Origin of the sequence: Citrobacter sp. Cb004 (assembly GCF_030337065.1) — a bacterium.
Taxonomy (GTDB): domain Bacteria; phylum Pseudomonadota; class Gammaproteobacteria; order Enterobacterales; family Enterobacteriaceae; genus Citrobacter; species Citrobacter braakii.
The window spans coordinates 1-57,671 of record NZ_JAOWCH010000034.1 but is presented as its reverse complement, the minus strand read 5'-3'; the positions used below and the strand labels follow the sequence as shown (position 1 = coordinate 57,671).

General features: G+C 51.5%; 55 protein-coding genes and 1 tRNA gene (1 of these 56 running past the window's edge). 31 read left to right on the top strand and 25 right to left on the bottom strand.

The window, feature by feature from the left end; genetic code table 11:
• The 3 genes from srsR to argO form a co-directional block, all read right to left on the bottom strand.
• On the bottom strand, window positions 1-433 hold the 5' end (the start) of the coding sequence (gene srsR, locus OGV65_RS02470) for a LysR family transcriptional regulator SrsR (protein WP_016154369.1). 464 nt of this gene lie to the left of the window's left edge; 433 of the gene's 897 nt are visible here — the first part of the coding sequence; the start codon lies at window positions 431-433; its stop codon lies off the left edge, out of view.
• A 186-nt stretch (window positions 434-619) separates the two neighbouring features.
• Window positions 620-1,342: an oxidative stress defense protein gene (locus OGV65_RS02465; protein ID WP_029139653.1), complete on the bottom strand. Its 723-nt coding sequence runs from the start codon at window positions 1,340-1,342 to the stop codon at window positions 620-622.
• 93 nt (window positions 1,343-1,435) lie between these two features.
• Window positions 1,436-2,071 (bottom strand): arginine exporter ArgO, encoded by a 636-nt coding sequence (argO, locus tag OGV65_RS02460; protein ID WP_003027005.1) that lies wholly within the window; start codon window positions 2,069-2,071, stop codon window positions 1,436-1,438.
• A gap of 200 nt (window positions 2,072-2,271) precedes the next feature.
• Here argO and dctP point away from each other — a divergent pair, with 200 nt between their 5' ends.
• Window positions 2,272-3,318, top strand: a complete 1,047-nt coding sequence (dctP, locus tag OGV65_RS02455) for a TRAP transporter substrate-binding protein DctP (protein WP_049282163.1) — start codon at window positions 2,272-2,274, stop codon at window positions 3,316-3,318.
• 41 nt (window positions 3,319-3,359) lie between these two features.
• On the opposite strand, the gene OGV65_RS02450 is transcribed toward dctP, so the two are convergent.
• The 11 genes from OGV65_RS02450 to tkt all read right to left on the bottom strand — a co-directional run bounded on the left by OGV65_RS02450 (window position 3,360) and on the right by tkt (window position 15,759).
• Window positions 3,360-4,220: a small-conductance mechanosensitive channel MscS gene (locus OGV65_RS02450; protein ID WP_019077645.1), complete on the bottom strand. Its 861-nt coding sequence runs from the start codon at window positions 4,218-4,220 to the stop codon at window positions 3,360-3,362.
• A gap of 191 nt (window positions 4,221-4,411) precedes the next feature.
• Window positions 4,412-5,491: a class II fructose-bisphosphate aldolase gene (fbaA, locus tag OGV65_RS02445; protein ID WP_003027029.1), complete on the bottom strand. Its 1,080-nt coding sequence runs from the start codon at window positions 5,489-5,491 to the stop codon at window positions 4,412-4,414.
• 88 nt (window positions 5,492-5,579) lie between these two features.
• The gene (pgk, locus tag OGV65_RS02440; protein WP_003027032.1) at window positions 5,580-6,743 is read right to left on the bottom strand and encodes a phosphoglycerate kinase; all 1,164 of its coding nucleotides are present in this window, start codon (window positions 6,741-6,743) and stop codon (window positions 5,580-5,582) included.
• 39 nt (window positions 6,744-6,782) lie between these two features.
• The gene (gene epd, locus OGV65_RS02435; RefSeq protein WP_016154379.1) at window positions 6,783-7,811 is read right to left on the bottom strand and encodes an erythrose-4-phosphate dehydrogenase; all 1,029 of its coding nucleotides are present in this window, start codon (window positions 7,809-7,811) and stop codon (window positions 6,783-6,785) included.
• Between the two features lie 287 nt (window positions 7,812-8,098).
• On the bottom strand, window positions 8,099-8,809 hold the full coding sequence (locus OGV65_RS02430) for a nucleoside/nucleotide kinase family protein (protein WP_235117295.1): 711 nt from the start codon (window positions 8,807-8,809) through the stop codon (window positions 8,099-8,101).
• The gene (locus OGV65_RS02425) at window positions 8,806-9,315 is read right to left on the bottom strand and encodes an MltR family transcriptional regulator (protein WP_016154381.1); all 510 of its coding nucleotides are present in this window, start codon (window positions 9,313-9,315) and stop codon (window positions 8,806-8,808) included. The genes OGV65_RS02430 and OGV65_RS02425 overlap by 4 nt, the downstream gene beginning before the upstream one ends.
• A gap of 15 nt (window positions 9,316-9,330) precedes the next feature.
• Window positions 9,331-10,302 carry a class II fructose-bisphosphatase gene (gene glpX / locus OGV65_RS02420; RefSeq protein ID WP_200047157.1) on the bottom strand — a complete coding sequence of 324 codons (972 nt, stop codon included), beginning with the start codon at window positions 10,300-10,302 and terminating at the stop codon, window positions 9,331-9,333.
• Window positions 10,299-11,576, bottom strand: a complete 1,278-nt coding sequence (locus OGV65_RS02415) for a zinc-binding dehydrogenase (protein ID WP_181220825.1) — start codon at window positions 11,574-11,576, stop codon at window positions 10,299-10,301. The genes glpX and OGV65_RS02415 overlap by 4 nt, the downstream gene beginning before the upstream one ends.
• A 24-nt stretch (window positions 11,577-11,600) precedes the next feature.
• Window positions 11,601-12,980, bottom strand: coding sequence for a PTS mannitol transporter subunit IIBC (locus OGV65_RS02410; protein WP_153690034.1), 1,380 nt, complete (start codon window positions 12,978-12,980; stop codon window positions 11,601-11,603).
• Between the two features lie 27 nt (window positions 12,981-13,007).
• Entirely contained in the window at window positions 13,008-13,451 is a 444-nt protein-coding gene (gene cmtB, locus OGV65_RS02405; protein WP_049282161.1) for a PTS mannitol transporter subunit IIA, read from the bottom strand.
• Window positions 13,452-13,767: 316 nt separating this feature from the next.
• Complete coding sequence (tkt, locus tag OGV65_RS02400) at window positions 13,768-15,759, bottom strand: transketolase (protein ID WP_016154386.1); 1,992 nt, start codon at window positions 15,757-15,759, stop codon at window positions 13,768-13,770.
• 279 nt (window positions 15,760-16,038) lie between these two features.
• On the opposite strand from tkt, the gene loiP reads away from it, so the two are divergent.
• Window positions 16,039-16,797, top strand: coding sequence for a metalloprotease LoiP (loiP, locus tag OGV65_RS02395; RefSeq protein ID WP_016154387.1), 759 nt, complete (start codon window positions 16,039-16,041; stop codon window positions 16,795-16,797).
• A 111-nt stretch (window positions 16,798-16,908) separates the two neighbouring features.
• Here the strand turns inward: loiP and speB are convergent, their stop codons facing one another.
• The 4 genes from speB to yqgG form a co-directional block, all read right to left on the bottom strand.
• Window positions 16,909-17,829: an agmatinase gene (gene speB, locus OGV65_RS02390; RefSeq protein WP_286454558.1), complete on the bottom strand. Its 921-nt coding sequence runs from the start codon at window positions 17,827-17,829 to the stop codon at window positions 16,909-16,911.
• A gap of 142 nt (window positions 17,830-17,971) precedes the next feature.
• A complete protein-coding gene (speA, locus tag OGV65_RS02385) occupies window positions 17,972-19,948 on the bottom strand; it encodes a biosynthetic arginine decarboxylase (RefSeq protein ID WP_016154389.1) in 1,977 nt (658 codons plus the stop codon).
• Window positions 19,949-19,956: 8 nt separating this feature from the next.
• Window positions 19,957-20,088 (bottom strand): acid stress response protein YqgB, encoded by a 132-nt coding sequence (gene yqgB / locus OGV65_RS02380; RefSeq protein WP_049041971.1) that lies wholly within the window; start codon window positions 20,086-20,088, stop codon window positions 19,957-19,959.
• 91 nt (window positions 20,089-20,179) lie between these two features.
• Window positions 20,180-20,317: a small protein YqgG gene (yqgG, locus tag OGV65_RS02375; protein WP_269149342.1), complete on the bottom strand. Its 138-nt coding sequence runs from the start codon at window positions 20,315-20,317 to the stop codon at window positions 20,180-20,182.
• Between the two features lie 539 nt (window positions 20,318-20,856).
• Here yqgG and metK point away from each other — a divergent pair.
• From metK to ruvX, 8 genes are all read left to right on the top strand, one after another.
• The gene (gene metK, locus OGV65_RS02370; protein WP_003027071.1) at window positions 20,857-22,011 is read left to right on the top strand and encodes a methionine adenosyltransferase; all 1,155 of its coding nucleotides are present in this window, start codon (window positions 20,857-20,859) and stop codon (window positions 22,009-22,011) included.
• A gap of 398 nt (window positions 22,012-22,409) precedes the next feature.
• Entirely contained in the window at window positions 22,410-23,804 is a 1,395-nt protein-coding gene (galP, locus tag OGV65_RS02365) for a galactose/proton symporter (RefSeq protein ID WP_016154390.1), read from the top strand.
• A 77-nt stretch (window positions 23,805-23,881) separates the two neighbouring features.
• Window positions 23,882-24,379 carry a SprT family zinc-dependent metalloprotease gene (locus OGV65_RS02360; RefSeq protein WP_016154391.1) on the top strand — a complete coding sequence of 166 codons (498 nt, stop codon included), beginning with the start codon at window positions 23,882-23,884 and terminating at the stop codon, window positions 24,377-24,379.
• Between the two features lie 94 nt (window positions 24,380-24,473).
• Complete coding sequence (gene endA, locus OGV65_RS02355; RefSeq protein ID WP_016154392.1) at window positions 24,474-25,181, top strand: deoxyribonuclease I; 708 nt, start codon at window positions 24,474-24,476, stop codon at window positions 25,179-25,181.
• A 75-nt stretch (window positions 25,182-25,256) separates the two neighbouring features.
• Window positions 25,257-25,988, top strand: coding sequence for a 16S rRNA (uracil(1498)-N(3))-methyltransferase (gene rsmE, locus OGV65_RS02350; RefSeq protein ID WP_141875632.1), 732 nt, complete (start codon window positions 25,257-25,259; stop codon window positions 25,986-25,988).
• A 12-nt stretch (window positions 25,989-26,000) separates the two neighbouring features.
• On the top strand, window positions 26,001-26,948 hold the full coding sequence (gene gshB / locus OGV65_RS02345) for a glutathione synthase (protein ID WP_016154394.1): 948 nt from the start codon (window positions 26,001-26,003) through the stop codon (window positions 26,946-26,948).
• 176 nt (window positions 26,949-27,124) lie between these two features.
• Window positions 27,125-27,688, top strand: coding sequence for a YqgE/AlgH family protein (locus tag OGV65_RS02340; RefSeq protein WP_016154395.1), 564 nt, complete (start codon window positions 27,125-27,127; stop codon window positions 27,686-27,688).
• Entirely contained in the window at window positions 27,688-28,104 is a 417-nt protein-coding gene (gene ruvX / locus OGV65_RS02335; RefSeq protein ID WP_003825428.1) for a Holliday junction resolvase RuvX, read from the top strand. Before OGV65_RS02340 ends, ruvX begins: the two co-directional genes overlap by 1 nt.
• Here the strand turns inward: ruvX and OGV65_RS02330 are convergent.
• Window positions 28,101-29,081, bottom strand: a complete 981-nt coding sequence (locus OGV65_RS02330; RefSeq protein ID WP_286454557.1) for a type IV pilus twitching motility protein PilT — start codon at window positions 29,079-29,081, stop codon at window positions 28,101-28,103. The two genes, ruvX and OGV65_RS02330, sit on opposite strands and share 4 nt — an antisense overlap.
• A gap of 17 nt (window positions 29,082-29,098) precedes the next feature.
• On the opposite strand from OGV65_RS02330, the gene OGV65_RS02325 reads away from it, so the two are divergent.
• The 8 genes from OGV65_RS02325 (at window position 29,099) to OGV65_RS02290 (ending at window position 35,554) form a co-directional block, all read left to right on the top strand.
• Window positions 29,099-29,803 carry a YggS family pyridoxal phosphate-dependent enzyme gene (locus OGV65_RS02325; protein ID WP_016154400.1) on the top strand — a complete coding sequence of 235 codons (705 nt, stop codon included), beginning with the start codon at window positions 29,099-29,101 and terminating at the stop codon, window positions 29,801-29,803.
• A gap of 18 nt (window positions 29,804-29,821) precedes the next feature.
• Window positions 29,822-30,388, top strand: a complete 567-nt coding sequence (locus OGV65_RS02320) for a YggT family protein (RefSeq protein ID WP_016154401.1) — start codon at window positions 29,822-29,824, stop codon at window positions 30,386-30,388.
• Window positions 30,385-30,675: a DUF167 family protein YggU gene (gene yggU, locus OGV65_RS02315; RefSeq protein WP_005123286.1), complete on the top strand. Its 291-nt coding sequence runs from the start codon at window positions 30,385-30,387 to the stop codon at window positions 30,673-30,675. Before OGV65_RS02320 ends, yggU begins: the two co-directional genes overlap by 4 nt.
• Window positions 30,676-30,682: 7 nt before the next feature.
• Complete coding sequence (locus tag OGV65_RS02310; protein ID WP_016154402.1) at window positions 30,683-31,276, top strand: XTP/dITP diphosphatase; 594 nt, start codon at window positions 30,683-30,685, stop codon at window positions 31,274-31,276.
• Window positions 31,269-32,405, top strand: a complete 1,137-nt coding sequence (gene hemW / locus OGV65_RS02305) for a radical SAM family heme chaperone HemW (protein ID WP_019077663.1) — start codon at window positions 31,269-31,271, stop codon at window positions 32,403-32,405. The genes OGV65_RS02310 and hemW overlap by 8 nt, the downstream gene beginning before the upstream one ends.
• Window positions 32,406-32,718: 313 nt before the next feature.
• The gene (locus tag OGV65_RS02300) at window positions 32,719-33,705 is read left to right on the top strand and encodes a TRAP transporter substrate-binding protein (protein ID WP_047499280.1); all 987 of its coding nucleotides are present in this window, start codon (window positions 32,719-32,721) and stop codon (window positions 33,703-33,705) included.
• Window positions 33,706-33,749: 44 nt separating this feature from the next.
• A complete protein-coding gene (locus tag OGV65_RS02295; RefSeq protein ID WP_047499278.1) occupies window positions 33,750-34,253 on the top strand; it encodes a TRAP transporter small permease in 504 nt (167 codons plus the stop codon).
• Window positions 34,253-35,554 (top strand): TRAP transporter large permease, encoded by a 1,302-nt coding sequence (locus OGV65_RS02290; RefSeq protein WP_016157446.1) that lies wholly within the window; start codon window positions 34,253-34,255, stop codon window positions 35,552-35,554. Before OGV65_RS02295 ends, OGV65_RS02290 begins: the two co-directional genes overlap by 1 nt.
• 63 nt (window positions 35,555-35,617) lie before the next feature.
• Here OGV65_RS02290 and ansB read toward each other — a convergent pair whose 3' ends face one another.
• From ansB to trmB, 4 genes are all read right to left on the bottom strand, one after another.
• Complete coding sequence (gene ansB / locus OGV65_RS02285) at window positions 35,618-36,664, bottom strand: L-asparaginase 2 (protein ID WP_286454556.1); 1,047 nt, start codon at window positions 36,662-36,664, stop codon at window positions 35,618-35,620.
• A 188-nt stretch (window positions 36,665-36,852) separates the two neighbouring features.
• On the bottom strand, window positions 36,853-37,572 hold the full coding sequence (locus tag OGV65_RS02280; protein WP_016157447.1) for a YggN family protein: 720 nt from the start codon (window positions 37,570-37,572) through the stop codon (window positions 36,853-36,855).
• A gap of 49 nt (window positions 37,573-37,621) precedes the next feature.
• Complete coding sequence (locus OGV65_RS02275) at window positions 37,622-37,948, bottom strand: YggL family protein (protein WP_019077661.1); 327 nt, start codon at window positions 37,946-37,948, stop codon at window positions 37,622-37,624.
• On the bottom strand, window positions 37,948-38,667 hold the full coding sequence (gene trmB / locus OGV65_RS02270) for a tRNA (guanosine(46)-N7)-methyltransferase TrmB (protein WP_049283251.1): 720 nt from the start codon (window positions 38,665-38,667) through the stop codon (window positions 37,948-37,950). The genes OGV65_RS02275 and trmB overlap by 1 nt, the downstream gene beginning before the upstream one ends.
• A gap of 160 nt (window positions 38,668-38,827) precedes the next feature.
• Here trmB and mutY point away from each other — a divergent pair, with 160 nt between their 5' ends.
• The 4 genes from mutY to OGV65_RS02250 all read left to right on the top strand — a co-directional run bounded on the left by mutY (window position 38,828) and on the right by OGV65_RS02250 (window position 42,831).
• Window positions 38,828-39,880, top strand: a complete 1,053-nt coding sequence (gene mutY, locus OGV65_RS02265) for an A/G-specific adenine glycosylase (RefSeq protein ID WP_049268553.1) — start codon at window positions 38,828-38,830, stop codon at window positions 39,878-39,880.
• A 27-nt stretch (window positions 39,881-39,907) separates the two neighbouring features.
• Entirely contained in the window at window positions 39,908-40,183 is a 276-nt protein-coding gene (locus OGV65_RS02260; RefSeq protein ID WP_012135077.1) for an oxidative damage protection protein, read from the top strand.
• A gap of 94 nt (window positions 40,184-40,277) precedes the next feature.
• Complete coding sequence (mltC, locus tag OGV65_RS02255) at window positions 40,278-41,363, top strand: membrane-bound lytic murein transglycosylase MltC (RefSeq protein ID WP_049040265.1); 1,086 nt, start codon at window positions 40,278-40,280, stop codon at window positions 41,361-41,363.
• Window positions 41,364-41,574: 211 nt separating this feature from the next.
• On the top strand, window positions 41,575-42,831 hold the full coding sequence (locus tag OGV65_RS02250) for a nucleoside permease (protein WP_286454555.1): 1,257 nt from the start codon (window positions 41,575-41,577) through the stop codon (window positions 42,829-42,831).
• A gap of 55 nt (window positions 42,832-42,886) precedes the next feature.
• Here the strand turns inward: OGV65_RS02250 and OGV65_RS02245 are convergent, their stop codons facing one another.
• Window positions 42,887-45,022, bottom strand: a complete 2,136-nt coding sequence (locus OGV65_RS02245) for an ornithine decarboxylase (RefSeq protein ID WP_286454554.1) — start codon at window positions 45,020-45,022, stop codon at window positions 42,887-42,889.
• Between the two features lie 468 nt (window positions 45,023-45,490).
• On the opposite strand from OGV65_RS02245, the gene OGV65_RS02240 reads away from it, so the two are divergent.
• The 3 genes from OGV65_RS02240 to OGV65_RS02230 all read left to right on the top strand — a co-directional run bounded on the left by OGV65_RS02240 (window position 45,491) and on the right by OGV65_RS02230 (window position 47,851).
• Window positions 45,491-46,198, top strand: coding sequence for a DUF554 domain-containing protein (locus OGV65_RS02240; protein ID WP_046274954.1), 708 nt, complete (start codon window positions 45,491-45,493; stop codon window positions 46,196-46,198).
• Window positions 46,199-46,303: 105 nt separating this feature from the next.
• A tRNA-Phe gene (locus OGV65_RS02235) sits at window positions 46,304-46,379 on the top strand.
• A gap of 179 nt (window positions 46,380-46,558) precedes the next feature.
• On the top strand, window positions 46,559-47,851 hold the full coding sequence (locus OGV65_RS02230) for a tyrosine-type recombinase/integrase (protein WP_286454553.1): 1,293 nt from the start codon (window positions 46,559-46,561) through the stop codon (window positions 47,849-47,851).
• Window positions 47,852-48,552: 701 nt separating this feature from the next.
• Here OGV65_RS02230 and OGV65_RS02225 read toward each other — a convergent pair.
• Window positions 48,553-49,623, bottom strand: coding sequence for a LacI family DNA-binding transcriptional regulator (locus OGV65_RS02225; protein ID WP_286454552.1), 1,071 nt, complete (start codon window positions 49,621-49,623; stop codon window positions 48,553-48,555).
• 206 nt (window positions 49,624-49,829) lie between these two features.
• Here OGV65_RS02225 and OGV65_RS02220 point away from each other — a divergent pair, with 206 nt between their 5' ends.
• The 6 genes from OGV65_RS02220 (at window position 49,830) to OGV65_RS02200 (ending at window position 57,656) form a co-directional block, all read left to right on the top strand.
• Entirely contained in the window at window positions 49,830-52,937 is a 3,108-nt protein-coding gene (locus OGV65_RS02220) for a beta-galactosidase (protein ID WP_286454551.1), read from the top strand.
• Window positions 52,938-52,991: 54 nt separating this feature from the next.
• Entirely contained in the window at window positions 52,992-54,257 is a 1,266-nt protein-coding gene (locus OGV65_RS02215) for an MFS transporter (RefSeq protein WP_286454550.1), read from the top strand.
• A gap of 314 nt (window positions 54,258-54,571) precedes the next feature.
• Window positions 54,572-55,171 (top strand): IS66 family transposase, encoded by a 600-nt coding sequence (locus OGV65_RS25380; RefSeq protein WP_353655061.1) that lies wholly within the window; start codon window positions 54,572-54,574, stop codon window positions 55,169-55,171.
• Window positions 55,108-55,386, top strand: coding sequence for a transposase domain-containing protein (locus OGV65_RS02210; protein WP_286454549.1), 279 nt, complete (start codon window positions 55,108-55,110; stop codon window positions 55,384-55,386). Before OGV65_RS25380 ends, OGV65_RS02210 begins: the two co-directional genes overlap by 64 nt.
• A gap of 1,377 nt (window positions 55,387-56,763) precedes the next feature.
• Entirely contained in the window at window positions 56,764-56,925 is a 162-nt protein-coding gene (locus OGV65_RS02205; RefSeq protein ID WP_286454548.1) for a hypothetical protein, read from the top strand.
• A gap of 33 nt (window positions 56,926-56,958) precedes the next feature.
• Window positions 56,959-57,656, top strand: a protein-coding gene (locus OGV65_RS02200) for an IS1-like element IS1B family transposase (RefSeq protein WP_095033700.1) whose coding sequence is annotated in 2 segments (ribosomal slippage) — window positions 56,959-57,208 and window positions 57,208-57,656 — 699 coding nt in all. Because the reading frame shifts where the segments join, the coding sequence is not laid out codon by codon here.
• Window positions 57,657-57,671 lie beyond the last annotated feature (15 nt).

Sequence of the window (57,671 nt, the reverse complement as noted above, 5' to 3'; positions counted from 1 at the left end):
TGAAATCCAGTTTGCGGTCGAACAGATTATCAATCACCCCATTCTCACTGAATTCAACGGCCTGGGCCGTCACGCCGTCATATTTATCGCCAAGGCTAATCAACTGGTCAAAAATAATCGTTGGATAAGTATTATCGATACCGATGACGATTTCCCGCGAGCGACAAGAGGCGTTATGAATTTCGTTATCAATGGCAGAGAGGCGCTGATAGACGGGAAACAGCTTCTGATACAGCTCCTGTCCGGCTTTATTCAGGCTGATGTTGTTATCTTTACGGGTAAACAGCGTATAGCCGATTTGATCTTCCAGTGCAGCAATGCTTTTACCGAAAGGCGATGCGGTCATATGTATTTTTTCTGCCGCTCTGGCGATGTTATTGGTTTGCGCCAGCAGAATGAAATTACGCATCTTTTTCGAGATAAAAATATCCATAGCGTCCCCTTAAAAATCGCTATGGCCTATCCTCATTACCACGAAAAAAAAGACTGAATGTGAGGTCTCATTTTTACAGTTGCTCACAGAAAAACCGGCTGGAATGTTTTGTCGGCCTGATGAGACGCGTAAGCATCGCCATCAGGCTAAAAACTTGCCGGATGGCGACTTACGCCTATATCAAGACTACTTATTGGTTACTGTAGGCTCAATCTGGAAGACGACATCAACCTGATCGTCAAACTGAATAACCGGCTGTTCGTAGGTTTCCTGAGCAGAGGTTGCAGGCGCTGCATCTGCTTTCATCATCCGTACCATCGGGCTCGGTTGATAATTGGAAACGTGGTAACGCACACTGTAAACGGGACCCAGTTTGCTATTAAAGCCCGCGGCCAGCTGTTCAGCCTGATGAACAGCATCATCAATCGCCGCTTTACGCGCTTTGTCTTTGTAAGCATCCGGCTGGGCAACGCCCAGCGATACCGAACGAATCTCATTCAGACCGGCCTTCAGCGCGCCATCAAGCAGAGCGTTGAGTTTGTCCAACTGACGCAGCGTGACTTCAACGGTGCGCACTGCACGATAACCTTTGAGGATGCTTTTGCCGTTCTGGTAGTCGTAGTCCGGCTGCGTACGCAAGTTTGCAGCGCTAATGTCTTTCTTCGCTATCTGGTTCTGTTCAAGGAAAGACAGATATTGCGCCACGCGCTCATCGGCCTGCTTCTTCGCGGAAGCCGCATCCTTTGCAGCAACGTTCACTTCAATCGCCAGGGTGGCGATGTCTGGTGTTGCATCTACGCTTGCCGTTCCGGAAGTCACGATGTGCGGTCCATTTGGCAACTCATTTGCCTGTACCGATAGTGCGCTGAATCCGACTAATGCCGCCAGGGCCATTATTTTGAACTTCACGGTCGCTCCTCCATGTTTCATTAATTACCCCAAAACTCAGGGCACATGCAGGCAAGCTTAGCCGATCTCGCTGCGTTGTCCATCAGACAACACTTAGTTGAACAGCGCATGAACGTGCGCAACACCTTCTTTTGCCAGTTGAAAAGCGATAAACCACATCACTAATCCTACCAGCGTATTGATGATGCGCTGTGCTTTCGCAGTTCGCAGACGCGGTGCCAGCCAGGCCGCCAGCAATGCCAGACCGAAGAACCACAGGAACGAAGCGCTGACGGTTCCCAGTGCAAACCAGCGTTTAGGCTCAACGTCCAGTTGCCCCCCCAGACTCCCGAGCACCACAAAGGTATCCAGGTAAACATGTGGGTTGAGCCATGTCACCGCCAGCATAGTAGCGATGATTTTCCAGCGCCCCTGCTTCATCACTTCGGCGCTGGCCAGTTCCAGATTACTGCTCATCGCCGTTTTTAGCGCACCGAATCCGTACCAGAGTAAAAATGCGACCCCGCCCCAGGTGACCAGCGCCATCAGCCATGGCGACTGCATCAGCAAGGCGCTACCGCCGAAGATCCCCGCGCAAATCAGCACTAAATCACTGATAGCGCAGAGTAAAGCAATCATGATGTGATACTGACGACGGATCCCCTGATTCATCACGAAGGCATTTTGTGGACCAAGCGGAAGTATCATGGCTGCACCAAGCGCAAGCCCTTGAAAATAGTAGGATAACATGTAAAGCATCTCACATAATTGTCTTGTGGGCAGACTATACTGCGCGGGATTCATTAGAGGAAATGGATAATATTAATCAGTAATTAGCATTATTAATAATACCGCGCACACTCCCCTCCATATTCAGTCTCTGACAATAGCGATTGTGCGTTACCCGAGGTATGCTGAAAGATAAGTCTGTCTATACCAAAGGAATGGGTATGAAGCATAACGCGAACATTTTTCTCTTCTGTGCCTCGCTGGTAGTTACCAGTTTGTGGCCCACTGTCGCCAGCGCAGACAGAACGCTGCGCTATACCGATCACGAGCCGTATGGCAACATGCGTACCCGGCTCATAAAAGAGACTTTTTTTCGCGCAATCGAACAAGAGTCGCTTGGACGTTTGAAAATCGACGCTCACTGGAACGGCGAGCTGTCCACCAGCTATGACGCCTTAAAAACGATCGGCCAGGGCAGCGTGGCGGATATGGGGATCGTGGTCCCTGAGTACACGCCCGAACAACTGCCGCGACACCAGATTTTTAAGAGCTTCCCCCTCGGACCGGGTCGTGGTGAAGCGCAGGTTAACGCCTTTCAGCGGATTTTCCGCGAGTATCGCCAGTTTGGTCGCGAGCTGGAAAACAACAATCTGGTGAATCTTCAGTTTTTCCTCGGCTATCCGGTTGGATTTTTTACTACCAGGCCGAACGTCGATTTGGCACAGCTGAATGCAAGCCAATGGCGGACCGCCAGCTTTTGGCATCAATCATTTTTACGCAACGCGGGCGGCGTGCCGGTCAGCATGCCATGGAATGAAAAAATTACCGATGCGCTTCAGACCGGACAGCTTGACGGCCTGATGGTTAACCTCGACAGCGGAGATGATATCCATGCCCAGCGGGCGGCCCCCTATATTCAGCTCTCCCCTTCGCTCTGGCTCGGACACGTTTATCTTCTGGTGATGAATAAAGACGTCTGGGATAGCCTGGACGTGAAAGATCGCGCAGCCATCAATCGGGCCGCCGCCATGACGCAAAAGCGTATTGGCGCAGTGCAGGACGCAAGCCTGACCGCAATGGCGAAAAAGATGGCAAAAGAGGGCGCACGCGTTCACTACCTGACCAACAGCGAGCTGAATGCGTGGCAAGCCGCTACCGGTTATCAGCACGTTCAGGCCGAATGGATTGCCCAACAGGAAAGTAAAGGAATAAACGATGTTGGCGAGCTGATGCAGGGTGTCAGCGCAATTCTTAACAAGACGAGATAAATTAACGCCCGCCTCTCTCTGGCGGGCGTTTTTAGCTGAAGTTACTCGGTCGCGTTCTCTTTCACGCGTTTAAAGTTCACATCCATCTGCGGGTACGGGAAGCTGATACCGTTGGCGTCAAACTCGCGCTTAATGCGCTCCAGTACATCCCAGTAGACGCTTTGCAGATCGCTGCTGTTGCTCCAGACGCGTACGACGAAATTAATCGAGGAAGCGCCCAGCTCATTCAGGCGTACCGTCATTTCACGGTCTTTTAGGATGCGATCTTCAGACTGGATGATATCAGTGAGGATTTTTTTCACCTGATCGATATCGGAGTCGTAGGCCACGCCGATAATAAATTCGTTACGACGGACCGGCTCGCGAGAGAAGTTAATGATGTTCCCGGCAATGATTTTACCGTTTGGGATCACCACAATCTTACCGTCTACGGTACGCATAGTTGTGGAGAAAATCTGCACGTTAAGCACGGTTCCCGCAACGCCGCCAAGGTCTACATATTCACCCGCGCGGAACGGACGGAACATCACCAGCAGCACGCCTGCGGCGAGGTTGGACAGCGACCCTTGCAGCGCCAGACCGACAGCTAAACCTGCGGCACCGAGAACGGCGATCACGGAGGCAGTTTGCACCCCAACGCGACCCAGCGCGGCAATCAGCGTGAAAGCGATAATACCGTAGCGCACCAGTGCAGAAAGAAAGTCGGCAACGGTGGCATCAATTTTACGCGCCAGCATCAGGCGGTTAACGGTGTTTGATACGATACGCGCCACGATCATACCGATAATGACAATCGCGAGAGCCGCAACGATGTTGACGGCATAGCTCAACAGTAGCTCCTGATTGCGGACCAGCCAGGTGCCCGCACCGTTTATGCTGTCGACAACATTCAAATCTTCCATTCAATATTCCTTTTTTGCTTACCCAAACGGGAGAAATAAAGCCGCCCTAACGGGACTGGCAACCTGACAAGGGTAAACAATAAACTCAGATTTTGCCAAACAGATCACAGAATTCTCTGTCAGCAGCACATTGAAATGGCAATAAAAAAGGCCCGCATTTGCGGGCCTCATGTCACGTTGGACGGCGTAAATTACAGAACGTCAACCGCGTTCAGTTCTTTGAAAGCCTGTTCCAGACGGGTGATCATGGTTGCCTGACCAGCACGCAGCCATACGCGCGGATCGTAGTATTTCTTGTTCGGCTGATCTTCGCCTTTCGGGTTGCCCAACTGACCCTGCAGGTAAGCTTCGTTTGCTTTGTAGTAGTTCAGAACGCCTTCCCAGGTAGCCCATTGGGTATCGGTGTCGATGTTCATTTTCACTACGCCGTAGCTTACGGAGTCTTTGATTTCCTGAGCAGTAGAACCTGAACCACCGTGGAAGACGAAGTTCAGGCTGTTATGCGGCAGGTTATGTTTCTTAGAAACATAGTCCTGAGAGTCGCGCAGGATGGTCGGGGTCAGAACTACGTTACCCGGCTTGTAAACGCCGTGTACGTTACCGAAGGACGCTGCGATGGTGAAACGCGGGCTGATTTTGCTCAGCTCGGTGTATGCGTAGTCAACGTCTTCCGGTTGGGTGTACAGTGCAGAAGCGTCCATGTGGCTGTTGTCCACGCCGTCTTCTTCACCACCGGTGCAACCCAGTTCGATTTCCAGAGTCATGCCCATTTTGGACATGCGCGCCAGGTATTTGGAGCAGATTTCGATGTTCTCTTCCAGAGACTCTTCAGACAGGTCGATCATGTGAGAAGAGAACAGCGGTTTGCCAGTTGCTGCGAAGTGTTTTTCACCCGCGTCCAGCAGACCGTCGATCCACGGCAGCAGTTTCTTCGCGCAGTGGTCAGTGTGCAGGATAACCGGAACACCATAGTGTTCAGCCATCTGGTGAACGTGATGCGCGCCAGAGATAGCACCCAGGATTGCAGCGCCCTGAGGAACGTCAGACTTCACGCCTTTACCCGCGATGAAAGAAGCACCACCGTTGGAGAACTGGACGATTACCGGCGCTTTAACTTTTGCAGCGGTTTCCAGAACGGCGTTGATGGAGTCGGTACCAACGCAGTTAACAGCTGGCAGAGCAAAGTTGTTTTCTTTAGCTACCTGGAAAACTTTCTGTACGTCATCACCAGTGATTACGCCTGGTTTTACGAAATCAAAAATTTTAGACATGTTGCGAGTCCTGTATCTTCGGCCTTGGAAAGGGGGCGCGCTCGACAGCGCGCTAATAATTGGGCAGGTTTCCCTGCCCATCAATGTCTTACTTTTTAGCACGCTCTTCGAGCATGGCTACTGCTGGCAGTACTTTGCCTTCCACGAATTCGAGGAATGCGCCGCCGCCAGTAGAGATGTAGGAGATTTTGTCAGCAATGCCGAACAGGTCGATTGCTGCCAGGGTGTCACCGCCGCCTGCGATAGAGAATGCTTCGCTGTCTGCGATAGCATTAGCAACGATTTCAGTACCTTTGCGGAAGTTCGGGAATTCGAACACGCCAACCGGGCCGTTCCACAGAATGGTTTTCGCATTCTTCAGGATGTCAGCCAGCTGCTGTGCAGAAGCGTCGCCGATATCCAGGATCTGCTCGTCTTCTTTTACATCGCTAACGGATTTAAGCGTAGCCGGTGCAGTTTCAGAGAATTCAGTCGCTACGCGAACGTCAGTCGGGACCGGGATATCGCAAGTCGTCAGCAGACGCTTAGCTTCATCAACCAGGTCAGCTTCGTACAGGGATTTGCCGACGTTGTGGCCTTGAGCAGCAACGAAGGTGTTCGCGATACCACCACCAACGATCAGCTGGTCAGCGATTTTTGACAGAGAGTCCAGAACGGTCAGTTTGGTAGAAACTTTAGAACCACCAACGATAGCCACCATCGGACGAGCAGGTTCTTTCAGCGCTTTACCCAGCGCATCCAGCTCAGCAGCCAGCAGCGGACCAGCGCAAGCTACGTCGGCGAATTTACCGATACCGTGGGTAGAAGCCTGCGCACGGTGAGCGGTACCGAAAGCGTCCATTACGAATACGTCACACAGCGCAGCGTATTTTTTGGACAGTGCTTCGTCGTCTTTCTTCTCGCCTTTGTTGAAGCGAACGTTTTCCAGAACAACCAGTTCACCGGCAGCGACTTCAACGCCGTCCAGGTAATCTTTTACCAGGCGAACCGGAGCAGACAGTTTGTCTTTCAGGTAGTTAACAACCGGCAGCAGAGAGAATTCTTCGTTGTACTCGCCTTCGGTAGGACGACCCAGGTGGGAAGTTACCATCACTTTAGCACCCTGTTTCAGGGCCAGTTCGATGGTCGGCAGGGAAGCACGGATACGCGCATCGCTGGTTACTTTCCCTTCTTTAACTGGTACGTTCAGGTCCGCACGGATAAAAACGCGTTTACCAGCCAGATCCAGATCGGTCATCTTAATTACAGACATGGTGAATCCTCTCGTTGATTCATAAAGTTTTGTCGACGCTCAAGCGTCGAGCCTGAAACCAATAGCAGCCATCGCTAACGTTGTGTCGAGCATACGGTTAGCAAAGCCCCATTCATTATCACACCAGACCAGCGTTTTGATCAGGTGAGCGCCACTCACGCGCGTTTGCGTACCATCAACGATGGCGCTGTGCGGGTCGTGGTTAAAATCTACAGAGACCAACGGTAATTCCGTATAGTCAACTATACCATGAAATGCACCTTGTGCTGCTTTTTGCAGCAACTGGTTGACTTCACTGGCTTTTACTGGTTTTTTCACCGTCACGCTTAAGTCGATCGCCGTCACATTTATGGTCGGTACACGCACCGCAATCGCTTCAAAACGATCGTTAAACTGCGGGAAAATTCGCGTGATGCCCGCCGCCAGTTTGGTATCAACCGGAATAATAGACTGGCTGGCCGCTCGCGTGCGACGCAGGTCAGGATGATAGGCATCAATAACCTGCTGATCGTGCATCGCGGAGTGGATCGTGGTGACGGTACCAGACTCAATGCCGTAAGCATCATCCAGCAATTTAATGACGGGTATTATGCAATTCGTGGTGCAGGAGGCGTTGGAAACGATCCGGTGTTCAGCGCGCAGCTGATCCTGATTAACGCCATACACAACGGTTGCGTCGATGTCGTGACTACCAGGATGTGAAAAGAGCACTTTTTTTGCACCAGCGGCAATATGCGCCTCGCCGTGTTCGCGGTTGCCGAAAACCCCCGTACAGTCCAGCACAACATCGACACTCAGTTCGCGCCAGGGAAGCGCATCGAGCGTTCGCTCATGCAGAATGCGGATCGCGTCATCGCCAACGATGAGCTGGTCACGTTCCTGACGAACATCCCAGGCAAAACGTCCATGGCTGGTGTCATATTTCAACAAATGCGCCATGCCTGCAGCATCCGCCAGTTCGTTGATTGCCACCACGGTGATTTCCGCCCGACGCCCGGATTCATACAAAGCACGAACCACGTTGCGTCCGATGCGACCGAAACCATTAATCGCTACGCGTACGGTCATAGGTCTCCTGCAAGGATTTCTCAGAAACGATGTGGCAGACAGAGTAATGCAGCAAATCGCTCAGGGAAACCTTACCTGTCGCAAACTGCGACTAATTGGTTAATTGTCGAACATTTAATCGACTGAAACGCTTCAGCTAGAATAAGCGAAACGCGGAATAAAAGGAATGATTGTCCAGCCAAAGAAAACAGTTATCTGACGTACATCACATTTTTCCCGCTGAGACCGGGGGAAATTATTCCAGTAAGCCGTAATAATCATTACGGCTTAACAGGAATAATTGGCCTTCACGCAATCCGATATTCACCAGATTCCAGCATCTCCAGCGTCAGGTCACCAGGCAGACTCGCTTCCAGTACCCGACGAACATTTGGTCCGTCGGTACGCTCATAAAACGCCTCAGCGTCAGCTTGTGATAGTCCGCCCGCCAGTTTACGGCCTACCAGTCGTGTACGGAGCGCGTTGGCAGGAGCACGAATAAACAGCGAGTAATCACAAAACTCAGCTAACGCCCGCCACCTTTCATCATCGCGTAATAACCAGTTTCCTTCCACAATCACAATCGGCGCGGTCACTGTTATGGCCGCTTCTACCGGATCGTGTTTTTGCCGGTCATACTGTGGCCAGGTGCCCTCCCCTTCCCTTATCAGACGTAGATTCTGTGCAAGTTTATCCACATCAAAGGTTTCCGGCGCACCTTTGTATGCTCGCAGGTTATGAGCATCCAGCCAGGTGTTGTAGTGATGGAAGCCATCCATCGGCAGCGTCTGGATCTCCGGCAGGCCAGGATCCTGACGGGAGAGATATTCCCAGAAGGTGGTCAGCGTCGATTTACCCGTACCAGGCGGTGCGCTGAGAAAAACGATCGTTCGTCGCTGCGGGTGAGTGGCATGTATTTTTGCCAGATGTTGTAATAACGGTTTGTGGACGTTCTCTATCTCATCATCACGGTAATGTGCTTCAACCTGTAGCCCATTCACCGTTAGTTTGATTTTCACGGCGTTAATTCCTTTAAAATCGCCGTCACTGCCAGCGTCATTGCCGTCTTGACCATTGCGCTAAAGCGCACTTCGGACCACGCAGCAAAGTCGGCAAATTTCATCGACTCCAGCGCACCGTAGAGCGTTGCGTTGCGGGTGATACTGTTCACGTTGCTGACAAAATCCCAGGTAATGTCATCGGCAAAACCGGGGATATTATCCTGCTCGTTCAGGTACTGATAAAATTGAGAGAAATGGGTGATGTCGGCATAAAGCCATTTATCCATTTTTCCCAACGCATAAATCAGACGTAACGCAACGTCGATATCGTCAAGCGGTCCACTCTGGGCGAGTAACGGCTTCACTGCATATTCCACGATCTCTTCATCGTTATTAACGAACAGCGACGGTAGAAAGCGCTTAATGCCCTGGAGCAAAATGTTATGTGCCGTCGTCATAAACGAGAGTAAATTATTTTGAGCATCCAGTTGCTCAAGCACATCGTCTTCTGTCAGCGTCGTCATTCGTTTCTCGATAAATCACCATGAATGCAGAGAGTCTATTATATTACACGTTCGATCCGCGCCGCCGATCAGTAAAGTTTGCGTGCGCACACCATTCGCAACCTGTTGGATCCCTTTCACAAGATCGCCGCCCGTGACCCCTGTTGCGCTGAAGAGGATCTTATCTCCCCCTACCAGTTCGTCCAGCGCGTAGATCCGGTTGATCTCAACGCCCATTTCCGCGCAGCGCTGATGTTCCTGTGCCGCAATCAGACGATTATCTGCGTTATTTCCTTTCGCTTCGCAAAAATCAATCAGTTCAGCCTGCATATCGCCCCCCAGCGCTTTAACCGCACAGGCTGAAATAACCCCTTCAGGCGCGCCGCCAATGGTATACATCAGATCATAAGGATTCTCCTGCATACAGGCCAGCACACTGGCGGCCACGTCGCCGTCGGGCAGAGCAAAGACCTTGACGCCAAGCCGTGTCGCCTCGGCAATCGCTGGTTGAAGGCGCGGTTTATCCAGCGTCACCATCCGCAGTCGCTCCAGCGGTTTACCTAACACCTCTGCCACATTACGCAGATTATCTGCCAACGGCAGCGCCAGATTAATCGCCCCTTTCGCAAACCGATTAACAACCAGTTTTTTCATGTACATATCAGGAGCGTGTAACAAACTACCGCGAGGGGCAAACGCCATGACGGCCAGCGCATTGCTTTGCCCCATAGCCACCATTCGGGTTCCTTCGATAGGATCAACGGCGATATCTACCTCAGGTCCGCTGCCGGTTCCCACTTCCTCACCAATCCACAGCATCGGGGCTTGATCAATCTCCCCTTCGCCAATAACGATGCGTCCGCGAATGGCAATACTGTTCAATGCTTCCCGCATTGCCGTCACAGCCAGACCATCAATCTTGTTTTTATCGCCGCACCCGGTTTGCGGCCAGGCTGCCAGTGCAGCCTGCTCCGTGATACGAAATAGCGGCCATGCCAGCGACATCATATCGCCGCCTCCCCGATATCAACGCCAAAGTGTGCCAAAAGGTATTTTTCTGCCTTTTCATTCCAGATACCGTGCGTCTCCTCCACCAGCAGCGCCAGTTCTTTGAATAATGGGTCAGTTTTCCCTTTCTCGGCAAAATCAGCAATGGCGGTTAGTGGCATGGTAACACCGTTATATATCAGCTTCTTACCGCCGGGGATCGCCGGTAAATTCAATACAGTTTCCGGAACTGCATCAAGGCCGCCAATGTGCGTCACCATAAACGACGGTTGCAGTTGGCCGGTTGCACTGAGCGCAATGGCCTCTTTCATATCATCCGTTGAACCACCAGATGTCCCGACAACGTGAGTGCTGTTGTAGTGCACGTTATAAAAATTAAACGGCACTTTGAAGTTACTGTCCGTAGGACCGGCAAAAAAATTCAGGCAACCATCTTCCGCGAGTAAATCATCAGCCATCTCAACAACTGCAGGCACTGCCGCATACACAAAGACATCATCAAAACCTGCGTCATGAGTTAACGCTCGCAGCATCGCTGTCGGAGAATCCATGCCAGTAGTATTCACATAGATGAGCTCAATCCCCTTTTCTGCCGCCCGCTCAACGGGCAACAGTTTTTTAGCCTGCGCCAGTCGTGCTTCGTCAATGTCGACCACCACCACGCGCGACGGCTGAATATTCCCGTTAATGGCATAATCTATTGCACCAATACCCATCGGCCCGGCGCAGGCCAGAAGCGCAATGTTCCCCCCTGGCTTAATCCCCATGCGATGCTCATAAACGTAAGGCGTGGTGTGAAAATTCGCGTTATACGCGCCAATAATGCAGCACATCGGTTCTGCCAATGAGGCGGCAGCAAAATAAGAGCCGTGGTAAGGCAAAACGCATCCCAGGTTAATCGCCACTTCCGGGATAATCATATATGTCGCATTGCCGCCAAAATATTCATAGCTGTATCCTGCTGAATATCCACTTGGCAATCCCATCGCGGGTTGCAACACAAAACGCTGACCTTTCTTATATTTATCCGTCAGGTTTTTTCCCACCTCAACAATAATACCTGCACATTCATGTCCGGTAATCACCGGATGGTTTTCCAGATCGTCCGGTACGCGTTTATGATCGCTCCCCAATGCTGCTGCTTTCCAGGTGGACAAACAAACGCTATCGGATATTACGCTTACTAACAATTCATTATCTGTAATTGCAGGCAGTTCAAACTCGCGGATACGAATATCCTGCTTGCCATATATGGCAGCAACTTTCGTTTTCATATTCACTCCAAAAATAGAAGAAGGCTAGTTCGCAGTAATGCGTTTAAATAAATCATCCAACAATGGGTCACCAATATAGTTCTTAATCAGCACTAATGGCTTTTCACTTACACGTTTAACACGACCTTCAAGACTGGCATGGGTGACAATAATATCGGCATCTTGCGGAACGTTTTCGATAGCATAATGCGTCACAGTAATATTCAATCCCGCTTTCTCCAGACGCTTACGAAACGTGGTTGCCCCCATAGCACTGGAACCCATTCCTGCATCACAGACAAAAGCGACACGTTTAATGTTTTTATAAGAGAATTTCCCTTCCTGCTTCATCGCTTTGACGGTTCTGGCTGATTCAGCAAAGTCATCTTCACTTTCTGTTTCAACGTTCTTTTCTATTTTCAGGATGACAGAGGTAATAACAAAAGTAACAACGGTTCCCGCGGTGACTCCTGCAATGGTCGCGAGGAAAGAACCTTTCGGCGTTAATGCCAGATAGGCGAATATAGATCCTGGGCTTGGCCCCGCAACTAACCCACCGTCCAGCAGGTGGAATACCCACGTCCCGGTCATTCCCCCGGCAATCATCGCGATCAGGGTCAGAGGCTTCATCAGCACATACGGGAAATACAGTTCATGAATACCACCGAGGAAGTGGATAATCATGGCGCCTGGCGCAGACTTTTTACTCATCCCTTTGCCAAAGATAGCAAAGCCGAGTAACAAACCTAATCCCGGCCCTGGGTTAGATGCCACCATGAAGAAAATCGATTTTCCCGTTTCAGAAGCTTGCTGCATCCCCAGCGGATAATACACCCCCTGATCGATGGCATTGTTCAGAAAGAGGATTTTTGCCGGCTCATTGATTACGGATAGCAACGGCAGATAGCCCGCATGAACCAACGCTTCAATACACTCCTTCACGAAATTATTGGCAATGAGAACCGCTGGGCCGATAACTTCAAACCCCAGCAAGCATAAAAGCATTCCCGCAATACCAAGAGAGAAATTATTGATAACCATCTCGAAGCCTGCAGGAATGCGTTTTTCCAGCAGACGGTCGATATGCTTAATCACCCAACCGCCAAGCGGCCCCATTACCATCGCGCCAAGGAACATCGGGATATCCGCGCCCACAATAACGCCAATAGAACCAATGCCCCCCATTACCGCACCGCGTTTCCCGCCAACCAGATGCCCCCCAGTGGAGCCAATCATGACGGGCAGTAAATAGGTAATCATCGGACCGACAATTTTGGCGAAATGCTCATTCGGCATCCAACCGGTAGGAATAAATAATGCGGTAATAAAACCCCAGGCAATAAATGCGCCGATGTTGGGAATGACCATTGCAGTCAAAAACCCACCAAAAGCCTGGACTTTGGCACGAGCAGACTTGTTTTCCATAATAATGTCCTGAAAGGAAACCGTTAATTATGCTTGAGCGATAATATCCGCCAATTGTTTTTCTGATTTAGCCGCTAACAAAGCGGTTAGTGCTTCCTCTTCACATAATAATTCGCTTAAGGCCTGAATAGCGCCAATGTGTGAATCAGCATTAGCCGCCGACAATCCGATTAATAATCTGATACCTTCATCATCTTCGGCAAATTTCACTTCCTGTTTGAGAAGCGTTAATGACATACCGGTTTTTAACGCGCCACACTCCGGTCGAGCGTGCGGCATGGCGACGCCTGGCGCTAAAATATAATAAGGACCATTGTTAGTCGTTGAGTCTTTAATGGCCTGAATATAATCTGAATTGACATAATGATTGGCGAGTAAGGATGACATAGAAAAGTCAATTGCCTCCTGCCAGTTCTTTGCTGAATTTTTTATTGAGATAGATGATTCGGGAAAGTAATCAATCAGCCGCATACATTTTCCTTATTTTATTTTTAGGGTACGAGTTAGCGTTAAAAATAAAATACGCGCACGGCAAAATGAAATCAATCGAGGAGAAAACTACATACAGCGCAGAATGTTTTTTGGTGATGCCTTTAAAAACAATGAATTGAGAAAAGAAATATAAAAATCAACAGCAATAATGTGATTCAAGCTGCAAATATAAAACATCGCTAAATATCATATTTGTGATGCAAATCTACATTTTTGGGTTGCGAACGATCAAATAAATTTACTTACTTTAAAAAAACGGGCCGCATAAGCGACCCGTTTTCACCTGTAATCAAAATTACAGCAGTTCTTTTGCTTTCGCGACAACGTTGTCGACAGTGAAGCCAAACTCTTCAAACAGCAGCTCAGCCGGTGCAGACTCACCAAAGGTAGTCATACCAACGATAGCGCCGTTCAGGCCCACGTATTTGAACCAGTAGTCTGCGATACCCGCTTCCACTGCAACACGTGCGGAAACAGCTTTCGGCAGTACGGACTCGCGATAAGCGGCATCCTGTTTGTCGAACGCGTCGGTAGACGGCATGGAAACCACGCGCGCTTTAACGCCTTCAGCGGTCAGTTTGTCCCAGGCAGCCACAGCCAGCTCAACTTCAGAACCGGTAGCGATGAAGATCAGTTCCGGCTGACCGGCGCAATCTTTCAGCACGTAACCACCGCGCGCGATGTTCGCCAGCTGCTCTTCGGTACGTTCCTGCTGTGCCAGGTTCTGGCGGGAGAGGATCAGCGCGGTCGGACCGTCCTGACGCTCTACTCCGTATTTCCATGCAACGGCAGATTCAACCTGGTCACACGGACGCCAGGTGCTCATGTTCGGGGTCACACGCAGCGAAGCTACCTGCTCTACCGGCTGGTGAGTCGGGCCATCTTCGCCCAGACCGATGGAGTCGTGGGTATAGACCATCACCTGACGCTGTTTCATCAGCGCAGCCATACGCACCGCGTTACGGGCATATTCCACAAACATCAGGAAGGTGGAGGTGTACGGCAGGAAGCCACCGTGCAGGGAGATACCGTTAGCGATAGCGGTCATACCGAATTCACGTACACCGTAATGGATGTAGTTACCGGCAGTATCTTCGTTGATAGCTTTAGAACCAGACCACAGAGTCAGGTTACTTGGTGCCAGGTCAGCGGAGCCGCCGAGGAATTCAGGCAGCAGAGGACCAAACGCTTCAATCGCGTTCTGAGACGCTTTACGGCTGGCGATTTTCGCCGGGTTAGCCTGCAGCTTAGCGATGAACTCGTTCGCTTTTGCGTCGAAGTCAGACGGCATTTCACCTTTCATACGACGGGTGAATTCAGCGGCTTCCTGCGGGAAGGCTTTCGCATAAGCAGCGAACTTCTCGTTCCATGCAGCTTCTTTTGCCTGGCCTGCTTCTTTCGCATCCCACTGCGCGTAGATTTCAGACGGAATTTCAAACGGCGCGTATTTCCAGCCCAACTGTTCGCGGGTCAGTGCGATTTCTGCATCACCCAGCGGTGCACCGTGAGAGTCGTGGGTACCGGCTTTATTCGGGGAACCGAAACCGATGATGGTTTTGCACATCAGCAGGGACGGTTTGTCGGTCACAGCGCGAGCTTCTTCAACTGCGCGCTTAATCGCGTCAGCATCGTGACCATCAACGCCACGAACCACGTGCCAGCCGTAAGCTTCGAAACGCTTAGCGGTGTCATCGGTGAACCAGCCTTCAACGTGGCCATCGATAGAGATGCCGTTGTCATCGTAGAACGCTACCAGTTTACCCAGCTTCAGCGTACCGGCCAGGGAACATACCTCGTGAGAGATACCTTCCATCATGCAGCCGTCGCCCATGAAAGCATAGGTGAAGTGGTCAACGATGTCGTGACCAGGACGGTTAAACTGCGCCGCCAGCGTTTTTTCGGCGATAGCCATACCCACAGCATTCGCAATGCCCTGACCCAGAGGACCGGTAGTGGTTTCAACACCCGCGGTGTAACCCACTTCCGGGTGACCCGGCGTTTTGGAATGCAGCTGACGGAAGTTCTGCAGCTCGGACATCGGCAGATCGTAGCCGGTGAGGTGCAGCAGGCTGTAAATCAGCATGGAGCCGTGGCCGTTGGACAGCACGAAGCGGTCACGGTCAGCCCAGGACGGGTTAGTCGGGTTGTGGTTCAGGAAATCACGCCACAGGACTTCGGCAATGTCAGCCATACCCATCGGGGCACCCGGGTGACCGGATTTGGCTTTCTGTACTGCGTCCATGCTCAGCGCACGAATAGCATTGGCAAGCTCTTTACGTGAGGACATTTTGACTCCAGATCGGATAATGAAGGCTGAGCCCTTAACGACTTGACGACAGCGCGTTTTGGGCTACGCCGGAAAAAAGTGCCAACAATGTAACCCAAGCCGCGTGTCATGTACATGGAGCATCCTTTTACCGCTTCAGAAATCTCTGGATCATGCGCGCAAGTTGCGCAATCTTCTCGCCCGCTGAATGTTCTTTTCTTTATACTAAGGCCGAGCGTCGGTTTACCTGCAAACGACGCATTTTTTAGAAAAATCCTGACTTTGTGCGGAAGAGAAAAAATGAAAATTCGCGCTTTACTGCTTGCTACGAGCATGGCGGCGGCATTGACCGGCTGCCAGAACATGGACTCAAACGGACTACTTTCTTCTGGCGCAGAGGCTTTTCAGGCCTATAGTCTGAGCGATACTCAGGTAAAAGCGCTGAGCGATCAGGCCTGTAAAGATATGGACAGCAAGGCTACTATCGCCCCTGCCAGCAGCGAGTACGCAACGCGTCTTGGCAAAATCGCCGCCGCGCTTGGCGACAACATTAACGGCCAGCCGGTGAACTACAAAGTCTATATGGCGAAAGATGTGAATGCCTTTGCCATGGCGAACGGTTGTATCCGCGTGTACAGCGGCCTGATGGATATGATGACCGATAACGAAGTCGAAGCGGTGATCGGCCACGAAATGGGCCACGTCGCACTGGGTCATGTGAAAAAAGGCATGCAGGTCGCGCTGGGCACTAACGCCGTACGTGCAGCAGCGGCTTCCGCTGGCGGCATTGTCGGCAGCCTGTCGCAGTCGCAATTGGGCGATCTTGGCGAGAAACTGGTGAACTCGCAGTTCTCCCAGCGTCAGGAATCCGAAGCGGATGATTACTCGTATGATTTGTTGCGCAAACGTGGGATCAATCCGGCAGGACTGGCCACCAGCTTTGAGAAACTGGCTAAACTGGAAGCAGGACGCCAAAGCTCAATGTTTGACGATCACCCGGCATCTGCAGAACGTGCGCAACACATTCGCGATCGCATGAGCGCTGACGGGATAAAATAATCCTCGAACAGTGCCGGATGGCGGCGTGAACGCCTTATCCGGCCTACAAATTCAGCAATAATGTAGGCCGGACTAGCGTCAGCGACATCCGGCAAAATAGTCCGAAACCCGTTATTCGCCTTTCTTCGCCGCCTGGATATACAGCATTTCCAGTGCCAGCGTAGCCGCCGCCAGCGCGGTGATCTCTGACTGATCGTAGGCCGGAGCCACTTCCACCACATCCATCCCGACGATATGCAGATCTTTCAGACCACGTACCAGCTTGATCGCGCGATCGGAAGTCAGACCGCCGATCACGGGCGTACCGGTTCCTGGAGCAAACGCCGGATCGAGGCAGTCGATATCAAAGGTCAGATACACCGGCATATCACCAACAATCTGCTTAACCTGGGCGATGATGTCATCTATGCCGCGATCGTTCACCTGGCAAGCATCCAGCACGGTAAAGCCGTTATCTTTGTCGAACTCGGTACGAATACCGATCTGCACAGAGTGATTCGGATCGATCAGACCTTCGTTCGGCGCAGTGTAGAACATGGTACCGTGGTCGAATTCACAGCCGTTAGCGTAGGTGTCGGTGTGGGCATCAAAGTGCACCAGCGCCATTTTACCAAAGTGTTTAGCGTGCGCGCGCAGGAGCGGCAGCGTGACGAAGTGGTCACCGCCGAAAGAGAGCATGCGCTTACCGGCAGAAAGCAACTTCTCAGCATGCGCCTGCAGTTTTTCACTCATTTCACGGGCATCACCGAACGCATAAACCAGATCGCCGCAGTCCACCACGTTCAGGCGCTCGCGCATATCGAAGTCCCACGGGAAGCGATTGTGTTCCCACGCCAGGTTAGTGGAAACCTGACGGATCGCAGCCGGACCATGACGACCGCCCGCGCGGCCAGACGTTGCCATATCAAACGGTACGCCGGTGATCACCCAGTCGGCGTCGCTGTCGTACGGCATGAAGTTCATCGGCAGACGCAAAAAACCAAAGGCGTTAGAAACCAGGGAGTTGTCGTATTGATGACCTAAGGTGCTCATGTACTGACCTCTTTTAAAATCGGTGAAAAAAAATCCCCTCCGCGTCGTTAAGCCCGACGAGGAAGGGATTGATTTACGTGACTACTTGTATAGGCGAATTATCGCCGTTAATTTGCTCAGGTTCAAGCGAACCCCAACAGCATTACTCGTCTTCGAGATAGGTATATCCGTACAGACCTGCCTCAAACTCTTCGAGGAACTGCTGCTGCAACTCGGTATCCAGATCGGTGTTTTTCACCTGGTCACGGAACTGCGTTAGCAGGGTGTTCGGATCCAACTGCACGTATTGCAGCATATCCGCCACGGTATCCCCTTCGTCAGACAGCTCCACTTCCACGCTGCCGTCAGGGAAGACGAACACGTCAACCGCTTCAGTATCACCGAACAGGTTGTGCATGTTGCCAAGGATCTCCTGGTACGCACCCACCATAAAGAAGCCCAGCATCGGCGGGTTCTCCGGATCGTATTCCGGCATCGGCATGGTGGTCGCAATGCCGTCACCATCAACATAGTGGTCGATAGCGCCATCAGAGTCACAGGTGATATCCAGCAGCACCGCACGGCGCTCAGGAGCCTTGTTCAGCCCTTCCAACGGCATCACCGGGAACAGCTGATCGATCCCCCACGCATCCGGCATCGACTGGAACAGCGAGAAGTTGACGTAAATCTTATCCGCCATACGCTCCTGCAACTCGTCGATAATCGGACGGTGCGCGCGGTTGCTCGGGTCGAGTTGTTTTTGCACATCGTGACACATGTTCAGATAGAGCTGTTCTGCCCACGCGCGTTCCTGCAGGCTAAAGGTGCCTGAAGAGTACCCAACGTGAATATCGTGCAGATCCATCTGGCTGTCGTGCAGCCATTCACGCAGCGAACGACGGGTTCCCGGCTCATGCATCTCTTGCCAGGTTTCCCACATGCTTTGCAGGGCACGCGGCGCATCGTCAGCCGGAGGCGTTGCTTCGGTATGCTCGCTACGCTCAACGCCGATAATATTAGACACCAGCACGGTATGATGCGCGGTAACAGCGCGACCGGATTCGGTAATTACCGTCGGGTGCGGCAGACCGTGCTCTTCACAGGCGTCGCCAATCGCCCAGATGATGTTGTTCGCGTATTCGTTCAGGCCGTAGTTTACGGAGCAGTCAGACTGCGAACGGGTACCTTCGTAGTCCACGCCCAGGCCACCGCCCACGTCGAAGCACTGGATATTTACGCCAAGCTTGTGCAGCTCAACGTAGAAACGCGCCGACTCACGTACGCCGGTGGCAATATCACGAATGTTCGCCATCTGTGAGCCGAGGTGGAAGTGCAGCAACTGAATACTGTCCAGACGACCGCGCTCGCGCAGCATTTCTACCAGTTGCAGCACCTGGTTTGCCGCCAGGCCGAATTTCGATTTCTCTCCGCCGGAGGACTGCCATTTGCCGGAGCCCTGCGACGCCAGACGCGCACGCACGCCCAGACGCGGAACAACATTCAGTCGTTCAGCTTCATCCAGCACGATAGCGATTTCAGACATCTTCTCGATGACCAGATAGATCTTATGGCCCATCTTTTCGCCAATTAGCGCCAGGCGGATGTATTCGCGGTCTTTATAGCCGTTACACACGATCACGCTGCGGGTCATTCCGGCATGAGCCAGAACGGCCATCAGTTCAGCTTTAGAACCGGCTTCCAGCCCCAGCGGTTCGCCGGAGTGGATCAGCGATTCAATCACGCGACGGTGCTGGTTAACCTTGATCGGGTAAACGAGGAAATAGTCACCGTTGTAGCCGTAAGACTCACGGGCGCGCTTAAACGCGGCGTTAATCGAACGCAGACGGTGTTGCAGGATCTGCGGGAAGCAGAACAATGCAGGCAAACGCTGGCCCTGCGCTTCACGGGCTTTCACCAACTCAGCAAGGTCAACGCGCGCTTCTGGTACGTCGGGATCCGGGCACACGCTGATGTGGCCCAGTTCATTGACGTCATAGTAGTTATTACCCCACCAGGCAATATTGTAAGTACGCAGCATCTTGCTGGCTTCCTGGGAACTCATTGCAACCTCCTGCATGGAGCGTAGTACACCGTGTTCGCCTGCTGACGAAGGCGAACCCAAAGAAATGTCGTCAGACATAGCGAACCTCAAATTTTATTAACAAGTGTAAAACAGTTGACTACTATCGCAATCCGAAGACGCGATAACAACCCAAATACAGGCAGAATTTCCAGCAGATAGTGCTGACGCTCCGACTGTGCGACCGGTTTCTTTTTCATATCAATGTAAACACGTAACCGAACTTAATGCTGACGGTTCGGCGAAACCACGAGAAAACTCTTGTTTACCAAGAGCGCCCTTGTTCAGTTCTTAGTGACCGTTGCCGGCCCTGGAGTCCTGAGAAGCGCCGAGATGGGTATAACATCGGCAGGTATGCAAGATGCAGATTGCGGGGGACATATGTACACCAGAACGGTGCGACAGATTCAGCAGAATACAACGGTTCATTATCTCGTATCACCTCCACGGTTGCTCCTGACGGAACGAACCCACAAGCCAAAGCTAAAGTTTTAACCCGGCTGGAAGTGGCAACACGATGAAAACGTCGTGTGCTTTTTTGTCTATCCTCAATAAATCGAGTTGCGGGAAGGCGGCAACGCAGTGATTCCCCGGGCGCTTACAGGAGTAAGTGACTGGGGCGAGTATTGCCAACGCACATGCAACTTGAAGTATGACGGATATGAGCCGCGCGCCGCGTTTTATACCGACAACAGTACGAAAAAGCAAAAGATAAATACGCGCATTGCCAGCACCGTCAGGAAAAATTTCCAGTTACATTTTCAGTACAATGCGAGCTCAATCAAAAAAAGCTGGAAATCAGGCGCAGAACCGCCTTAAAATAGCCGTCCAGATGTTAATCCATCTATACCGATTAACACTCAGACTGCCAGTGTCCGTCATCTGCAGACTCATGGTAGAATCTTCTACACATGGCTATTCCACTCGACAGTTTGAGCTAACTACATTCTCCTTAGGTGAAATTAAATATGGCAAAACACCTTTTTACGTCCGAGTCCGTATCAGAAGGGCATCCTGACAAAATCGCTGACCAAATCTCTGATGCCGTGCTGGATGCAATCCTGGAGCAGGATCCGAAAGCACGCGTTGCCTGCGAAACCTACGTCAAAACCGGCATGGTTTTAGTTGGCGGTGAGATCACCACCAGCGCATGGGTTGATATCGAAGAGATCACCCGTAACACGGTTCGCGAAATTGGCTATGTGCATTCCGACATGGGCTTTGATGCCAACTCTTGTGCGGTACTGAGCGCGATTGGTAAACAGTCTCCGGACATCAACCAGGGTGTTGACCGTGCGGATCCGCTGGAACAGGGTGCAGGCGACCAGGGTCTGATGTTTGGTTATGCAACCAACGAAACCGACGTGCTAATGCCAGCCCCGATTACCTATGCTCACCGTCTGGTGCAGCGTCAGGCTGAAGTGCGTAAAAACGGCACCTTATCCTGGCTGCGCCCGGATGCAAAAAGCCAGGTAACCTTCCAGTATGACGACGGTAAAATCGTCGGGATCGATGCGGTTGTTCTGTCGACTCAGCACTCTGAAGATATCGATCAGAAATCGCTGCAAGAAGCCGTTATGGAAGAGATCATCAAACCGGTACTGCCGACTGAATGGCTGACAGCTTCAACCAAGTTCTTCATCAACCCAACTGGTCGTTTCGTTATCGGCGGTCCAATGGGTGACTGCGGTCTGACGGGTCGTAAAATCATCGTTGATACCTACGGCGGCATGGCCCGTCACGGCGGCGGCGCATTCTCTGGTAAGGATCCGTCTAAAGTTGACCGTTCCGCAGCTTATGCAGCCCGCTACGTAGCGAAAAACATCGTTGCCGCTGGCCTGGCTGACCGTTGTGAGATTCAGGTTTCCTACGCAATCGGCGTGGCTGAACCGACCTCTATCATGGTGGAAACGTTCGGTACTGAAAAAGTGCCTTCAGAGCAGCTGACCCTGCTGGTGCGTGAGTTCTTCGACCTGCGCCCGTATGGCCTGATTCAGATGCTGGATCTGCTGCACCCGATTTACAAAGAAACCGCTGCTTACGGTCACTTTGGTCGCGAACATTTCCCATGGGAAAAAACCGACAAAGCCGCCCTGCTGCGTGAAGCTGCCGGTCTGAAGTAATACCCCTACGGCTCAACGCTTATGAAGACCAGCCTCGTGCTGGTCTTTTTTTATGTCATTTGCTCTCCCATCCCCCATCGCTATAACCACGCTAATTTCATTTGCCTCAATAACAAATGAAAGCGATTACATAGCACGGTATTTCTATCTACCTTGAATTCACATCTCTTAGTTACCAGCATTGCATCACTGTTACATCATATTTCAGCATTGTCTTAAAATCAGCCAATCACCTTTATTCTATAATAATAAATAATGTTAACTTTCAACCCATTAAACAATAATCCACATGAATGCCAGTGTAACCGATTACAATAATGTGATGTGATTCGCATTTTTTTACCCCGTACTCACCTACCCTTAACATCAACAAAACTAGCTACCCAACGGAGGGCATCATGCCTGACAATAAAAAAACGGGGCATTCCAACAAAGCCATGACATTTTTTGTCTGCTTCCTGGCAGCCCTGGCTGGATTACTTTTTGGCCTGGATATCGGTGTTATTGCCGGTGCTTTACCATTCATCACCGACGAGTTCCAAATTACCCCACACACTCAGGAATGGGTGGTGAGTTCCATGATGTTTGGTGCGGCAGTGGGCGCCGTCGGCAGCGGTTGGCTCTCCTTCAAGCTGGGGCGTAAAAAAAGCCTGATGATCGGCGCAATCCTGTTTGTTGCCGGTTCGCTGTTCTCCGCCGCAGCGCCAAACGTTGAAGTGCTGCTGGTTTCCCGCGTGCTGCTCGGCCTGGCAGTCGGCGTTGCGTCTTATACCGCACCGTTGTACTTGTCCGAAATCGCCCCGGAAAAAATTCGCGGCAGCATGATTTCTATGTATCAGTTAATGATCACCATCGGTATTTTAGGTGCGTATCTTTCCGATACGGCGTTTAGCTACAGCGGCGCATGGCGCTGGATGCTGGGCGTGATCATCATCCCTGCCCTGTTACTGCTGGTTGGCGTCATCTTCCTGCCGGACAGCCCGCGTTGGTTTGCGGCTAAACGTCGTTTTGTCGATGCCGAACGCGTTCTGTTGCGTCTGCGTGACACCAGCGCTGAAGCCAAACGCGAGCTGGATGAAATTCGTGAAAGCCTGCAAGTGAAGCAGAGCGGCTGGGCGCTGTTTAAAGAAAACAGCAACTTCCGCCGCGCAGTTTTCCTTGGCGTCCTGTTACAGGTGATGCAGCAGTTCACCGGGATGAACGTCATTATGTATTACGCACCAAAAATCTTTGAGCTGGCGGGTTACACCAACACCACCGAACAGATGTGGGGGACCGTTATTGTCGGTCTGACCAACGTGCTGGCAACCTTTATCGCCATTGGCCTAGTTGACCGCTGGGGCCGTAAACCTACGCTGATCCTCGGCTTTATCGTCATGGCCGTCGGTATGGGCGTGCTGGGTACCATGATGCACGTGGGTATTCACTCGCCAGCCGCACAATACTTCGCAGTGCTGATGCTGCTAATGTTTATCGTTGGCTTTGCGATGAGCGCCGGTCCGCTGATTTGGGTACTGTGCTCTGAAATCCAGCCGCTGAAAGGCCGCGATTTCGGCATCACCTGCTCTACCGCAACTAACTGGATTGCCAACATGATTGTCGGCGCAACCTTCCTGACGATGCTGAACTCGCTGGGCAGCGCCAACACCTTCTGGGTCTACGGTGGCCTGAACGTACTGTTCATCTTCCTGACCCTGTGGCTGATCCCTGAAACTAAAAACGTCTCTCTGGAACACATTGAACGTAACCTGATGAAAGGTCGTAAACTGCGCGAAATTGGCGCACACGACTAATCTCGTTAGGCTTCCTCCCCCGTGGGAGGGAGCCTTCCTCTTGCAGTCCCTTCCCTGTCGCACTATCCTCTGGCGTTATGAAAACCTCCCGTCTCCCGATCGCCATCCAGCAAGCCGTTATGCGCAGCCTGCGGGAAAAACTCGCTCAGGCCAATCTCAAGCTCGAACGCCAATACCCGGAACCAAAGCTGGTTTACCAACAGCGCGGAACCGCCGCGGGTACCGCGTGGCTACAAACCTACGAAATTCGTCTTAATCCAGTTTTGCTGATGGAGAATGTTGACGCGTTCGTTAACGAAGTGGTGCCCCATGAACTGGCGCATCTACTGGTGTGGAAACACTTTGGCCGCGTACCGCCGCACGGGAAAGAGTGGAAATGGATGATGGAGAGCGTGCTGGGCGTACCGGCCCGGCGCACGCATCAGTTTGAGCTGCAATCCGTGCAGCGTAAGACCTTTACATACCGCTGTAAGTGTCAGGAGCACCAACTGACCGTCCGCCGCCATAACCGCGTTGTACGCGGCGAAGCCACCTACCGCTGCGTTCACTGCGGTCAACCGCTGGTTGCAGAATAATCTTCAGAATTATCAGGAACTTTTCTGATCTAACTGATTGCATACAGGAATGACTTTCGCTACGTTGCGGGCTCGTTTTGACACGGAGTTCGTGATGTACCGTAATCTTTCTTTTGCTGCGGCCTTGTTAGCCGCTGCGTTTTCAGGCTCGGTTTTAGCCGAAGGCATCAACAGTTTTTCTCAGGCAAAAGCAGCAGGCGTTAAAGTTAACGCCGATGCGCCAGGCGATTTCTATTGCGGATGTAAAATTAACTGGCAAGGAAAAAAAGGGGTCGTTGACCTCGAATCCTGCGGCTATAAAGTGCGAAAAAATGAAAACCGCGCCAGTCGAATTGAATGGGAACACGTGGTCCCCGCCTGGCAATTTGGTCATCAGCGCCAGTGCTGGCAGGACGGAGGGCGTAAAAACTGCGCTAAAGATCCGGTCTATCGCAAAATGGAAAGCGATATGCATAACCTGCAGCCCGCGGTGGGTGAGGTCAATGGCGATCGCGCAAACTTTATGTACAGCCAGTGGAACGGTGGCGAAGGCCAATATGGACAATGCACCATGAAGGTTGACTTCAAAGAGAAAGTTGCCGAGCCGCCAGCCCGCGCCCGTGGCGCCATCGCGCGTACCTATTTTTACATGCGCGACCAATACAACCTGACGCTCTCCCGCCAGCAAACTCAGCTTTTTAATGCCTGGAATAAGCAGTATCCGGTCACCGATTGGGAGTGTGAGCGCGACGAACGCATTGCGAAGGTACAGGGGAACCATAACCCCTATGTGCAACGCGCTTGCCAGGCGCAAAAGAGCTAACCTACACTAGCAGCAATATTTTTTAACCATGCCCTGGCCTTTTGCAGTCCAGGGCCATGACGCGGATGTTTAACTATGCGCATTCCTCGCATTTATCACCCTGAGCCACTCACTTCCGGCAGCCAAATTTCACTGTGTGAAGACGCTGCCAACCATATCGGCCGCGTGCTGCGTATGGGGCCAGGCCAGGCGCTACAGCTGTTTGATGGCAGCAATCAGGTATTCAACGCCGAAATCACCCACGCCAGTAAGAAAAGCGTAGACGTGAAGGTGCTTAACGCTGAACTCGACGATCGAGAATCGCCGCTGCACATCCACCTGGGCCAGGTGATGTCGCGGGGTGAAAAAATGGAATTTACTATCCAAAAATCGATTGAACTGGGTGTAAGCCTCATTACGCCACTTTTTTCTGAGCGCTGCGGCGTTAAACTGGACAGCGAACGCCTGAACAAGAAGCTCCAGCAGTGGCAGAAAATCGCCATTGCCGCCTGCGAACAGTGCGGTCGTAATCGGGTGCCTGAAATTCGCCCGGCGATGGATCTGGAAGCGTGGTGCGCCGAACAGGATGAAGGTCTGAAACTGAACCTGCATCCCCGCGCCAGCGCCAGCATCAATACGCTGCCGCTCCCGGTGGAACGCATCCGCTTGCTGATTGGCCCCGAAGGTGGGCTGTCGGCAGATGAAATTGCCATGACCGCACGGTATCAGTTTACTGATATTCTGTTAGGACCTCGCGTTCTGCGTACTGAGACAACTGCGCTCACCGCCATCACCGCGCTACAGGTGCGTTTTGGCGATCTGGGCTAACGGAGAAGAACAATGATCAAGCTCGGCATCGTGATGGATCCCATCGCAAGCATCAACATCAAGAAAGATTCCAGCTTCGCTATGCTGCTGGAAGCGCAACGTCGCGGTTACGAAATTCATTATATGGAAATGGCCGATCTCTATCTGATCAACGGTGAAGCCCGCGCCCGTACACGTACCCTGAGCGTAGAGCAGAACTACGACAAATGGTATGAGTTCAATAGCGAGCAGGATCTCCCGCTGGCAGATCTGGACGTCATTCTGATGCGTAAGGATCCGCCGTTTGATACCGAGTTCATCTACGCAACCTATATTCTGGAACGTGCAGAGGAGAAAGGGACGCTAATCGTCAACAAACCGCAGAGCCTGCGCGATTGTAACGAGAAGCTGTTCACCGCATGGTTTGCCGACCTGACGCCGGAAACACTGGTCACGCGTAACAAAGCGCAGCTGAAAGCCTTCTGGCAAAAACACAGCGACATCATTCTCAAACCGCTGGACGGCATGGGCGGCGCATCTATTTTCCGCGTGAAGGAAGGCGATCCGAACCTTGGCGTTATTGCCGAAACGCTGACCGAGCACGGTACCCGTTATTGCATGGCGCAGAACTATCTGCCGGCAATTAAAGACGGCGATAAACGCGTGCTGGTGGTCGATGGCGAACCCGTTCCGTACTGCCTGGCGCGTATTCCACAAGGCGGCGAAACCCGTGGCAACCTGGCAGCCGGCGGTCGTGGCGAGCCGCGTCCATTAACCGACAGCGACTGGGAAATTGCACGTCGCATTGGGCCAACGCTGAAAGCAAAAGGTTTGATTTTTGTCGGTCTGGATATCATTGGCGACCGTCTGACGGAAATTAACGTCACCAGCCCAACCTGTATTCGTGAAATTGAAGCGGAGTTCCCGGTTTCGATTACCGGTATGCTGATGGACGCCATCGAGGCACGTTTGCAGAAATAAATAAGTTGCCGGATGGCGATGCCTTCGCGTCTTATCCGGCCTACATTTGCACCCCGTAGGCCGGATAAGGCGAAGCCGCCATCCGGCAAAGCTATCTTCAGAGGGTGACATCTTCGCGCTTTGCCCACATACTGGGCTCTGTTGCTTTTTTGAACCAGGAAACAGAACCTCTGACAATGAATTTACAGCATCACTTTCTAATTGCCATGCCTGCTCTCCAGGATCCGATTTTCCGCCGTTCCGTGGTGTATATCTGTGAACACAATGAGAACGGAGCAATGGGGATTATCGTCAATAAGCCTCTGGAAAACTTACAAATTGAAGGGATTCTGGAAAAGCTGAAGATTACTCCAGAAGCACGCGATCCTGCCATTCGTCTGGACAAACCGGTGATGCTCGGCGGCCCACTGGCGGAAGACCGTGGATTTATTCTACACACCCCGCCGTCACGCTTTGCCTCCAGTATTCGCATTTCAGATAACACTATCATCACCACCTCCCGCGATGTACTTGAAACCCTGGGTACGCAGGAGCAGCCATCTGAAGTGCTGGTTGCGCTGGGCTATTCATCATGGGAAAAAGGTCAACTGGAACAAGAGCTACTGGATAACGCCTGGCTCACTGCTCCCGCAGACCTCAACATCTTATTTAAAACGCCGATTGCCGACCGCTGGCGCGATGCGGCGAAGCTTATCGGGATTGATATTCAGACCATGCCAGGCGTGGCGGGACACGCCTGATGAGCGGAACATTACTCTCTTTTGATTTTGGTACGAAAAGTATCGGCGTCGCGGTTGGTCAACGCATTACCGGTACGGCGAGACCCTTGCCCGCCATCAAAGCACAGGACGGTACGCCAGACTGGAGTTTGATTGAACGCCTGCTAAAAGAGTGGCAGCCGGACGAAATCATTGTCGGCCTGCCGCTCAACATGGATGGCACCGAACAACCCCTTACTGCGCGCGCGCGCAAATTCGCTAACCGCATTCACGGTCGCTTTGGCGTAACCGTAACGCTGCACGATGAACGTTTGAGCACCGTCGAAGCCCGCTCAGGCCTGTTTGAGCAAGGCGGATACCGGGCGTTGAATAAAGGCAAAGTAGATTCCGCTTCTGCCGTTATTATCCTTGAAAGCTATTTCGAGCAGGGCTACTAAAGTCGCCCCTGCGCCTGGCGCTGCTGCTGACTTTGTGCAAACATCTGCATACCTGTCTGCTGCCCGGTTTGAATCACACCGGGTAGCTGATGCGTTTTCCCTTCGCGGATCAAATTACCCACGGCGGGCGTGTTGACGAGCAGTTCGAATAGCGCCACGCGTCCTCCCTGCTTATCTTCCTCCAACTTTTGCGAAAGTACCGCCCGCAGGCTGTCTGCCAGTTGGTTACGCACCGGATCTTTCTCCTGAGCGGGAAAGGTGTCCACCAGCCGCGCGATGGCCTGCGCCGCCCCTCGCGTATGTAAGGTTGCCAACACCAGATGCCCGGTCTCCGCTGCCGTTAAGGCCAAACGAATAGTTTCCACGTCGCGCAGCTCGCCCAGCAAAATAACGTCGGGATCTTCGCGTAACGCGCCGCGCAAACCGGCAGCAAAAGAAGCGCAGTGTACGCCCACCTCCCGCTGTTGAATAAGACAACGTTGGCTGGTGTAGCGATACTCAATCGGATCTTCCAGCGTCAGAATGTGCCCCGCAATATGTTGATTAAGGTACTCCACCATCGCCGCCAGGGTAGTTGATTTACCGCTGCCGGTGGCTCCAGTGACCAGAACTAATCCATTTTCACCGTGCAGCAGTTTAGGTATGGCCTCGGGGGTCTGAAGATCGTCTAAACGAGGACATTCAAGCGGTAGCAATCTTAGCGCCAGCGAGGTTCCCTGCTGATGAGCAAATGCGCTGGCGCGTAGACGCCGGGAGTCCGCCAGCGTAAGGGCAAAATCAATCTGCCCCTGTTCCCGCCACTGTACCTGTTGTTGCTCACTGAGCCAGCACATCAGCAGATTCTCCACGTCAGGGGGAGTAAATGGTGCTATTTCGACTTTTCCACCTATGCGCCAGCGCGCAGGCCATGCATTGCACAGGTGTAGATCCGACACGTTATGCTTTACACTAAGGGCCACTATTTCTTCCATATTCATATGAACATCCTCGGAAAATGAACGATATCGCGCATAACCTGGCACATGTCCGGGACAAAATCTCAGCCGCCGCGACGCGTTGCGGGCGGTCTTCAGAAGAAGTTATGTTGCTTGCAGTCAGCAAAACCAAACCTGCGAGCGCCATCGAAGAAGCCATGACCGCAGGGCAGCGTGCCTTCGGTGAAAACTATGTCCAGGAAGGGGTGGATAAGATCCGCTACTTTCAGGAAAAAGGCGTTAACGATCTGCAGTGGCACTTTATCGGCCCGCTGCAGTCGAACAAAAGTCGTCTGGTCGCTGAACATTTTGACTGGTGCCATACAATTGATCGTCTGCGTATCGCTGCCCGTCTGAGCGAACAGCGCCCTGCGGAACTGCCGCCGCTCAATGTGTTGATTCAGATTAATATCAGCGATGAGAACAGTAAGTCAGGTATTCCGCTTGCAGAGCTTGATGCACTGGCCGCTGAAGTCGCCGCGTTGCCACGGATTACCCTGCGTGGTCTGATGGCGATTCCGGCGCCAGAGTCAGATTATGTAAGGCAGTTTGAAGTTGCACAGCAAATGGCGGTAGCATTTGCCGGGTTGAAAACACGTTACCCAAGTATCGACACGCTCTCACTGGGGATGTCTGATGATATGGATGCCGCCATTGCGGCGGGTAGCACGATGGTGCGCATCGGCACTGCCATTTTTGGTGCTCGTGATTACACTAAAAAATAAGGAAAACTAAGGAACACCATGAATACGTTGACCTTCCTGCTCTCAACGGTAATTGAGCTGTATACCATGGCGCTGCTGCTGCGCGTGTGGATGCAATGGTCTCGCTGCGATTTCTACAACCCGTTCTCGCAGTTTATTGTGAAAATCACTCAGCCCATTATTGGGCCGTTACGCCGTATCATTCCCCCGATGGGGCCAATTGACAGCGCATCGGCATTAGTTGCGCTCGTTCTGAGCTTTATCAAGGCCATCGTGCTGTTTAAGGTGGTTACGTTCCAGCCGATCATCTGGATCGCCGCCGTGCTGATTGTCCTGAAGACCATCGGACTGCTGATTTTCTGGGTTCTGCTGGTGATGGCGATTATGAGCTGGGTCAGCCAGGGCCGCAGCCCTGTGGAGTACGTGCTGATTCAACTGGCGGATCCGCTGTTGCGTCCTATTCGTCGCTTACTTCCAGGCATGGGCGGGATCGATTTCTCGCCAATGATCCTGGTTCTGCTGCTGTATGTCATTAACATGGGCATCGCAGAAGTATTACAGGCGACAGGTAACATGCTGCTACCGGGGCTGTGGATGGCGCTATGAGTGCCGTTACCCCCTGCGATGACGGTCTGGTTTTACGGCTCTACATTCAGCCTAAAGCCAGCCGTGACAGTATTGTAGGTTTACATGGCGACGAACTAAAAGTCGCCATTACCGCCCCACCGGTTGATGGGCAAGCCAATAGTCATCTGGTGAAGTTTCTCGGCAAACAGTTCCGTGTGGCAAAAAGCCAGGTCGTCATTGAGAAGGGCGAGCTTGGTCGTCACAAACAGGTTAAAATCATTCATCCGCAACAGATCCCGCCCGAAATTGCGGCGCTAACTGATTAGGTATCCCATGCAAAAAGTTGTCCTCGCGACCGGCAACGCCGGTAAAGTGCGTGAACTCGCCTCTCTTCTGAGTGATTTCGGTCTTGATGTTGTTGCTCAAACGGATCTGGGTGTTGATTCTGCAGAAGAGACCGGGCTGACGTTTATTGAGAACGCCATTCTGAAGGCTCGTCATGCCGCGCAAATTACCGGTTTACCCGCCATTGCTGATGACTCCGGTCTGGCGGTAAATGCCCTTGGCGGCGCGCCGGGCATCTATTCAGCCCGCTATTCCGGCGAAGATGCAACCGATCAGCAGAACCTAGAAAAACTGCTCCACACCCTGCAGGATGTTCCTGATGACAAGCGCCAGGCACAATTCCACTGCGTGCTGGTGTATATGCGCCATGCAGACGATCCAACACCTGTGGTTTGCCACGGACGCTGGCCGGGCGTTATTGCCCGTGAACCTGCCGGAAACGGTGGTTTTGGCTACGACCCAATCTTCTTTGTGCCCTCTGAAGGGAAAACCGCCGCCGAACTGACCCGCGAAGAAAAGAGCGCGATTTCTCACCGTGGACAGGCGCTGAAGCTGCTGCTGGATGCCCTGCGTAATGGTTAAGCTTCCGCCGTTAAGTCTTTACATACACATCCCGTGGTGCGTGCAGAAATGCCCGTACTGCGACTTCAACTCGCATGCGCTTAAAGGCGAAGTCCCTCATGACGACTATGTGCAGCATCTGCTGAGCGATCTGGATTCTGAGGTGGCCCACGCCCAGGGCCGCGAGGTAAAGACGATTTTTATCGGTGGTGGTACGCCGAGCCTGCTTTCTGGCCCGGCAATGCAAACGCTGCTCGACGGCGTGCGCGCACGGCTGAATCTCGCCGCAGATGCAGAAATCACGATGGAGGCGAATCCCGGTACGGTGGAAGCCGATCGCTTTGTGGATTATCAACGTGCTGGCGTAAACCGTATCTCCATTGGTGTACAGAGCTTTAGCTCCGCCAAACTCGAACGTCTGGGACGTATTCACGGGCCGGAAGAAGCCAAACGTGCAGCGCACCTGGCAAGCGGTCTGGGACTACGCAGCTTTAACCTCGACCTGATGCACGGTTTACCGGATCAGACGCTGGAAGAGGCGCTGAGCGATTTACAGCAGGCCATCGCGCTCAACCCGCCGCATCTTTCCTGGTATCAGTTGACCATCGAGCCGAATACGCTGTTCGGGTCCCGACCACCGGTATTACCGGACGACGACGCGCTGTGGGATATTTTTGAGCAAGGCCACCAGTTGCTGACCGCCGCGGGGTATCAGCAGTACGAAACCTCAGCCTACGCCAGACCGGGTTATCAGTGTCAGCACAACCTAAATTACTGGCGTTTTGGCGACTACCTAGGCATTGGTTGCGGCGCGCACGGCAAAGTCACTTTCCCTGACGGTCGCATCCTGCGCACGACCAAAACGCGACATCCGCGCGGATACATGCAAGGACGTTATCTGGAAAGCCAGCGAGATGTCGCCGAGGCCGATAAGCCGTTTGAGTTCTTTATGAACCGTTTCCGGCTGCTGGAAGCCGCGCCTCGCGCGGAGTTCACGCAATATACCGGGCTTACCGAAGACGTTATTCGTCGACAGATCGATGAGGCCATTGCCCAGGGCTATCTGAGTGAATGCGATGAATACTGGCAGATTACCCAGCACGGTAAGCTATTTTTGAATTCTCTGCTGGAGCTGTTTCTGGCGGAGTGATCTCTGTGCGCCTGTCGGCGCATTTTCTTCTACAAATTCCTCTAAATATTGTACTCGGAAAAACCGAGTACAATGCACGTCATTTATTGACAATAACCATATTAATTATTTTATTCATTTTAAATAGCCTCTTCACCAACATAAATATATTGAACACAGCGCACAAAATAAGATCAAACTGCTGCCATGCAAAAGGTATGTGATCTATATAGTGGATAGATGTCCGACAACTATATTAATTTATCATACAGAAAAAGGTGAACCATCATCAGATGTCAACCAATTACTGTACCTTAAAGCACGGAGCTTACTTATGAAAATCAAAACCTTTTCCCGCTCGCTAGTCTGTGCGTCCTTGTTGGCGCTACTTAGCACTGGCGCATATGCTGCTGAAAAAGTGACTCTCAAACTGGCACACAACCTTGAACGTAGCCATGTGGTTCACCAGGCTTTCGAAGAAATGGCCAAAGAGGTAAAACAACTCTCCGACGGTAAAATGATTGTACGTATATATCCCAGTAGCCAAATGGGTAATGCCCGAGAAACGATGGAGTTGTTACAAAATGGCGCGTTGGATATGACAAAAGGTTCTGCCAGTGATTTAGAGTCATTTGATAATATTTATGCCATTTATAATTTACCTTTCTTATTTAAAGATCAAAACCATTTCAATAACGTTGTATTTGGTGAGGTAGGTAAAGACATTATGGAATCCACAAAAGAAAAGGGATTCTTTGCGTTATCTGCTTACGTTGCCGGCACGCGTAGTTTTTATGCCAAAAAACCTATTACCAAACCAGAGGATCTGAAAGGTCTGAAAGTCCGCGTTCAACCCAGCCCCACAACCATTAAAATGGTTGAACTGATGGGCGGATCGCCGACCCCTATTTCCTTCGGTGAGGTTTATACCGCTATGCAACAAGGTGTAGTGGATGGCGCAGAGAATAACGTTCCATCGTGGGTGCAAACACGTCATATCGAAATAGCTAAAGTCTTCTCCGAAGATGAGCACGCCTCTATTCCAGATTTTCTCGTTATCTCAACCAAAACATGGAATAAGCTGACCCCGGAGCAACAACTGATCCTTCGTCAAGCGGCTAAAAATTCCGAGGCTTATCAACAAAAGTTGTGGGATAAAATCGATGCTGATACCCGCGCTCAAGCAAAAGCTATGGGTGGCGAGATTATCAAAGTTGATAAAGCCCCTTTCCGCGCCGCTGTTCAACCGCTGTTTGATGACTTCAAAAAAGACCCAAAACATGCAGCCCTGCTGGCGAAGTTTGAAGACGCAGTACAATAACCCTTTGGGCCATTGATTGGCCCTGTTTCACCAGGAAACTCACCATGATATTTAACCGCCTTAAGCTTGCGGTAGACCGCGTCATTGCCGCATTTTCGGTCATCGTAATGATTGCGCTGGTAGTGTGCGTAGTCTGGCAAGTTTTTAGCCGCTACGTGCTCAATCAGCCCAGCACCTTAACTGACGAACTGGCACGCTTCTTAATGATCTGGGTCGGATTATTAGGTGCAGCCTATACCGTAGGCGCCCAGCGCCACCTGTCTATCGATCTACTGTTCATGTCGATTAATAAACGTAAACAGGCGTTATTGAGCTTATTCATTAATCTGCTGATTTTTGGCTTTGCAGGTTCAGTCATCGTTACCGGCGGTATCAAGCTGATTAATAAAACGCTGGCAACGGTGCAAGTTTCTGCGGCCATGCAAATTCCAATGGGTTACGTGTATATCATCCTGCCGCTAAGCGGCGCAGTCATGATGTTCTATGCCCTGTGGTTTATTCACAAAAATATTCAGCAACTGAAACAATCTTCGCAGGGAGTAATTTGATGGAAGGCTATATCGCACTAACCCTGTTTGGCTGCTTCTTTGTCCTGGTGTTCATTGGCGTACCTATTTCGTTCTCTATCGGTATCGCCACTGTAGCCTCAATGCTGCTGATGTTTCCTTGGGATGTTGCCGTTATCACTGTCTCTCAACGTCTGGCAAACGGATTAGATAATTTTGCCCTATTGGCGATCCCGTTTTTTATTTTCGCAGGTACTCTGATGAACAGCGGTGGGATCGCCATCCGACTAATTAACCTGGCGCAGGTGATGGTTGGGCGAGTTCCCGGCTCACTTGGTCATGTCAACGTGCTGGCAAACATGATGTTTGGTTCGATATCCGGCTCTGCCGTTGCCGCTGCTGCAGCCGTTGGCGGTACGCTTAATCCTATTCAGACAAAGCAAGGATACGACCCAACCTTCTCGACAGCCGTTAACGTTTCCTCCTGTATTACCGGGCTGTTAATTCCACCATCAAATGTGTTAATTGTGTTTTCTCTTACTGCTGGCGGTGTTTCAGTTGCTTCGTTGTTTATGGCGGGTTATTTACCAGGGATCCTGATGGGGCTTTCGATCATGGTGGTATGCGCCATTATCGCCAAACGCCGTGGTTATCCCCTGTCGGAAAGGCCAACCTGCGCACAGGCAGTAAAAGCACTTCTGGATGCGCTACCGAGTCTGTTACTGGTCATCATTGTGATGGGGGGTATTTTAGGTGGGATCTTTACCGCAACAGAAGCCTCAGCGATTGCGGTCGTCTACACCTTCATTCTCTCGGTGCTGATTTACCGGGAAGTAAAATGGCGTGATTTACCAAAGCTGATTTTGGAATCAGTCGTGATGACCTCTATCGTACTGTTACTGATCGGCTTCTCTGTCGGCATGTCCTGGGCGATGACCAATGCCGATATTCCCTACATGATCAGTGACACATTAATGGGTATTTCCGATAATCCACTGATCATCCTACTGTTAATCAATATTGTACTACTGGTTGTTGGGATCTTTATGGATATGACACCGGCAGTCCTGATCTTTACACCCATTTTCTTGCCAATCGCTCAAGAGTTAGGTATGGATCCGGTACATTTCGGCATCATGATGGTCGCCAACCTGTGCATTGGTCTGCTGACACCGCCGGTAGGAAGTGCATTGTTTGTAGGCTGTTCGATTTCTGGCGTGAAGATCCAGCAATTGATCAAACCCCTGCTGCCGTTTTACGCCGCATTGCTGGTTGCACTGATGATGATCGTATACATTCCACAGATCTCTCTGTTTATTCCACAGATGCTGGGGTTGATGTAAATACGAAGAGTAACTGCTTCTGGAGAATGCCCCAACGCTACGGTAGGGGCATTTTTTATGCCATTAATACTGATTAAACATTTCCTGGATCTGCTTAGGATCCTTGGTTTGGGTCAGAGCCAGTTGCAGCAGAACACGCGCTTTTTGCGGGTTCAGAGAGCCTGAAGCCACAAATCCGTATTTCGCATCATCAACTTCAGCATCCTGGGTGGTGGCGCCCGTTGGTACACGGGATGAACGCACTACAACGGTACCTTTATGCGCGGCAGTTGCCAGCGTATCGAAAATGGTTTTATACAGGTTACCGTTACCTACACCCGCACTGACGATCCCGGCGTAACCCGCATCTACCAATGCTTTGGCTGGCAGATCGGAGGCGTTAGCGTAGTTGTAAACAATCCCAACTTTCGGCAGCTCGGTCAGCTTAGATACGTCGAACGGCGTGGATGTGGTGTGCTTACGCGCAGGCGTACGCTGGTAGTCGATTTTACCGTTATGGATATACCCCAGCGGACCATAGTTAACGGATTTGAAAGTAGCGACATCCGTAGTGTTAGTTTTGGTCACATCGCGACCATCCATAACGGTGTCGTTCATCACCACCAGCACACCACGGTTGGCAGAGGCTTTGTCTGCGGCGGTTACCACGGCGTGATACAGGTTGAAGGGGCCATCAGCGCTCATACCTGTAGACGGACGCATTGCGCCGACCAGCACCACCGGCTTGTTGCACTTGACGGTGAGATCGAGGAAATAGGCGGTTTCTTCCATGGTATCCGTACCATGTGTTACCACGAAGCCGTCAGTTTTATCACACTCGGTATTAATCTTTTTCGCCAGCGTTAGCCAGACTTCGTCATTCATATCCTGGGAGCCGATGTTTACCACCTGCTCGCCTTTCACAACGGCGATATCTTTCAACTGAGGTACGGCATCAACCAAATTTTCTACGCCGACTTTGCCTGCCGTGTAGTTAGATTTTGTTGCGGAGTCACCACCGCCGGCAATCGTCCCGCCGGTAGCTAAAATAGTGATGTTTGGCAGTGCAAGCGCCGCGCCGCTGAAACCCATAACCAGTGCGGCAAGTGCCGTTCTCTTGAAAAACTCCATGTTATTTCTCCAGTTACTTGAATTTGCAGCATTATGTCTATCTTACAGATGAATAATGTGACGCCATCCAATTAACCAGATTTATATCTCCATCAAATTGTTATTCTTAGAGATGGATATCAAAAAAACAGAAAAATACAAAATAAAACGGCACAGAATGTTTCTGTGCCGTTAAAAAGAGGTGAAGATTATTTCAGAGTGCTAACCAGCGTTTTACGATCGTTTTCCAGCGTCACGACGCGGGCACAAACATCTTTGCCAAACTGCTGGAAGTCTTGTTCCTGATTCTTCCATTCGTTCTGAATTGAGGTTTGCAAACCTCCGAGGCTTCCGAGCACGCCCTGCAGCGGATTACCACCGCCTTTGAGCACGGCTTTCGCCCCCATCTCGTTGATGCTGTCCTGCAAAATACCGCCCATCGCCTGATTGACCAGCTGTTGTCCATCCGCGCGAACCTGATCAATCGCCTTATAATGGAAGGTCAGGCCGTCAGTGCGATGCTCAATAATGCGGTTCATCTGCTCTTTCAATTGCGCATCCAGCTTAGTTAAGCGGCCACGCATGTTGCTGCTTTCGCCGACCTCTTTGGCGATGATTTTATCCAGCGCCACGCGACCTTTCTCCACGCGCGCTCTGGCACCTTCGTCAATCCACGGCAGGCTGCTACGCAACGCCGCCTGATAATCTTTAGCCTGCTCACGCTGCGCGGCGTTCAGGTTGTACTGTTTACCGTTAAAGGTGACATCACCGGCCTGGGTAATGACCAGGTTGCCGTTCTCACCCTTCACCTGTACCGTTTGTGGACTCAAAATCACATCGTCACGCGGGGTGACGCTGCACTGATAATCAGCATGTGCGGCCATCGCCGTGAACGTTAGGACTGCCGCCAGCAGCGTTTTGCGCATCATATCTTTCCCTCAATACAAATTGGGCCGGCATTTGCCGACCCTTTGCTACTTAGTCCCACCAAATATCGAAAAGTTCGCTGGTGCGCACTTCTTCGAGTTTGCGCTCTTCCAGCCACTTACGCACGATAGCCTGATGTTCTTCGGTGCATTTGCCGATTTCCTGCAGACAGATCAGACCTTCCCAGGCCAGATAGCCGCTGCCGTCAAAGGCCAGCTTGTTCGGTTCGATAACTTCATTGATAAAATCATCAACGATTTGATCGACCTGCTCTCCAGATGTACCTTCCGGGAAACGCCATGCAACCGAAAATCCTACTTCCTGGAATTCGTCGATGTGCATTTTTTTACGCAGACGACGGCTACGGTTCTTTGCCATTATTTCACCCTCTCGAACATTAAGTCCCATACGCCGTGGCCAAGACGATGACCACGTTGTTCAAATTTGGTTACCGGGCGCGATTCCGGGCGCGGTACGTAATCGTTACTCTCTGACTGGTTTTTATACCCGTCAATCGAGGACATCACTTCAAGCATGTGCTCCGCATAGGCTTCCCAGTCGGTTGCCATGTGGAACACGCCGCCCAGCTTCAGCTTGCTTAAGATACGCTCAGCAAACGGTACCTGAACGATACGGCGTTTATTATGACGTGCTTTATGCCACGGGTCAGGGAAAAACAGCTGAACCATAGATAAAGAATTGTCAGGAATCATTTTATGCAGGACTTCGACGGCATCATGGCACATGACACGCAGGTTCTCGACGCCCTCTTCATGAGCTGAAGCCAGACACGCGCCAACGCCCGGTGAGTGAACCTCAATGCCGAGGAAATTTTGCTCCGGACGCGCTTTCGCCATCGCCACCAGCGAAGCCCCCATACCAAAACCAATTTCAAGCGTGACTGGCGCATCGCGACCAAACAGCGCAGCGAAATCCACAGGTTCTTCGCTGAACTCAACGCCCATCACCGGCCAGTAGTTTTCCAGCGCGTGTTCCTGCCCTTTCGTCAGTCGCCCCTGGCGACGAACAAAACTACGAATCCGGCGCAGAGGGCGGCCGTTTTCATCAAATTCCGGTGAAATGACGTCGTTCTTCATAAAAGTTTAGTCTGCTGTGTTTGAGTTCTGAAAACGGGCATTATCCAAAGTTAGTTGCCGGATGCAAGTAAAGGAAGAAAGTGAGCAGCGGAAAGTTCCGGTTTACACCCCGTTGCCGCTGTGCTGCAATCTTGCCCCCGGCAATAATGAAACGGTAATCATGCAAGCGTCTCAATTCTCGGCTCAGGTTTTGAGCTGGTACGACAAATACGGGCGGAAAACGCTGCCCTGGCAAATTGATAAGACGCCTTACAAAGTATGGCTCTCTGAGGTGATGCTGCAACAAACTCAGGTTGCGACCGTTATCCCCTACTTTGAGCGCTTTATGGCGCGCTTCCCAACGGTAACGGATTTAGCCCATGCGCCGCTGGATGAAGTCCTGCATTTATGGACCGGGCTGGGCTATTACGCCCGAGCGCGTAATCTGCATAAAGCCGCGCAACAGGTTGTGACGCTGCACGGCGGCTCATTCCCGCAAACCTTTGATGAAGTGGCCGCCCTGCCAGGCGTCGGACGTTCAACTGCAGGCGCGATCCTTTCGCTCTCCCTGGGTCAGCATTTTCCGATTCTTGACGGTAACGTCAAACGAGTGCTGGCTCGCTGTTATGCTGTAAGCGGCTGGCCGGGTAAAAAAGAGGTCGAAAAGAAACTGTGGGAGTTGAGCGAGCAGGTTACGCCAGCCCATGGGGTTGAGCGGTTTAATCAGGCGATGATGGATTTAGGCGCCATGGTCTGTACGCGCTCAAAACCCAAATGTTCCCTGTGTCCGTTGGAAAATGGCTGTGTGGCGAGCGCCAATGCAAGCTGGGCGCTGTACCCGGGTAAAAAGCCCAAACAGACATTACCAGAACGGACGGGCTATTTTTTACTGATGCAGCATGAAAACGAGGTGTTGCTCGCGCAGCGACCACCCAGCGGCTTATGGGGTGGCTTATACTGTTTTCCGCAGTTTGATGATGAGGATGGGCTACGCGACTGGCTGGCGCAACGGCAAATTAACGCAGATAATCTGACCCAACTTAATGCGTTTCGCCATACCTTTAGCCATTTCCACTTAGATATTGTGCCTATGTGGCTTCCCGTGTCCTCATTCACCTCATGCATGGATGAAGGCAATGCGCTCTGGTATAACTTAGCGCAACCGCCGTCGGTCGGACTGGCGGCCCCCGTGGAGCGTTTGTTACAGCAATTACGTGCCGGCACACAGGTTTAACGTACCGGTCGATAAAGAGGATTTTTTATGAGCAGAACGATTTTTTGCACTTTCCTGCAACGCGAAGCAGAAGGACAGGATTTTCAGCTGTACCCGGGCGAGCTAGGAAAACGCATCTATAACGAGATTTCTAAAGAAGCATGGGCGCAATGGCAGCATAAACAAACCATGCTGATTAACGAGAAGAAACTCAATATGATGAACGTTGAACACCGTAAGTTACTGGAACAGGAGATGATTAACTTCCTGTTTGAAGGTAAGGATGTGCATATTGAAGGCTATACGCCTGAAGAAAAAAAATAAGCATCGCTTGCTGGCAATCTCGTAGGCCGGATAGGGTGCTCGCACTGCCATCCGGCAAAACGATACAACAACAAACACAACACGCACTCCCGGAATGATGAAAAAATTTCTCGCGCTTGCCGTTATCGCGCCGTTGCTCATCTCCTGTTCCAGTTCGACCAAAAAAGGCGACTCCTATAACGAAGCCTGGGTCAAGGATACCAACGGTTTTGATATTCTGATGGGGCAATTTGCCCATAACATTGAGAATCTGTGGGGATTTAAGGAAGTGCTGATTGCGGGTCCGAAGGACTACGTAAAGTATACCGATCAGTATCAAACCCGCAGCCATATCAATTTTGATGACGGTACGATAACCGTCGAGACCATTGCCGGGACAGATCCCGCCGGACATCTGCGTCTAGCGATTATCAAGACGTTGCTGATGGGTGATGATCCGGGTTCTATCGACCTCTATTCCGATGTCGACGACATTAAGATTTCCAAAGAGCCGTTCCTGTACGGGCAGGTAGTCGATAATACCGGCCAGCCTATTCGTTGGGAGGGACGTGCAACCAATTTTGCCAACTACCTGCTACAAACGCGACTGAAAAAGCGCAGCAATGGTTTGCGTATCATCTATAGCGTGACGATCAATCTGGTCCCGAACCACCTTGATAAGCGCGCGCATAAATACGTCGGCATGGTACGTCAGGCTTCACGTAAGTATGGCGTCGAAGAGTCGCTGATTCTGGCCATCATGCAAACCGAATCCTCGTTTAACCCGTATGCGGTCAGCCATGCCGATGCGCTGGGACTCATGCAGGTGGTACAACACAGCGCCGGAAAAGATGTGTTCCGTTCCCAGGGGCGCTCAGGCACGCCAAGCCGTAGCTTCTTGTTTGACCCGGCCAGCAACATTGATACCGGTACTGCCTATCTGGCAATGCTGAATAATGTCTATTTGGGCGGCATTGATAATCCGACCTCGCGTCGCTATGCGGTGATCACCGCGTATAACGGCGGTGCGGGCAGCGTGCTGCGCGTGTTCTCGAACGATAAAATTCAGGCCGCAAACATCATTAACAGCATGTCCCCTGGGGACGTTTATCAAACGCTGACCACCCGACACCCATCTGCTGAATCACGCCGATATCTTTACAAGGTCAATTCCGCACAAAAATCATATCGTCGCCGCTAATGTATCCCCCTTCAGGCCCCCTAAAACGGGGGCCTGAAGGGGGAAAAACGTTAACTCCATCACTCTTTTGCTTTGCAATCCGAAATTGTTTGCAAATATTTGTCACAGGTAACAAAAAAAGAGTGCCTCTCGTTGATAGAATCACATCATATAGCCACGGCAAATGTGCCTTTTAAAACATTCATCCGCATTACGGTGTGAGGAAATTAACATGAATCTTAAGCTGCAGCTGAAAGTTCTCTCGTTTCTGCAGTTCTGCTTATGGGGTAGTTGGCTCACTACCCTCGGCTCCTATATGTTTGTCACCCTTAAATTTGATGGTGCATCCATTGGCGCGGTGTACAGCTCGCTGGGGATCGCCGCCGTGTTTATGCCTACGCTGTTAGGGATCGTGGCTGACAAATGGATCAGTGCAAAATGGGTGTACACCATTTGTCACCTGGTCGGCGCAGCAACGCTGTTCGCCGCAGCCGAAGTCACCACGCCAGGTGCCATGTTCTTTGTGATCTTGCTTAACTCCCTGGCCTATATGCCAACGTTGGGGTTAATCAACACCATCTCTTACTATCGCCTGCAATCAGCCGGGATGGATATTGTTACAGACTTCCCGCCAATCCGTATCTGGGGCACCATCGGCTTTATTCTGGCGATGTGGGCGGTAAGCTTCTCCGGCTTTGAACTGAGCCATATGCAGCTGTATATCGGCGCGACGCTGTCCGTCGTATTGGCGCTGTTTACCCTGACGCTGCCGCATATCCCGGTCGCCAATCAGCAGAAAAACCAGAGCTGGTCTTCCATGTTGGGCCTGGATGCCTTCGCGTTGTTTAAAAACAAGCGTATGGCGATTTTCTTCATCTTCTCTATGATGCTGGGCGCAGAGCTGCAAATTACCAATATGTTCGGTAATACCTTCCTGCACAGCTTCGATAACAATCCTCTGTTCTCCGGCAGCTTCATCGTTGAACACGCGTCAGTGATGATGTCGATTTCGCAGATCTCCGAGACGCTGTTTATCCTGACCATCCCGTTCTTCTTAAGCCGTTACGGTATTAAGAACGTGATGCTTATCAGTATCGTAGCGTGGATGTTGCGCTTCGGCCTGTTTGCCTACGGCGATCCAACACCGTTTGGTACCGTGCTGCTGGTTCTGTCGATGATTGTTTACGGCTGCGCCTTCGACTTCTTCAACATCTCTGGCTCCGTGTTTGTAGAGAAAGAAGTTCGCCCTGAAATCCGCGCCAGCGCACAAGGCATGTTCCTGATGATGACCAACGGCTTCGGTTGTATTCTGGGCGGTCTGGTGAGCGGTAAAGTAGTTGAACACTATACGCTGAACGGTATTACCGATTGGCAGACCGTGTGGCTGATCTTCGCAGGTTACTCGCTGGTTCTGGCTTTTGCCTTCGTTGCGCTGTTTAAATACAAACACGTACGCGTTCCGGCAGGCGCCCATACTATCGCGCACTAATCTTTATTGATTAAATAGGGTCACCTGATGGTGGCCCTATTTGGTCAGATGACGCTTACTTCAGAACATATCCATACAGACGTTTAATGCCGTCTGCATCCGTTTCACTGTAAACCCCTTGCAGCTCCGGCGAGAAGCCCGGCAGCAGGTTTATGCCCTCTTCCAATGCCAGGAAGTAACGTTGCACCGCCCCGCCCCATACTTCGCCCGGTACCACGCACAGTACGCCCGGAGGATAAGGCAGCGCGCCTTCTGCCGCAATGCGACCTGCGGCATCACAAATACGCACCAGTTCAACATCACCGCGGATAAAGGCGCTGTTAGCATCCTGTGGGTTCATCGCCACGGCAGGCAAACTCTCCTGACGGAACATCGCTTTTTGCAGATCTTTCACATCAAAGCTGACGTACAGTGAGTGCATCTCCTGACACAGTTCACGCAGCGTGTAATCCCGGTAACGTACCGGATACTTGTTGAAGACGGTGGGCAGCACGTTTGCCAGCGGCGTATCGTCCTCAATATGCTGTTCAAACTGCGCCAGCATCACGACCAGTTGCGCCAGTTTCTCAGCGCTTTCTGCCGGGGTCAGCAGGAACAGAATCGAGTTAAGGTCGCATTTCTCCGGCACGATACCGTTTTCACGCAGATAATGCGCCAAAATCGTCGCCGGAATGCCAAACTCAGTATATTGCCCGGTTTGCGCATCAATGCCCGGAGTGGTTAACAGCAGTTTGCAGGGATCGACAAAATACTGGTCGCGTGCATATCCAGAAAAACCATGCCATTTAGCACCAGGTTCAAAGCTAAAGAAGCGACGCTCGCTGGCAATCACCTGTGTCGGATAGCTTTCCCACGGTTTGCCATCCACTACCGGAGGAATAAACGGTTGAAGCAGCTTACAGCGGGTAATAATCGCTTTGCGGGCCTCGATCCCCAGCGTCACACATTCCGCCCATAGCCGACGGCCGCTCTCGCCTTCATGGATTTTGGCGTTAACGTCCAGCGCCGCAAACAACGGGTAAAACGGGCTGGTGGAAGCATGCAGCATAAACGCATTGTTCAGACGCTTATGCGGGCAGAAGCGCGCCTGGCCGCGAATATGGTTATCCTTTTTATGGATCTGCGAGGTTTGCGAGAATCCGGCCTGCTGTTTGTGTACCGACTGAGTGACAAAAATCCCCGGATCGTTAGCATTGAGCTCCAGCAGCAGCGGCGACCCATCGGCCATCATCGGGATAAATTGCTCGTAACCGACCCATGCGGAATCAAACAGAATGTAATCGCACAGGTGACCGATCTTGTCGATCACCTGTCGGGCGTTGTAGATCGTACCGTCATAGGTACCCAACTGAATGATCGCCAGACGGAACGGGCGCGGTTGATCAGCCTTTTGCGGCGCAACTTCTCGAAGTTGCTGGCGCAGATACCCCTCATCAAAGCAGTGCTCATCAATGCCGCCAATAAAGCCAAACGGATTACGCGCCGCTTCCAGGTAAACCGGCGTAGCACCCGCCTGGATCAGCGCCCCGTGGTGGTTCGATTTATGATTGTTGCGGTCAAACAGCACCAGATCGCCACGCGTCAGCAGCGCATTGGTGACCACTTTATTGGCCGCAGAGGTCCCATTCAGCACAAAGTAGGTTTTATCCGCGTGGAAAACTTTCGCAGCAAATTTCTGCGCATGTTTCGCTGATCCTTCATGAATCAACAGATCGCCAAGCTTAACGTCAGCGTTGCACATATCCGCGCGAAACAGATTCTCACCAAAGAACTCATAGAAATGTCGGCCCGCAGGATGCTTCTTAAAAAACTCACCGTGTTGGTGTCCCGGGCAGGCAAACGTGCTGTTCCCCATTTCGACATACTGGGTAAGCGTGTCATAGAACGGCGGCAGCAGCTCTTCCTCATACTGACAGGCAGCAGATTCCAGCTCCAGCCAGTCCTGGGCCTGACCGCGAATTACCGCATTAACGCCCGCAGGCACATTAACATCAGACTCTGCGAACAGAAACACAGGTAGATGAAAACCGGTGCGTTTCAGCAAAGCCAGGATCCCACTGCGGCTGTCCGCAACGGTAATGACGACTGCCGCAACGTCAGTAAAATCGGTACTGTCCAGCGACACCACCTGACGATGGCTGGACAGACGAGAAACCAGTTCACTACTGGCGGCAATTTTCATTGATTTCATAAGCGCAATAACCCGTTTCGGGAAAATCAAAAGTCCCGGACAACGCCGCATGGCTTTGCCCACGAAATGACAGGTCAAACTGGTTACCAGCCCCGACCGCCAGACATCAGTAAAAGCAGATAGCCTCTGATTTTACTGTTATCCTGCAGTGAGCGTGCGCTGCCCTCACCGCATGGTGGGAGCGTAAAGATAAGTCGCGGGAAGGGGCAAACGTCGCGCAAAAAGGCGATGTTGAAGGCGATGTAGGGGGAGTAATATCATCCCAGGCAGCCCCATTCAGACAGGAGAAAATTCGCGCAATCATGGCACCTTTCACTTACAGGCGCAAGATAAAATCCTGTGTGAAAACCTTACAGATAAGCAAGCATTTCGTCTGAAAGTTGCGGCATAATAATGCAATCTGAAACATAATTTCACCCAGCTAATTGCCTTTAGTATCAAGACGATGATGGGTATGCAGGAGCAAATGTGGTAATCGGACCCTTTATTAATGCCAGCGCCATTTTATTTGGTGGCATTCTCGGCGCGCTGCTCAGCCAGCATATACCAGAACGCATTCGGGTCTCCATGACCTCTATTTTCGGGCTGGCCTCGTTAGGGATTGGTATCTTGCTGGTTATCAAATGCGCCAATCTACCGGTGATGGTTTTGGCAACGCTCGTCGGCGCATTAATTGGCGAGTTTTGTCATCTCGAAAAAGGGATCAATGCCGCGGTAGCCAAAGCGCAGCAGGTTTTCACCCGCTCGGACGCCAACGTTACGCACGAATCCTTTATTCAAAGCTATGTGGCTATCATCGTGCTGTTTTGCGCCAGCGGTACCGGGATCTTCGGTGCGATACATGAAGGGATGACCGGCGACCCGAATATTTTAATCGCCAAGTCATTTTTGGATTTCTTCACGGCCATCATTTTTGCCTGCTCATTAGGAATCGCGGTATCCGCCATTTGCATGCCGATGCTGGCAATCCAGTTAACGCTTGCCACCTGTGCAGCACTGATTTTACCCCTGACGACGCCAGCTATGATGGCCGATTTCAGCGCCGTAGGCGGTCTATTGCTGCTGGCAACCGGTTTGCGTATTTGCGGCATTAAGATGTTTGCGGTTGTGAATATGCTTCCAGCCCTGCTGCTGGCAATGCCGCTTTCCGCCGCCTGGACGGCATTTTTTGGCTGAGAATGCGTGCATTAGCAGCAATGTGGTGATAGATTGTGCAGTCTGCATTGATTTGAAGAAATTTCGTTGACGAAGCGAAGCGAATCGGGTTTAATGCGCCTCGTTGCCCGGATAGCTCAGTCGGTAGAGCAGGGGATTGAAAATCCCCGTGTCCTTGGTTCGATTCCGAGTCCGGGCACCACCTATTCTTATACGGACGTCTACTGACGTCCGTTTTTACTTTCTACATCAATAGCTTCTCACTCACGTCACGTCTACTCAGTTATACTGAAAACCACTCGCAACCACATCTGTTTGCTGGTAAAACTGTTGGTAAAGCCAGTTCGATTATTTTTTTACCAACAATCGGGGGGGATTTCGATGCCACTCACTGATATTAAAGTGAAAAATGCCCGGCCCTCAGAGAAGCCAGTCAAACTCACAGACGGACAGGGGCTCTATCTCCTCGTGCATCCCAATGGTTCAAAGTACTGGCAACTGGCATACCGTTTCAGTGGAAAACAAAAAGTTTTCTCCGTCGGCATCTACCCTCTTGTTTCCCTTTCAGAAGCCCGCAAAAAACGTGATGAGGCCAGAAAACTCCTGAGCGACGGTATTGACCCTGTTCAGCAGAAGAAACATGCCAGAAACGAAACGGCCGGGATTATCCGTTTTGAGCATGTTGCCAGGGAATGGCACCAGAAACTTTCACTCAGTGAACGCTGGTCTGAAGCACACAGTGATCGCGTGTTAAACAGTCTGATTAACCATGTATTCCCGTCTATCGGACAATGTGACATAGCCCGGTTGTCGACACGGGATCTTCTTGTCCCCATCAGATCTGTTGAAACAACCGGACATCTGGAAACGGCTTCCCGTCTGAAGCAACGACTCACTGCCATTATGCGCTACGCTGTCCAGGAAGCCCTTATCAGTCACAACACTGCTCTGGATCTGGAGGGGGCCATATCAGCACCTGAACGTACCCACAGGCCAGCTCTGGAGCTTGAGGCTATTCCTGACCTGCTGAGCCGTATTGAAGGCTATAAGGGCCGCAGGCTTACCGTACTGGCCATCAGGCTGACCTTACTGGTGTTCATTCGTTCAAGTGAGCTTCGTTTTGCCCGCTGGCCTGAAATTGATTTTAAGAATGCGCTCTGGCTTATCCCACCGGAACGGGAAGAAATCATTAACGTCAGGTTTTCCGGTCGTGGTTCAAAAATGAAAACACCACACTATGTTCCTCTCAGTCGACAGGCCATGCAGATACTGGAGGAGCTGAAAACACTAAGCTACGATGCAACTGACGGTCAGGGGCTGATTTTCGTGGGTTGTCACAGCATTCATAAACCAATGAGTGAAAATACAGTGAACAAAGCCCTGAGAACGATGGGTTATGATACGAAATCAGATATTTGTGGTCACGGCTTCCGAACAATGGCCTGCAGTTGTCTCGTGGAGTCAGGGAAATGGTCTGAAGACGCAATTGAAAGGCAGATGAGCCATCAGGAGCGAAATCAGGTCCGCGCGGCATATATTCACAAGGCAAAGCATCTGGAACAACGTCGCCTGATGCTGCAGTGGTGGGCTGATTACCTGGATGCAAACCGGGACGGGATGGTCAGGCCATTTGAGTATTCCCGGACGAAAACCGCCAGCCCGGCGAACAGTTGACTTTAAAAGTTGCCGGCACATCTTAACTCGCCCGTATACGGAGGAAAGGTTGCCTGAAGGTAGCCTTTCCTCTCCCCCAATATACAGGAAAGCTGGTTCTTATCTTATCACGTATGAATACTGGATTTAGTAATATTGATTCTTTTCAGGAAATAATAAATTCACTTCCTCCCCGTTACTTTAAGTGAATTTCAAACATAAGTCCTCTTAACCTGTTCATAAATGTCTAATATTTATTATGCTAAAGTTACCCAAATCAAATGGATGGCAAAACAGGACCTCAGTGTCAGATAGTTTTAAATTTAACTTATCATCCAGAAGAAAACATTATTATTTTTCATATACAAACAACAATGTTTAACATGCGTCAACAGAATGCATGTAAACAAAGCGATAAACAAGAATTAATAAACACATCACTATGCTCCTCCGGCACCAGGATGACCAATACCACCTGAGCGGTATCCATGCCGTCAAAACAGGTATTAATGTTAGCGCTTTATCATAACAATAAATTTTAAGGCGAGTTGGTTCCTCAGTACCGAATTAAAACAAAGCTTATGTGAGCGAAAACCCGATTTTCCAGTACTATACTCGCCATTTCCAGTTTTCCACCTGAAGAGTTAACCAATGGCGGCTGTGGCATACCCCGGCACCATTTTAGTCTTACGGATACTATATGCTGGCTGAATAAGGATGTCTCACAGCTTTTCCACCAGCGCTTTTAATTGTGTAATTAACTGCGTTTTCTCATCCCCGGCTTCTGTTTTACAGGGTCTGGTTGACTCACGGATGATCAAACGTGTAGGCAACAACTCGCTGATTTTTTTCTGCGGAGTTGCCATCAACTGGATCAGCAACTCTACTGCCCGTTTACCCAATACATTAAAATCCTGAGCAACGGTGGTTAATGGCGGCTGAAAGTAAAAGCTGTCCGCCGTGTCGTCATAACCGGTGACCGAGACAGCCTGGCTGCCGGTACGATTAAGCTGCGCCAGTGCGCTAAGCACCCCGAGCGCCATCTGATCGTTAGCCACCACGATTGCACTAATACGTGGATGCTGATGCAGTAGTTCAAACGTCTTATTCCAGCCACTGGCGGCGCTCCAGTCGCCAAATACCGTCACCGCATTGCTGACCCCCAACCAGTGCAGAGCCTCGCGCCAGCTGCTCAGCCGCATGCGCGCGGAAACCGAACTTTCCGGCCCGGCAAGTAACCCGAACTCGCGGTGCCCGGCTTCCCAAAGGTGCCGTACGCAGGCACCGCAACCGTCGCGATGATCGAAGCGCACGCAGCACACATCAGTCTCTGGTGAAACATCAAGAAACAGGCAGGCAATATCCGGGTTCTCCTCCACCAGTTGCTCCGCGAGACAGCTTTCCAGCGGCAGGCTGATAATCGCGCCACGAATATGCTGGGCGCGAAACTCATTGAGCCGGGCCTGCAGCGACGGGTAATCGACCTGCGCCGGCATTGCAATCGAGACCTCCATCTGATGCAAACCGGCATAGCTTTTCACCGCCGCAGCGATTTGCGAAGGTGCGTGCAGCGTTAGCGAGGCGGTAATCAGACCAATCGACGATGCGGATTTACCCGCCAGCAGCTGCGCAGAACGGTTCGGCACATAGTGCAGAGCCTGCATCGCGCGAATGACTTTATCACGGGTTCGTTCGGACACCACGTCCGGTTTATTCAGCACCCGGGAGACCGTCTGCTGAGACACCCCGGCCTCTCGGGCCACATCTTCCAACGTTGCCAGACGGCGCTGCATAACGTGCTCCTTATGACAGAAAATTTAAATGTCGTCCGCTAACATTTTATGTTTAAAGGACGACAAAAATCAGCCCTTTTTCTGGCGTTTCGTGATCGCCAGTGGGTTTCATTTTCGCAATTGTTGCGGACATGAGTAAAATAACTGATAACGAATCCATATTGTCTAGCGAATGACATTTTTTCACTTATCTGTCAGGTATGCGTATGCAACAACACGACTTTATCTCCGCTGCTGGGCCAAAGTTTCATGAAGTGCTCGCCCGGGAAGACTGGCAAAACCAGACTATCACTCACCTTAACCGTTTACCGGCCCACCCCACATTCGCCAGCTGGCGCGATACCGATAAGGCGCGGGATAACCAGCCTTCGGCAAGCCGCCGTCTGCTTGACGGCCAGTGGCAGTTCTCTTACGCCCGCAGCCCGTTTGACGTGGATGCCCGCTGGCTGGAAGGCGATCTGCCGGATAGCCGCAGTACGCCGGTGCCGTCAAACTGGCAAATGGAAGGCTATGACGCCCCCATCTATACCAACGTGCGCTACCCGATCGACACAACGCCGCCACGCGTCCCAGAGGAGAACCCAACCGGCTGCTACTCACTGAATTTTCGCGTCGATGAGAGCTGGCTGGCTGACGGCCAGACGCAGATTATCTTCGATGGCGTCAACTCCGCGTTCCATTTGTGGTGCAACGGCGAATGGGTCGGCTACTCGCAGGACAGCCGCCTGCCTGCAGCCTTCGATCTCACGCCATACCTTCAGGCGGGCGATAACCGTATCTGTATGATGGTGATGCGCTGGAGCGCGGGAACCTGGCTTGAAGATCAGGATATGTGGCGCATGAGCGGGATCTTCCGCTCGGTCTGGCTGCTGAATAAACCGGCGTTGCACCTGTGCGACGTTCAGCTCACGCCGCTGCTGGATGCGCTCTGTCGCGATGCCGAGCTGCTGGTCAATTTAAGCGTTGCCGCGCCGGTACCGCTTCTGGAAGAACTGGAGGTGAAGGTCGAACTGTGGGATGGTGATCGTCTGGTCTCCAGCCACCAGCAGTCGCCGGGCTCGCCGATTATCGATGAACGCGGAAGCTATGCCGAACGCGCGGCGATTCGTCTGCCGGTAGAGCGACCGGCACTGTGGAGCGCGGAAACGCCAAACTGCTACCGGGCGGTAGTGTCTCTGTGGCGCGGCGATAAAACGATTGAGGCTGAAGCCTGGGATATCGGCTTTCGCCGGGTTGAAATCAAAAATGGTCTGCTGCTGTTAAACAACAAGCCGCTGCTGATCCGCGGCGTCAACCGCCACGAGCATCACCACCAGCGCGGCCAGGTGGTGACCGAAGAGGACATGGTGCAGGATATTCTGCTGATGAAGCAGAACAACTTTAACGCCGTGCGCTGCTCGCATTATCCAAACACACCGCGCTGGTACGAGCTGTGCAATCGCTATGGCCTGTACGTCATTGACGAAGCCAATATCGAAACCCACGGCATGGTGCCGATGAATCGTCTTTCCGACGATCCGGCCTGGCTACCGGCCTTCAGCGCCCGCGTCAGCCGGATGCTGCAAAACAACCGCAACCACCCGTCGATTATTATCTGGTCGATGGGGAACGAATCCGGCGGCGGCGGCAACCATGAAGCGATGTATCACTGGCTGAAGCGCAACGATCCCTCCCGCCCGGTACAGTACGAAGGGGGAGGCGCCGACAGCACCGCCACCGATATTATCTGTCCGATGTACGCCCGAGTTGAGCGCGATCAGCTGATTCCGGCGGTGCCGAAATGGGGGATCAAAAAGTGGATCAGTATGCCGGGCGAGCAGCGCCCGCTGATCCTCTGCGAATATGCCCACGCGATGGGCAACAGCCTCGGCAACTTTGCCGATTACTGGCAGGCCTTTCGCGACTATCCGCGCCTGCAGGGCGGGTTTATCTGGGACTGGGCGGATCAGGCCATCAGCAAAACCTTCGACGACGGCAGCATCGGCTGGGCCTACGGCGGTGATTTTGGCGATACACCGAACGATCGCCAGTTCTGTATGAACGGTCTGGTCTTCCCTGACCGCCGCCCGCACCCTTCATTAATTGAGGCGAAACATGCGCAGCAGTACTTCCAGTTTACTCTGCTTGCGCAATCCCCGCTGCGTATCAGCATCAGCAGCGAATATCTGTTCCGCGCCACCGATAACGAAGCGCTGCGCTGGCAGGTCCAGGCCGCCGGAGAAACCTTTGCCGAGGGTCAAGTGAGGCTTGAGCTTCGTCCTGAAGGCCAGAGCGAGCTGACGCTGTGCGATGCGCTGGCGCTGCCCGCCGGCGCGGAAGAGGTGTGGCTGACGCTGGAGGTAGTCCAGCCGCAGGCCACCGCCTGGTCCGACGCCGGGCATCGCGTAGCCTGGCAGCAGTTCCCTCTCGCCGCGCCGCTGGCGTTGCGCCGCCCTGCCCCCGTCGGCACGGCACCAGCGCTGGAGAGCAGCGACGCGGCCTGGACCGTACGCAGCGGCTCGCAGCAATGGACTATCGACCGGGAGAGCGGCCTGCTGACCCACTGGCAGGTGGAGGGCGTGGAACAGCTGCTGACGCCGCTGCGCGACCAGTTTGTGCGCGCGCCGCTGGATAACGATATTGGCGTCAGCGAAGTGGAGCGCATCGATCCCAACGCCTGGGTTGAACGCTGGAAGAGCGCCGGGCTCTACGACCTCAGCATCCGCTGCGTAAAGTGTGACGCCCAGCGCCTGGCCCATGAAGTGGTTATCGACAGCCACTGGCATTATCTGCGCGGCGACGAAGTGGTGATTGTCAGCCACTGGCGGATGACGTTTGATGAAGAAGGCAAGCTGCATCTGGCGGTCGATGGCGAACGCGCAGGCACCCTGCCACCGCTGCCGCGCATCGGGTTAAATTTTCAGGTTCCCGACCAGCATGAACCTGTTTCGTGGCTTGGCTACGGTCCGCATGAAAACTATCCTGACCGCCGCACCAGCGCCTGTTTCTCCCGCTGGCAGCTGCCGCTGGAAGAGATGACCACGCCGTACATTTTCCCGACGGAAAATGGCCTGCGCTGTGACAGCAAAGCGCTGGACTGGGGGCGCTGGCACGTGGCGGGCGGCTTCCACTTCTCCGTACAACCCTATGGCACCACGCAGTTAATGGAGACAGATCACTGGCACTGGATGAAGCCGGAAAACGGCATCTGGATCACCCTCGATGCCCATCATATGGGCATTGGCGGCGATGACTCCTGGACACCGAGCGTACTGCAGCAATGGCTGTTGCTTGAGACACAATGGCAATATCAGTTAACGATTCATTTCCAATAATAATCGGGGGCATAGCCCCCAACCTTACAGGCATAATAATATGGAAGATTCACGATGAAACTCTCTGAACTCGCACCACGGGAACGGCATAATTTTATTTATTTTATGCTGTTCTTTTTCTTCTACTATTTCATTATGTCGGCCTACTTCCCCTTTTTCCCGGTATGGCTGGCAGAAGTTAACCATTTAACCAAAACCGAAACGGGGATCGTTTTCTCCTCCATTTCGTTTTTCGCAATTATCTTCCAGCCTGTATTTGGGCTGATTTCAGATAAGCTTGGACTTCGCAAACATCTGCTGTGGACTATCACGATTTTATTAATCCTGTTTGCACCCTTCTTTATTTTCGTCTTCTCACCGCTATTGCAGATAAATATCATCGCGGGTGCGCTGACAGGAGGGATTTATCTGGGGATCGTCTTCTCCAGTGGTTCCGGAGCGGTAGAAGCCTATATTGAGCGAGTCAGTCGCGCTAACCGTTTTGAATACGGTAAAGTTCGCGTGTCCGGCTGCGTAGGCTGGGCACTATGCGCGTCGATCACCGGCATTTTGTTTGGTATCGATCCCAATATTACCTTCTGGATCGCCTCCGGTTTCGCACTAATCCTCGGTGTACTACTGTGGGTATCAAAACCGGAGGGCAGCCATAGCGCCGAGGTTATCGACGCGCTGGGCGCTAACCGTCAGGCCTTCTCAATGCGTACCGCCGCCGAACTGCTGCGGATGCCGCGGTTCTGGGGCTTTATTATTTACGTTGTGGGTGTCGCCAGCGTATATGACGTTTTCGACCAGCAGTTCGCTAACTTCTTTAAAGGCTTTTTCTCCAGTCCGCAGCGCGGGACCGAGGTCTTCGGCTTCGTCACTACCGGTGGAGAATTACTCAACGCAACGATTATGTTCTTCGCCCCTGCCATCGTGAACCGCATTGGTGCCAAGAACGCCCTGTTGACTGCAGGGATTATTATGTCAGCGCGTATTTTAGGGTCTTCTTTTGCCACATCAGCCATAGAAGTGATTATCCTGAAAACGCTCCATATGTTTGAACTTCCGTTCCTGCTGGTCGGTACCTTCAAATATATCTCCTCGGCATTTAACCCGAAGCTCTCTGCAACATTATTCCTGATTGGCTTTAATTTATCGAAACAGCTTTCGGGCGTTGTACTCTCTGTATGGGTTGGGCGGATGTATGATACCGTTGGCTTCCATCAGGCTTATCTTATTCTTGGTTGTGTCACATTAAGTTTTACTCTTATTTCTATCTTTACGCTGAAAGGGAGTAAAATATTGTTCCCGGTCACCGGTGATAACAGTGCCACCTGATAATAAAAGCTCATTTTTGGGGCAGTCGTCATGAAACTGGACAGTTCATGTTAAATGTAGTGATGTGATGGACGTCCCTTCCTAAGGTAGTCAGTGCCATATTTTTGCTGACTACATTAATCCGGGAGTAACATTACATAAATACGATCAGAGTTGTTGTATCGATATTGCTAAATCTGTTTTTCAGGTATATGTCTGTATGGTTGATGGTTCCATTGCCTGGAACAGAAAAATATCGCGTCAGAAATTGCAGCGTACGCTTTGCCAGTTTTAACCGAGTACGTTAACCGCTATGGAAGTCTGTTCAATCTCTCATTACCGGGGCAGCCCCCCAGTACTATGGGATTCAGCGCCCAGCAGGTGAAAGTCTTTGTCAGAAGCCAGAAGAACGATGTTCTGGTAATTGTGCAACACATGTCGCCCCGAGCATCCACTTTGTTCCGGCCAGGACCATAGAGCTGCAGGATATCAAAGCGCTGCGCAATCCCCGTCTGCTCATTGGTTATGGTTTCATTATTCCCGTCGGGATCCTGCATCTGCAGCAGCTAGCGAAAGAAAATCCCAATATCATCAATGTCGGTTGCTGGAGTCATGTCCGCAGACGGTTCGCTGAGTTATATAAAGCAAACGAAGATCCACGGGCGGGGTTCGTTCTGAAAGTCATCGGAAAGATGCTCTGCCTTGAAGATAGTATCCGCCAGTGTTCACCGGAAAAGAAAGTACAGTGGCGAGGGCAATATATAAAACCCCTGCTGGATAAGCTTCATACCTGGCTGACAGAGCAACGGGACGTCTGCCCGCCTGGGTCAGCGTTGTATAAAGCGATAAACTATCCACTGAAACCCAAAATGTGGCCCGCACTGGTTCGCTTCCTGGAGGATGGCAGGGTTCCCACCGTGCCGAACGGGCCATAAGGCCGGTGGCGATGGGGCGAGCCAGTGGGTTGTTCGCAGGCTCCCTGGCTGCGGGCGAAAGAGCGGCGCAAATAATGGGGCTGCTGGAAACGGCGAAAATGAACGGTCTGGAGCCTCATGCGTGGCTGACGAATGTGCTGAAACGCCTGCCGTCCTGGCCGGAGGACAGGCTGAACGAGTTACTGCTGTTCCCTTCATATCGGTTCAGCGAATAACTGAAAATCCTGATGTCGGGAAACGCGAACCGGAGGCAGTAAACCTGACGATACTGCCTTCACACCTGACTCAGGATCTCCGGCAAAGCCTTACGCCGCAGGTCGTTAGCCAGAGCCAGTACCTGCATCATATCTCCGATATTACCGCAGTCAGTACTTCGACACCTGCCAGCAACACCCAGGTCAGTACTTCAACGCCTGACACAATACCTGCGCTAAAACCTGAGTCGGTTGGCTTATCGGCGCTCAAAAACGTTCTGTCAATACGAGTTCGCCGCAAGCTTACGATCATGAATCGTAAAGCAGCGAGACATGAATATGCGTCTCAGATTTTTGAATCTGCAAATGGCGCATTGCTGATGTCAGTAAACTCTCCGCTATCAGTCATCAGCACTTAACATTTATTTATTTTTATTATGTTATTTTACATAATTACATGCAGAAGTCAGTAACGCTCATCATTTTTTAAAAATCATAAAATCACAGAACTCCCCCGTTACTTCCGGTAAAAGTAACATATAATACCTTACACATTCTTCACATTCATTTAATATTTACAAACCTTATATTTAGTCAAACTATGAAATCTTAATTTTCACCCGCAAATTGTTTTATACTCCGCACTCGTTTATCTGGCTGAAAAATATCATCGTTCTCTAATAAAACCCTGAATATCGGATACACACAGAATATAATTTATCACCACAGCATTAATTCAACGACAGAGAAACAGAATTAATCAGATCCCCCCGTACTCAACTCTCTTTCATTCAAAGATATCTCAGGCCAAAAATTTCAGCGCTTCGCCTGTGCAACCGAAGCAGTAAAACCTGAGCGTCGCCTGTATCGCAAGAGAAGCGTTTAACAGAGACGTAAATGAAGCAATGTATTATTATATAAATAACATCTGCTGTATCAGCGTTTTTTAACGCTTATAACTGAAGCAAGGGCTAACCCTGCGAAGCCGCTGCGCTTGCGTCTTCGGGTTCCCCTTGCTTTTCTTCCCTTCGGTTAGAAAAGGAAAGCGAGCCCCAGAGCCGCCGGCCTCTAATGCTGTTCATTCTGCTGATAAGCTTATATAGTGCATGCTCTTCCGCAGGCTGTGTGGACTCATCATCATAGCTTCCAAGACATTATTTCGTATATCAGGTTACCACCTGAGACTCATGCTTAATAACTATCGATTCGAATAACAACCCGTAATCGATTCAGACACTACTTTGTTTTTATTATTCTATTTACATACCCGATAGTTAACTCTTATGTTTATATTTATATGTAATGGCATTACATATAAATATAAAAAAATAAAAATAAATTTGAAAAACAAAAATCCATTGATTATTGTTATTTTACATTATTAATAAGGAGAAAAATATGAATCAAAAAAAACAAAACAACAATACCCTGAAACTCTTCAAAATAAAATCACCAGCAGAGCTTAAAAAACTTTTAAAGACAGGGGTAGACATAAACACGCTCAATTCCTCGGACCAGAATGCTTTGTTCGGTTGCCGGGTGATGCTGCCAACTTACTGATTTAGTGTATGATGGTGTTTTTGAGGTGCTCCAGTGGCTTCTGTTTCTATCAGCTGTCCCTCCTGTTCAGCTACTGACGGGGTGGTGCGTAACGGCAAAAGCACTGCCGGACATCAGCGCTATCTCTGCTCTCACTGCCGTAAAACATGGCAACTGCAGTTCACTTACACCGCTTCTCAACCCGGTACGCACCAGAAAATCATTGATATGGCCATGAATGGCGTTGGATGCCGGGCAACCGCCCGCATTATGGGCGTTGGCCTCAACACGATTTTCCGCCATTTAAAAAACTCAGGCCGCAGTCGGTAACCTCGCGCATACAGCCGGGCAGTGACGTCATCGTCTGCGCGGAAATGGACGAACAGTGGGGATACGTCGGGGCTAAATCGCGCCAGCGCTGGCTGTTTTACGCGTATGACAGGCTCCGGAAGACGGTTGTTGCGCACGTATTCGGTGAACGCACTATGGCGACGCTGGGGCGTCTTATGAGCCTGCTGTCACCCTTTGACGTGGTGATATGGATGACGGATGGCTGGCCGCTGTATGAATCCCGCCTGAAGGGAAAGCTGCACGTAATCAGCAAGCGATATACGCAGCGAATTGAGCGGCATAACCTGAATCTGAGGCAGCACCTGGCACGGCTGGGACGGAAGTCGCTGTCGTTCTCAAAATCGGTGGAGCTGCATGACAAAGTCATCGGGCATTATCTGAACATAAAACACTATCAATAAGTTGGAGTCATTACC

Bases quoted from the DNA above. Each gene is read 5' to 3' on its own strand.
- ansB (WP_286454556.1), bottom strand. From the start codon at position 36,664: ATGGAGTTTTTCAAGAGAACGGCACTTGCCGCACTGGTTATGGGTTTC.
- OGV65_RS02295 (WP_047499278.1), top strand. From the start codon at position 33,750: ATGATATTTAACCGCCTTAAGCTTGCGGTAGACCGCGTCATTGCCGCA.
- metK (WP_003027071.1), top strand. From the start codon at position 20,857: ATGGCAAAACACCTTTTTACGTCCGAGTCCGTATCAGAAGGGCATCCT.
- yqgB (WP_049041971.1), bottom strand. From the start codon at position 20,088: ATGAAAAAGAAACCGGTCGCACAGTCGGAGCGTCAGCACTATCTGCTG.
- endA (WP_016154392.1), top strand. From the start codon at position 24,474: ATGTACCGTAATCTTTCTTTTGCTGCGGCCTTGTTAGCCGCTGCGTTT.
- OGV65_RS02360 (WP_016154391.1), top strand. From the start codon at position 23,882: ATGAAAACCTCCCGTCTCCCGATCGCCATCCAGCAAGCCGTTATGCGC.
- epd (WP_016154379.1), bottom strand. From the start codon at position 7,811: ATGACCGTACGCGTAGCGATTAATGGTTTCGGTCGCATCGGACGCAAC.
- tkt (WP_016154386.1), bottom strand. From the start codon at position 15,759: ATGTCCTCACGTAAAGAGCTTGCCAATGCTATTCGTGCGCTGAGCATG.
- OGV65_RS02425 (WP_016154381.1), bottom strand. From the start codon at position 9,315: ATGACGACGCTGACAGAAGACGATGTGCTTGAGCAACTGGATGCTCAA.
- fbaA (WP_003027029.1), bottom strand. From the start codon at position 5,491: ATGTCTAAAATTTTTGATTTCGTAAAACCAGGCGTAATCACTGGTGAT.
- OGV65_RS02415 (WP_181220825.1), bottom strand. From the start codon at position 11,576: ATGAAAACGAAAGTTGCTGCCATATATGGCAAGCAGGATATTCGTATC.
- OGV65_RS02410 (WP_153690034.1), bottom strand. From the start codon at position 12,980: ATGGAAAACAAGTCTGCTCGTGCCAAAGTCCAGGCTTTTGGTGGGTTT.
- speB (WP_286454558.1), bottom strand. From the start codon at position 17,829: ATGAGCACCTTAGGTCATCAATACGACAACTCCCTGGTTTCTAACGCC.
- OGV65_RS02205 (WP_286454548.1), top strand. From the start codon at position 56,764: ATGAATCAAAAAAAACAAAACAACAATACCCTGAAACTCTTCAAAATA.
- speA (WP_016154389.1), bottom strand. From the start codon at position 19,948: ATGTCTGACGACATTTCTTTGGGTTCGCCTTCGTCAGCAGGCGAACAC.
- galP (WP_016154390.1), top strand. From the start codon at position 22,410: ATGCCTGACAATAAAAAAACGGGGCATTCCAACAAAGCCATGACATTT.
- OGV65_RS02260 (WP_012135077.1), top strand. From the start codon at position 39,908: ATGAGCAGAACGATTTTTTGCACTTTCCTGCAACGCGAAGCAGAAGGA.
- OGV65_RS02290 (WP_016157446.1), top strand. From the start codon at position 34,253: ATGGAAGGCTATATCGCACTAACCCTGTTTGGCTGCTTCTTTGTCCTG.
- ruvX (WP_003825428.1), top strand. From the start codon at position 27,688: ATGAGCGGAACATTACTCTCTTTTGATTTTGGTACGAAAAGTATCGGC.
- rsmE (WP_141875632.1), top strand. From the start codon at position 25,257: ATGCGCATTCCTCGCATTTATCACCCTGAGCCACTCACTTCCGGCAGC.
- OGV65_RS02330 (WP_286454557.1), bottom strand. From the start codon at position 29,081: ATGAATATGGAAGAAATAGTGGCCCTTAGTGTAAAGCATAACGTGTCG.
- hemW (WP_019077663.1), top strand. From the start codon at position 31,269: ATGGTTAAGCTTCCGCCGTTAAGTCTTTACATACACATCCCGTGGTGC.
- mltC (WP_049040265.1), top strand. From the start codon at position 40,278: ATGATGAAAAAATTTCTCGCGCTTGCCGTTATCGCGCCGTTGCTCATC.
- gshB (WP_016154394.1), top strand. From the start codon at position 26,001: ATGATCAAGCTCGGCATCGTGATGGATCCCATCGCAAGCATCAACATC.
- OGV65_RS02325 (WP_016154400.1), top strand. From the start codon at position 29,099: ATGAACGATATCGCGCATAACCTGGCACATGTCCGGGACAAAATCTCA.
- yqgG (WP_269149342.1), bottom strand. From the start codon at position 20,317: ATGAACCGTTGTATTCTGCTGAATCTGTCGCACCGTTCTGGTGTACAT.
- dctP (WP_049282163.1), top strand. From the start codon at position 2,272: ATGAAGCATAACGCGAACATTTTTCTCTTCTGTGCCTCGCTGGTAGTT.
- pgk (WP_003027032.1), bottom strand. From the start codon at position 6,743: ATGTCTGTAATTAAGATGACCGATCTGGATCTGGCTGGTAAACGCGTT.
- glpX (WP_200047157.1), bottom strand. From the start codon at position 10,302: ATGATGTCGCTGGCATGGCCGCTATTTCGTATCACGGAGCAGGCTGCA.
- trmB (WP_049283251.1), bottom strand. From the start codon at position 38,667: ATGAAGAACGACGTCATTTCACCGGAATTTGATGAAAACGGCCGCCCT.
- argO (WP_003027005.1), bottom strand. From the start codon at position 2,071: ATGTTATCCTACTATTTTCAAGGGCTTGCGCTTGGTGCAGCCATGATA.
- loiP (WP_016154387.1), top strand. From the start codon at position 16,039: ATGAAAATTCGCGCTTTACTGCTTGCTACGAGCATGGCGGCGGCATTG.
- OGV65_RS02220 (WP_286454551.1), top strand. From the start codon at position 49,830: ATGCAACAACACGACTTTATCTCCGCTGCTGGGCCAAAGTTTCATGAA.
- OGV65_RS02215 (WP_286454550.1), top strand. From the start codon at position 52,992: ATGAAACTCTCTGAACTCGCACCACGGGAACGGCATAATTTTATTTAT.
- OGV65_RS02300 (WP_047499280.1), top strand. From the start codon at position 32,719: ATGAAAATCAAAACCTTTTCCCGCTCGCTAGTCTGTGCGTCCTTGTTG.
- OGV65_RS02275 (WP_019077661.1), bottom strand. From the start codon at position 37,948: ATGGCAAAGAACCGTAGCCGTCGTCTGCGTAAAAAAATGCACATCGAC.
- cmtB (WP_049282161.1), bottom strand. From the start codon at position 13,451: ATGCGGCTGATTGATTACTTTCCCGAATCATCTATCTCAATAAAAAAT.
- OGV65_RS02280 (WP_016157447.1), bottom strand. From the start codon at position 37,572: ATGATGCGCAAAACGCTGCTGGCGGCAGTCCTAACGTTCACGGCGATG.
- OGV65_RS02250 (WP_286454555.1), top strand. From the start codon at position 41,575: ATGAATCTTAAGCTGCAGCTGAAAGTTCTCTCGTTTCTGCAGTTCTGC.
- mutY (WP_049268553.1), top strand. From the start codon at position 38,828: ATGCAAGCGTCTCAATTCTCGGCTCAGGTTTTGAGCTGGTACGACAAA.
- yggU (WP_005123286.1), top strand. From the start codon at position 30,385: ATGAGTGCCGTTACCCCCTGCGATGACGGTCTGGTTTTACGGCTCTAC.
- OGV65_RS02320 (WP_016154401.1), top strand. From the start codon at position 29,822: ATGAATACGTTGACCTTCCTGCTCTCAACGGTAATTGAGCTGTATACC.
- OGV65_RS02245 (WP_286454554.1), bottom strand. From the start codon at position 45,022: ATGAAATCAATGAAAATTGCCGCCAGTAGTGAACTGGTTTCTCGTCTG.
- OGV65_RS02230 (WP_286454553.1), top strand. From the start codon at position 46,559: ATGCCACTCACTGATATTAAAGTGAAAAATGCCCGGCCCTCAGAGAAG.
- OGV65_RS02310 (WP_016154402.1), top strand. From the start codon at position 30,683: ATGCAAAAAGTTGTCCTCGCGACCGGCAACGCCGGTAAAGTGCGTGAA.
- OGV65_RS02340 (WP_016154395.1), top strand. From the start codon at position 27,125: ATGAATTTACAGCATCACTTTCTAATTGCCATGCCTGCTCTCCAGGAT.
- OGV65_RS02450 (WP_019077645.1), bottom strand. From the start codon at position 4,220: ATGGAAGATTTGAATGTTGTCGACAGCATAAACGGTGCGGGCACCTGG.
- OGV65_RS02225 (WP_286454552.1), bottom strand. From the start codon at position 49,623: ATGCAGCGCCGTCTGGCAACGTTGGAAGATGTGGCCCGAGAGGCCGGG.